At 71.0% G+C, this 54,526-nt stretch carries 51 protein-coding genes, 2 pseudogenes and 2 riboswitches (1 of these 55 running past the window's edge); of the genes and pseudogenes, 18 read left to right on the forward strand and 35 right to left on the reverse strand.

From position 1 onward, the window contains the following. From metF to ACIQVL_RS01905, 4 genes are all read right to left on the reverse strand, one after another. Positions 1-643 carry the 5' portion of a methylenetetrahydrofolate reductase [NAD(P)H] gene (gene metF / locus ACIQVL_RS01890; RefSeq protein ID WP_403431301.1) on the reverse strand. The gene continues 281 nt to the left of window position 1, outside the view, so the window shows 643 of its 924 coding nt (coding positions 1-643); its start codon is at positions 641-643; the stop codon falls past the left edge of the window. Positions 644-802: 159 nt separating this feature from the next. After that, positions 803-1,450, reverse strand: coding sequence for a thiamine phosphate synthase (gene thiE, locus ACIQVL_RS01895; protein WP_403431298.1), 648 nt, complete (start codon positions 1,448-1,450; stop codon positions 803-805). 35 nt (positions 1,451-1,485) lie between these two features. Further along, the gene (locus ACIQVL_RS01900; protein ID WP_403431296.1) at positions 1,486-1,851 is read right to left on the reverse strand and encodes an Rv2175c family DNA-binding protein; all 366 of its coding nucleotides are present in this window, start codon (positions 1,849-1,851) and stop codon (positions 1,486-1,488) included. A 146-nt stretch (positions 1,852-1,997) separates the two neighbouring features. Then, positions 1,998-3,230, reverse strand: coding sequence for an NAD(P)/FAD-dependent oxidoreductase (locus tag ACIQVL_RS01905; RefSeq protein ID WP_403431293.1), 1,233 nt, complete (start codon positions 3,228-3,230; stop codon positions 1,998-2,000). Positions 3,231-3,371: 141 nt separating this feature from the next. Further along, a riboswitch (TPP riboswitch) is annotated at positions 3,372-3,483 on the forward strand. On the opposite strand from ACIQVL_RS01905, the gene thiO reads away from it, so the two are divergent. From thiO to ACIQVL_RS01930, 5 genes are all read left to right on the forward strand, one after another. Beyond that, complete coding sequence (thiO, locus tag ACIQVL_RS01910; RefSeq protein ID WP_403431292.1) at positions 3,481-4,650, forward strand: glycine oxidase ThiO; 1,170 nt, start codon at positions 3,481-3,483, stop codon at positions 4,648-4,650. Its footprint overlaps the riboswitch before it by 3 nt. Then, positions 4,647-4,865 (forward strand): sulfur carrier protein ThiS, encoded by a 219-nt coding sequence (gene thiS / locus ACIQVL_RS01915; protein WP_403474011.1) that lies wholly within the window; start codon positions 4,647-4,649, stop codon positions 4,863-4,865. Before thiO ends, thiS begins: the two co-directional genes overlap by 4 nt. 5 nt (positions 4,866-4,870) lie before the next feature. Further along, positions 4,871-5,665: a thiazole synthase gene (locus ACIQVL_RS01920; RefSeq protein ID WP_403431287.1), complete on the forward strand. Its 795-nt coding sequence runs from the start codon at positions 4,871-4,873 to the stop codon at positions 5,663-5,665. A gap of 355 nt (positions 5,666-6,020) precedes the next feature. Next, on the forward strand, positions 6,021-7,943 hold the full coding sequence (gene pknB / locus ACIQVL_RS01925; protein WP_403474013.1) for a Stk1 family PASTA domain-containing Ser/Thr kinase: 1,923 nt from the start codon (positions 6,021-6,023) through the stop codon (positions 7,941-7,943). 34 nt (positions 7,944-7,977) lie between these two features. Then, positions 7,978-8,856: a deoxyribonuclease IV gene (locus ACIQVL_RS01930; protein WP_403431281.1), complete on the forward strand. Its 879-nt coding sequence runs from the start codon at positions 7,978-7,980 to the stop codon at positions 8,854-8,856. Positions 8,857-8,876: 20 nt separating this feature from the next. Here the strand turns inward: ACIQVL_RS01930 and ACIQVL_RS01935 are convergent, their stop codons facing one another. Next, complete coding sequence (locus tag ACIQVL_RS01935) at positions 8,877-9,509, reverse strand: sulfite oxidase-like oxidoreductase (RefSeq protein WP_403431279.1); 633 nt, start codon at positions 9,507-9,509, stop codon at positions 8,877-8,879. 182 nt (positions 9,510-9,691) lie between these two features. On the opposite strand from ACIQVL_RS01935, the gene bfr reads away from it, so the two are divergent. Further along, a complete protein-coding gene (bfr, locus tag ACIQVL_RS01940; RefSeq protein WP_403431277.1) occupies positions 9,692-10,174 on the forward strand; it encodes a bacterioferritin in 483 nt (160 codons plus the stop codon). Between the two features lie 98 nt (positions 10,175-10,272). On the opposite strand, the pseudogene ACIQVL_RS01945 reads toward bfr, so the two are convergent. Next, positions 10,273-10,482 (reverse strand): annotated as a pseudogene (locus ACIQVL_RS01945) (bacterioferritin-associated ferredoxin); the annotation flags it as partial. 148 nt (positions 10,483-10,630) lie between these two features. Continuing rightward, complete coding sequence (locus ACIQVL_RS01950; RefSeq protein WP_403431274.1) at positions 10,631-11,983, reverse strand: class II 3-deoxy-7-phosphoheptulonate synthase; 1,353 nt, start codon at positions 11,981-11,983, stop codon at positions 10,631-10,633. 106 nt (positions 11,984-12,089) lie between these two features. On the opposite strand from ACIQVL_RS01950, the gene ACIQVL_RS01955 reads away from it, so the two are divergent. Both ACIQVL_RS01955 and ACIQVL_RS01960 read left to right on the forward strand, forming a co-directional pair. After that, the gene (locus ACIQVL_RS01955) at positions 12,090-12,146 is read left to right on the forward strand and encodes a trp operon leader peptide (RefSeq protein WP_225634270.1); all 57 of its coding nucleotides are present in this window, start codon (positions 12,090-12,092) and stop codon (positions 12,144-12,146) included. 102 nt (positions 12,147-12,248) lie between these two features. Then, complete coding sequence (locus ACIQVL_RS01960; RefSeq protein ID WP_403431271.1) at positions 12,249-14,114, forward strand: anthranilate synthase family protein; 1,866 nt, start codon at positions 12,249-12,251, stop codon at positions 14,112-14,114. Between the two features lie 158 nt (positions 14,115-14,272). On the opposite strand, the gene ACIQVL_RS01965 is transcribed toward ACIQVL_RS01960, so the two are convergent. The 4 genes from ACIQVL_RS01965 to ACIQVL_RS01980 form a co-directional block, all read right to left on the reverse strand. After that, positions 14,273-15,301, reverse strand: coding sequence for a 6-phosphofructokinase (locus ACIQVL_RS01965; RefSeq protein WP_403474014.1), 1,029 nt, complete (start codon positions 15,299-15,301; stop codon positions 14,273-14,275). A gap of 172 nt (positions 15,302-15,473) precedes the next feature. After that, the gene (locus ACIQVL_RS01970; protein WP_403474015.1) at positions 15,474-16,136 is read right to left on the reverse strand and encodes a response regulator; all 663 of its coding nucleotides are present in this window, start codon (positions 16,134-16,136) and stop codon (positions 15,474-15,476) included. Continuing rightward, positions 16,133-17,347, reverse strand: a complete 1,215-nt coding sequence (macS, locus tag ACIQVL_RS01975) for a MacS family sensor histidine kinase (protein WP_403474017.1) — start codon at positions 17,345-17,347, stop codon at positions 16,133-16,135. Before macS ends, ACIQVL_RS01970 begins: the two co-directional genes overlap by 4 nt. A 64-nt stretch (positions 17,348-17,411) precedes the next feature. Further along, positions 17,412-18,146, reverse strand: coding sequence for a lysophospholipid acyltransferase family protein (locus ACIQVL_RS01980; protein WP_403431447.1), 735 nt, complete (start codon positions 18,144-18,146; stop codon positions 17,412-17,414). A 178-nt stretch (positions 18,147-18,324) separates the two neighbouring features. Between ACIQVL_RS01980 and ACIQVL_RS01985 the strand changes: the two genes are divergently transcribed. Next, positions 18,325-19,104: an alpha/beta hydrolase gene (locus tag ACIQVL_RS01985; protein ID WP_403431263.1), complete on the forward strand. Its 780-nt coding sequence runs from the start codon at positions 18,325-18,327 to the stop codon at positions 19,102-19,104. Beyond that, the gene (locus ACIQVL_RS01990; RefSeq protein WP_403431260.1) at positions 19,097-19,696 is read left to right on the forward strand and encodes a hypothetical protein; all 600 of its coding nucleotides are present in this window, start codon (positions 19,097-19,099) and stop codon (positions 19,694-19,696) included. Before ACIQVL_RS01985 ends, ACIQVL_RS01990 begins: the two co-directional genes overlap by 8 nt. A 122-nt stretch (positions 19,697-19,818) precedes the next feature. Here ACIQVL_RS01990 and ACIQVL_RS01995 read toward each other — a convergent pair whose 3' ends face one another. The 6 genes from ACIQVL_RS01995 to ACIQVL_RS02020 form a co-directional block, all read right to left on the reverse strand. Next, the gene (locus ACIQVL_RS01995) at positions 19,819-20,568 is read right to left on the reverse strand and encodes an endonuclease/exonuclease/phosphatase family protein (RefSeq protein WP_403431257.1); all 750 of its coding nucleotides are present in this window, start codon (positions 20,566-20,568) and stop codon (positions 19,819-19,821) included. Positions 20,569-20,708: 140 nt separating this feature from the next. After that, positions 20,709-21,662, reverse strand: coding sequence for an ROK family glucokinase (locus ACIQVL_RS02000; protein ID WP_403431255.1), 954 nt, complete (start codon positions 21,660-21,662; stop codon positions 20,709-20,711). Between the two features lie 133 nt (positions 21,663-21,795). Beyond that, complete coding sequence (locus ACIQVL_RS02005; protein ID WP_403474018.1) at positions 21,796-22,257, reverse strand: DUF5304 domain-containing protein; 462 nt, start codon at positions 22,255-22,257, stop codon at positions 21,796-21,798. Between the two features lie 63 nt (positions 22,258-22,320). Continuing rightward, on the reverse strand, positions 22,321-23,475 hold the full coding sequence (locus ACIQVL_RS02010; RefSeq protein WP_403474019.1) for an ArsA family ATPase: 1,155 nt from the start codon (positions 23,473-23,475) through the stop codon (positions 22,321-22,323). A 231-nt stretch (positions 23,476-23,706) separates the two neighbouring features. Further along, positions 23,707-24,150: an SRPBCC family protein gene (locus ACIQVL_RS02015; protein ID WP_393808033.1), complete on the reverse strand. Its 444-nt coding sequence runs from the start codon at positions 24,148-24,150 to the stop codon at positions 23,707-23,709. A 141-nt stretch (positions 24,151-24,291) separates the two neighbouring features. Further along, a complete protein-coding gene (locus ACIQVL_RS02020; RefSeq protein ID WP_403431251.1) occupies positions 24,292-25,089 on the reverse strand; it encodes a metallophosphoesterase in 798 nt (265 codons plus the stop codon). A gap of 315 nt (positions 25,090-25,404) precedes the next feature. On the opposite strand from ACIQVL_RS02020, the gene ACIQVL_RS02025 reads away from it, so the two are divergent. Further along, positions 25,405-27,201, forward strand: a complete 1,797-nt coding sequence (locus ACIQVL_RS02025) for an AMP-dependent synthetase/ligase (RefSeq protein ID WP_403474021.1) — start codon at positions 25,405-25,407, stop codon at positions 27,199-27,201. A gap of 28 nt (positions 27,202-27,229) precedes the next feature. On the opposite strand, the gene ACIQVL_RS02030 is transcribed toward ACIQVL_RS02025, so the two are convergent. Continuing rightward, the gene (locus ACIQVL_RS02030; protein WP_403474779.1) at positions 27,230-28,813 is read right to left on the reverse strand and encodes a GMC oxidoreductase; all 1,584 of its coding nucleotides are present in this window, start codon (positions 28,811-28,813) and stop codon (positions 27,230-27,232) included. 183 nt (positions 28,814-28,996) lie between these two features. Then, complete coding sequence (locus ACIQVL_RS02035; RefSeq protein WP_403474022.1) at positions 28,997-30,139, reverse strand: glycosyltransferase family 4 protein; 1,143 nt, start codon at positions 30,137-30,139, stop codon at positions 28,997-28,999. 114 nt (positions 30,140-30,253) lie between these two features. On the opposite strand from ACIQVL_RS02035, the gene ACIQVL_RS02040 reads away from it, so the two are divergent. Continuing rightward, positions 30,254-31,489, forward strand: coding sequence for a glycosyltransferase 87 family protein (locus tag ACIQVL_RS02040; RefSeq protein WP_403474023.1), 1,236 nt, complete (start codon positions 30,254-30,256; stop codon positions 31,487-31,489). A 17-nt stretch (positions 31,490-31,506) separates the two neighbouring features. On the opposite strand, the gene ACIQVL_RS02045 is transcribed toward ACIQVL_RS02040, so the two are convergent. The 5 genes from ACIQVL_RS02045 to ACIQVL_RS02065 form a co-directional block, all read right to left on the reverse strand. Next, complete coding sequence (locus ACIQVL_RS02045) at positions 31,507-32,703, reverse strand: hypothetical protein (protein WP_403431242.1); 1,197 nt, start codon at positions 32,701-32,703, stop codon at positions 31,507-31,509. A 30-nt stretch (positions 32,704-32,733) separates the two neighbouring features. After that, the gene (locus tag ACIQVL_RS02050) at positions 32,734-33,753 is read right to left on the reverse strand and encodes an NlpC/P60 family protein (RefSeq protein ID WP_403474024.1); all 1,020 of its coding nucleotides are present in this window, start codon (positions 33,751-33,753) and stop codon (positions 32,734-32,736) included. Between the two features lie 424 nt (positions 33,754-34,177). After that, complete coding sequence (locus tag ACIQVL_RS02055; protein WP_393808026.1) at positions 34,178-35,212, reverse strand: NlpC/P60 family protein; 1,035 nt, start codon at positions 35,210-35,212, stop codon at positions 34,178-34,180. A gap of 210 nt (positions 35,213-35,422) precedes the next feature. Next, positions 35,423-36,766: an NYN domain-containing protein gene (locus ACIQVL_RS02060; RefSeq protein WP_403431236.1), complete on the reverse strand. Its 1,344-nt coding sequence runs from the start codon at positions 36,764-36,766 to the stop codon at positions 35,423-35,425. 39 nt (positions 36,767-36,805) lie between these two features. After that, a complete protein-coding gene (locus ACIQVL_RS02065) occupies positions 36,806-37,045 on the reverse strand; it encodes a hypothetical protein (protein WP_009309707.1) in 240 nt (79 codons plus the stop codon). A gap of 153 nt (positions 37,046-37,198) precedes the next feature. On the opposite strand from ACIQVL_RS02065, the gene ACIQVL_RS02070 reads away from it, so the two are divergent. Further along, a complete protein-coding gene (locus tag ACIQVL_RS02070; protein WP_403431442.1) occupies positions 37,199-37,942 on the forward strand; it encodes a rhomboid family intramembrane serine protease in 744 nt (247 codons plus the stop codon). Continuing rightward, the gene (locus ACIQVL_RS02075; RefSeq protein ID WP_024882613.1) at positions 37,939-38,220 is read left to right on the forward strand and encodes an Lrp/AsnC family transcriptional regulator; all 282 of its coding nucleotides are present in this window, start codon (positions 37,939-37,941) and stop codon (positions 38,218-38,220) included. The genes ACIQVL_RS02070 and ACIQVL_RS02075 overlap by 4 nt, the downstream gene beginning before the upstream one ends. A 163-nt stretch (positions 38,221-38,383) precedes the next feature. On the opposite strand, the gene ACIQVL_RS02080 is transcribed toward ACIQVL_RS02075, so the two are convergent. The 6 genes from ACIQVL_RS02080 to ACIQVL_RS02105 all read right to left on the reverse strand — a co-directional run bounded on the left by ACIQVL_RS02080 (position 38,384) and on the right by ACIQVL_RS02105 (position 45,681). Continuing rightward, positions 38,384-39,745 (reverse strand): aminotransferase class V-fold PLP-dependent enzyme, encoded by a 1,362-nt coding sequence (locus ACIQVL_RS02080; protein WP_403431233.1) that lies wholly within the window; start codon positions 39,743-39,745, stop codon positions 38,384-38,386. A 165-nt stretch (positions 39,746-39,910) separates the two neighbouring features. Further along, positions 39,911-40,027: riboswitch (SAM riboswitch) on the reverse strand. A gap of 253 nt (positions 40,028-40,280) precedes the next feature. Next, positions 40,281-41,345, reverse strand: a complete 1,065-nt coding sequence (trpD, locus tag ACIQVL_RS02085; RefSeq protein WP_403431231.1) for an anthranilate phosphoribosyltransferase — start codon at positions 41,343-41,345, stop codon at positions 40,281-40,283. Between the two features lie 130 nt (positions 41,346-41,475). Next, positions 41,476-43,116 (reverse strand): cytochrome bc complex cytochrome b subunit, encoded by a 1,641-nt coding sequence (locus ACIQVL_RS02090; RefSeq protein WP_403431228.1) that lies wholly within the window; start codon positions 43,114-43,116, stop codon positions 41,476-41,478. Beyond that, on the reverse strand, positions 43,113-44,174 hold the full coding sequence (locus ACIQVL_RS02095; protein ID WP_403431226.1) for a Rieske 2Fe-2S domain-containing protein: 1,062 nt from the start codon (positions 44,172-44,174) through the stop codon (positions 43,113-43,115). The genes ACIQVL_RS02090 and ACIQVL_RS02095 overlap by 4 nt, the downstream gene beginning before the upstream one ends. Continuing rightward, positions 44,171-44,983 (reverse strand): c-type cytochrome, encoded by an 813-nt coding sequence (locus ACIQVL_RS02100; protein WP_403431223.1) that lies wholly within the window; start codon positions 44,981-44,983, stop codon positions 44,171-44,173. The genes ACIQVL_RS02095 and ACIQVL_RS02100 overlap by 4 nt, the downstream gene beginning before the upstream one ends. Positions 44,984-45,060: 77 nt before the next feature. Beyond that, positions 45,061-45,681: a heme-copper oxidase subunit III gene (locus ACIQVL_RS02105; RefSeq protein ID WP_189260663.1), complete on the reverse strand. Its 621-nt coding sequence runs from the start codon at positions 45,679-45,681 to the stop codon at positions 45,061-45,063. 178 nt (positions 45,682-45,859) lie between these two features. On the opposite strand from ACIQVL_RS02105, the gene ACIQVL_RS02110 reads away from it, so the two are divergent. After that, a complete protein-coding gene (locus ACIQVL_RS02110; RefSeq protein ID WP_403431220.1) occupies positions 45,860-46,261 on the forward strand; it encodes a hypothetical protein in 402 nt (133 codons plus the stop codon). A 122-nt stretch (positions 46,262-46,383) separates the two neighbouring features. On the opposite strand, the gene ACIQVL_RS02115 is transcribed toward ACIQVL_RS02110, so the two are convergent. The 4 genes from ACIQVL_RS02115 to coxB all read right to left on the reverse strand — a co-directional run bounded on the left by ACIQVL_RS02115 (position 46,384) and on the right by coxB (position 50,880). Continuing rightward, positions 46,384-47,646 carry an Ig-like domain-containing protein gene (locus ACIQVL_RS02115; RefSeq protein ID WP_403474026.1) on the reverse strand — a complete coding sequence of 421 codons (1,263 nt, stop codon included), beginning with the start codon at positions 47,644-47,646 and terminating at the stop codon, positions 46,384-46,386. 146 nt (positions 47,647-47,792) lie between these two features. Further along, positions 47,793-48,191 carry a cytochrome c oxidase subunit 4 gene (locus tag ACIQVL_RS02120; RefSeq protein ID WP_093503960.1) on the reverse strand — a complete coding sequence of 133 codons (399 nt, stop codon included), beginning with the start codon at positions 48,189-48,191 and terminating at the stop codon, positions 47,793-47,795. Further along, positions 48,188-49,921, reverse strand: coding sequence for a cytochrome c oxidase subunit I (gene ctaD, locus ACIQVL_RS02125; protein ID WP_393808015.1), 1,734 nt, complete (start codon positions 49,919-49,921; stop codon positions 48,188-48,190). The genes ACIQVL_RS02120 and ctaD overlap by 4 nt, the downstream gene beginning before the upstream one ends. Further along, entirely contained in the window at positions 49,918-50,880 is a 963-nt protein-coding gene (coxB, locus tag ACIQVL_RS02130) for a cytochrome c oxidase subunit II (RefSeq protein WP_403431215.1), read from the reverse strand. The genes ctaD and coxB overlap by 4 nt, the downstream gene beginning before the upstream one ends. 325 nt (positions 50,881-51,205) lie before the next feature. Between coxB and ACIQVL_RS02135 the strand changes: the two genes are divergently transcribed. Continuing rightward, positions 51,206-52,582, forward strand: a complete 1,377-nt coding sequence (locus tag ACIQVL_RS02135; protein ID WP_403474027.1) for a cysteine desulfurase/sulfurtransferase TusA family protein — start codon at positions 51,206-51,208, stop codon at positions 52,580-52,582. Between the two features lie 61 nt (positions 52,583-52,643). On the opposite strand, the gene ACIQVL_RS02140 is transcribed toward ACIQVL_RS02135, so the two are convergent. Next, on the reverse strand, positions 52,644-53,618 hold the full coding sequence (locus tag ACIQVL_RS02140) for a carbohydrate kinase family protein (protein ID WP_403431211.1): 975 nt from the start codon (positions 53,616-53,618) through the stop codon (positions 52,644-52,646). 184 nt (positions 53,619-53,802) lie between these two features. Here ACIQVL_RS02140 and ACIQVL_RS02145 point away from each other — a divergent pair, with 184 nt between their 5' ends. Then, positions 53,803-54,012 carry a hypothetical protein gene (locus ACIQVL_RS02145; protein WP_393793776.1) on the forward strand — a complete coding sequence of 70 codons (210 nt, stop codon included), beginning with the start codon at positions 53,803-53,805 and terminating at the stop codon, positions 54,010-54,012. A gap of 112 nt (positions 54,013-54,124) precedes the next feature. Continuing rightward, positions 54,125-54,526, forward strand: a pseudogene (locus tag ACIQVL_RS02150) (hypothetical protein); the annotation flags it as partial.

Raw genomic sequence — 54,526 nt, forward strand, 5'->3', positions numbered from 1 at the left:
GGGTCTCGCAGCCGGCCGCGACGACCCGGTCGCGAAGGCGAAGGTACGACTCGGGCTGGAAGAACATCTGCGTGATGGCGTAGTCGGCGCCCGCGCGGCACTTGTCGACGAAGTGCCGGACGTCGGTGTCCCAGTCGCTGGAGCGCGGGTGCATCTCCGGGAAGGCGGCGACGCCCACGCAGAAGTCGCCGGACTCCTTGATGAGACGGACGAGTTCGGCCGCGTAGGTCAGGCCCTGCGGGTGCGCCACCCACTCGCCCATCGGGTCGCCGGGCGGGTCGCCGCGCACGGCGAGCATGTTACGGATCCCGGCGTCCGCGTACTGGCCGATGATGTTGCGCAGCTCGGCCAGCGAGTGGTCGACCGCGGTGAGGTGGGCGACCGGGGTGAGCGTGGTGTCCGCGACGATCTGCTGGGTCTCCCGGACGGTGCCCGCGCGGGTGGAACCGCCGGCGCCGTAGGTCACCGAGACGAAGTCGGGGGCGACCGCCTCGACCCGCCGGAGAGCGCTCCACAGGTTCCGCTCACCCTTGGGGGTCTTCGGCGCCGAGAACTCGAACGAGTACGTGGTCTTGCCGCCGGCGAGCATGTCGCGCACGGTGCGTGCGCGGTCAGTCCTGGTGGATGCGGTTCCGAGGGCCATACCCGCAGGTTAGTCAGGGGCGGCCGGTCACCCAACCGCACTCGGGACATTTGCCCGGATTGTCGAACTCTTGCGGAGCCTGTGTCCGGATACTGGACAAGTTTCCGGACAGCCGGGCCCCGTCACTGCCGCTGCCACCGCCACCGCCACGCACTCCCGCTACAGCGACCGCAGCCGCTTCGCGAACTCGGCCGCCGCCGCGCCCGGGTCGTCGGCCGCGGTGAGCGCGCGGACCACGACCACCCGGCGGGCGCCCGCGTCCAGCACCTGGTCGAGGTTGCCGAGGTCGATGCCGCCGATCGCGAACCAGGGGCGGTCGGTACCCAGGGCGGCGGTGTACCGCACCAGGTCGAGGCCGGGGGCGGGGCGGCCGGGCTTGGTCGGGGTGGGCCAGCAGGGGCCAGTGCAGAAGTAGTCCACGCCGTCCTGGACGGCGGCCGCGGCGGCCTCGGACTCGGCGTGTGTGGAGCGGCCGATCAGGACGTCCGCGCCGAGGACCGCGCGAGCGGCCGGGACCGGCAGGTCGCCCTGGCCGAGGTGGAGCACGTCGGCGCCGGCCGCGTGGGCCACGTCCGCGCGGTCGTTGACCGCGAGCAGCTTGCCGTGCCGGGCGCAGGCGTCGGCGAACACGGCGAGGTGCTCCAGCTCCTCGGCGGCCTCCATGCCCTTGTCGCGCAGCTGCACGATGTCGACACCGCCCGCCAGGACCGCGTCCAGGAACTCCGTGAGGTCGCCCTGCTCCTTACGGGCGTCCGTGCACAGGTAGAGCCGGGCGTCGGCCAGCTGGGCGCGGGCGGTGTCGGTCATCGGTAGGTCCCCCGTTGTCGTCGGTACTGGCTGCCTCAGACGGCGAGCGCCTGGGCGCGGCGTTTCACCTCCGTGCCGCGATTCTCGCTGAGCGCCTGCGCGGGGGTGCCGGGCAGGGTCGCGTCGGGAGTGAAGAGCCACTCCAGCATCTCTTCGTCCGTGAAGCCGTCGTCCCGCAGGAGCGTCAGGGTGCCGGACAGGCCCTTGACGACCTTGTCCCCGTCGATGAAGGCGGCGGGGACGTGCAGTGCCTTGTTCTCACCGCGGCGGACGGCGATGAGCTGGCCCTCCTTGACCAGCTGCCGCACGCGCGTCACCTCGACGTCCATCATCTCTGCGATGTCGGGGAGGGTGAGCCAGGCGGGGACGAGAGCATCGGTCTTCGTGTCAATCTCGGTCACGGGGTCAAGGGTAGGCGCTTTGCCGGGTGGGCCGCGATGGGTCGTTGTCCGGGTGCGGCACGGTGGGGGCCGGCCGCGCCCACGCGGCGGAGCCGCATATGTCACAGCCCCGCGCCCCTTCGGGGCGCGTTCCTCTCAGGGCGCTTTCAAGTGGTCGTGGCGTTCTTGAGCGGATTCCCCGGGTCGGACAAGGCCTCGGGGTCCATCCGGCGGCCCGCCTCGATCAGCCGTCGCCCCTGCGCCAGGTCGCGGGGGCGGCCTACCGCCAGCAGAGCGACCAGGCGGTCCTCGCGCAGCCAGCAGACGCTCCAGGACGGGCCGGAAGGGTCGCCGCGCCACACCAGCCGGTCGGCGCCTGCATGGTGGCCCGCGTACTGGACGAAGCGGCCGAACTGTTCGGACCAGAAGTACGGCACCGGGTCGTAGACGGCGTCGGTCTCGCCGAGGATGTTGGCGGCGACCGTGCGGGGGCCCTGGAGGGCGTTGTCCCAGTGGTGGATCAGCAGGCGCTCGCCGTAGCGGCCGGACGGGAAGGACGCGCAGTCGCCGACCGCGTAGACGTCGGGGACGTCGGTGCGCAGGCGGTCGTCGGCGAGTACCTCGCGGTGCGGGCCCAGCCCGATGCCGGAGCCGGTGAGCCAGGCGGTGGCGGGGCGGGCGCCGATGCCGACCACGACGGCGCCGGCGGGCAGCCGCGAGCCGTCGTCGAGCAGCACCGCGCCGGGCTCGACGCCCGCCACGCGCGCGTGCGTGCGCAGGTCGGTGCCGCTGTCCGCGTACCAGGCGGCCATCGGCGCGGCGACCTCCGCGGGGAGCGCTCCGGCGAGCGGCCGGTCGGCGGCCTCGACCACGGTGACCGCGCAGCCCGCCTCGCGGGCCGCGGTGGCGAACTCGGCGCCGATCCAGCCCGCGCCGACGACCACGATGTCGTGCTGCCGGGCGAGCACGGGCCGCAGCCGCTCGGCGTCGTCCAGGGTGCGCAGCAGATGGACGCCGGGCACGCCCTCGGTGCCGGGCAGCGTGACCGGCTCGGCACCGGTGGCGAGGACCAGGACGTCGTACGGCACCGGTCCCGCCTCGGTGTCGAGCTCGTGGTCGGCGGTGCGCACGCCCAGCGCCTCGCGGCCCAGCGCCAGCTCGATGCCGAGCGCCTCGAAGTCGACCTCGAAGGCGGAGCCCTCCGACTTGCCGAGCAGCACGGCCTTGGAGAGCGGCGGCCGGTCGTACGGCTGGTGCGGTTCGGCGCCGATCAGTGTGATGGTCCCGGCGAACCCCTGCTCGCGCAGGGCGACCGCGGTCTGCACCCCGGCCATCCCCGCGCCCACGACGACCACGCGCCGCGTCTGTGACGTGCTCCGTCGCTGCGTCTGCTCGCTCACGTGATCACCATAGACAAGAACGATAGACAACTGACAAAGAGTCAGTCAGGGGTCGTGGCGAGTGACCTGTTCCACAGCACGGCCCGCAGCGCGGTCCGGGGCCGTCTTACGGGGGCGGAGCCCCGCGGGCTAGGGTGGCGGGGAAGCACACGCGGGAGCCCGGACGCACCGGGCTGAGAGGGAGGCTGGCGGCCTCCGACCGTACGAACCTGATCCGGGTCATGCCGGCGAAGGGAGGGGCTGGACGCCCATGTCCTCACATACGTCCGACGTCCTCGTCATCGGGGGCGGCATCATCGGCCTGGTCACGGCCTGGCGGGCGGCCCGGCGCGGGCTCGCCGTCGCCGTGGCCGACCCCGAACCCGGCGGCGGGGCCGCGCAGGTCGCGGCCGGGATGCTGGCCGCGGTCACCGAGCTGCACTACGGCGAGCAGACCCTGCTGGGGCTCAACCTGGCCTCCGCCCGCCGCTATCCCGCCTTCGCCGCCGAGCTGACCGAGTTCACCGGCCACGATCTCGGCTACCGGCGCTGCGGCACCCTCGCGGTCGCGCTGGACGCCGACGACCGCGCCCACCTGCGCGAGCTGCACGCCCTCCAGCAGCAGTCGGGGCTGGAGTCCGAGTGGCTGTCCGGGCGGGAGTGCCGACGCCTGGAGCCGATGCTCGCGCCGGGCGTGCGCGGCGGGCTGCGGGTGGACGGCGACCACCAGATCGACCCGCGCCGGCTGGCGGCCGCGCTGGTGGCCGCGTGCGAACGGTCCGGGGTGGTGTTCCACCGCGACTGGGCCGAGCGCCTGGAGGTGGTGCGGGAGCGGGCGGCCGGTGTCCGCACCCGCGCGGGCGATGCCCTGACCGCCGGGCAGGTGGTGCTCGCGGGCGGCAGCCTGAGCGGGCGGCTGGCGGGCGTGCCCGACGACGTGCTGCCGCCGGTGCGGCCGGTGAAGGGGCAGGTGCTGCGGCTGACCGTGCCCGCCCGGTACGCGCCGTTCCTCAGCCGGACCGTACGGGCCGTGGTGCGCGGCGGGAACGTGTACCTGGTGCCCCGGGAGAACGGCGAGCTGGTCGTCGGCGCCACCAGCGAGGAGCTGGGCTGGGACACCACGGTCACCGCGGGCGGCGTGTACGAGCTGCTGCGCGACGCGCACGAGCTGGTGCCCGGGATCACCGAGCTGCCTCTGACCGAGACCCGGGCCGGACTGCGTCCCGGCTCCCCCGACAACGCGCCGCTGCTCGGGCCGACCCGCCTCGACGGACTGCTGCTGGCCACCGGGCACTACCGCAACGGGGTACTGCTCACGCCGGTCACCGGAGACGTCATGGCGGAGCTGCTGACCGGCGGCGAGCTGCCGGCGGAGGCCCGTCCCTTCACGCCGAGGCGCTTCGACCCCGTTCCCCGCGTACTTGTGGAGCAGACCGCATGAACCTCTCCGTCACCATCTCCATCTCCGTCAACGGGGAGCGCCGGGAGATCGCCCCGGGCACCGCTCTCGACTCGCTCGTACGGTCCCTCACCGCCGCGCCCTCCGGGGTGGCCGCGGCCGTCAACGAGACCGTCGTACCGCGCGGTCAGTGGTCCACGACCGGGCTCGCCGACGGTGACCGGGTGGAAGTCCTGACCGCCGTGCAGGGAGGCTGAGCGCCATGGCCGACGATCCCTTCGTCCTCGGGGGTACGACGTTCTCCTCCCGGCTGATCATGGGTACCGGGGGCGCGCCCAGCCTGGAGGTGCTGGAGCGGGCGCTCGTCGCGTCCGGGACCGAGCTGACCACGGTCGCGATGCGGCGGGTGGACCCGGGGGTACGGGGCTCCGTGCTGTCGGTGCTCGACCGGCTCGGGATCCGGGTGCTGCCCAACACGGCCGGGTGCTACACCGCGGGCGAGGCGGTGCTGACGGCCCGGCTGGCGCGGGAGGCGCTGGGGACCGATCTGGTCAAGCTGGAGGTCATCGCCGACGAGCGGACGCTGCTGCCGGACCCGGTCGAGACGCTGGAGGCGGCGGAGACGCTGGTGGACGACGGGTTCACGGTGCTGCCGTACACGAACGACGATCCGGTGCTGGCCCGGAAGCTGGAGGACGTGGGGTGCGCCGCGGTGATGCCGCTCGGGTCGCCGATCGGGTCGGGGCTCGGGATCCGCAACCCGCACAACTTCCAGCTGATCGTCGAGCACGCGCGCGTGCCGGTGATTCTGGACGCGGGAGCCGGTACGGCGTCGGACGCGGCGCTGGCGATGGAGCTGGGGTGCGCCGGGGTGATGCTGGCGTCGGCGGTGACGCGGGCGCAGGATCCCGAGCGGATGGCTCACGCCATGCGGGCCGGGGTGGAGGCGGGGCGGCTGGCCCGGCTGGCGGGGCGGATTCCCCGCAGGTACCTCGCGGAGGCGTCGTCTCCTGCGGAGGGCCTGGCCGTGCTGGACCCCGAGCGCCCCGCGTTCTGAACGCCGGTCCGCTCCCGTCCGCTCTCCCACCCGCGCACCACCCGAAACTCTCTGCTGAGAAGCGGGGCTCTCCCGTGGGGGCCGAGCGCCGTCGGCGGCTGCGGGAGGGGAGAAAGCACGCCCGGGGCCGAGCACCGTCGACGGCTGCGGGAGGGGAGAAAGCACGCCCGGGGCCGAGCACCGTCGACGGCTGCGGGAGGGGAGAAAGCACGCCCGGGGCCGAGCGCCGTCGGCGGCTGCGGGGCGGTGGGGGATGTATTTCAGCCAGGTGCAAAGCGTCACAGGTGCGCTGCAAGTCCCCCCGGAAAGCGGTCTCACCTGTGGGGGTGTCAGCCGGTGCTCGTACACTCGCTGGGTGGATATGACCCTTCAGGACCCTCTCGTCGGGCAGGTGCTCGACGGCCGGTATCGCGTCGACGCGCGGATCGCCGTCGGCGGGATGGCCACGGTCTACCGGGCGCTGGACGTCCGGCTGGACCGTGTGCTCGCGCTGAAGGTGATGCACCCGGCGCTCGCCGCCGACGGCTCCTTCGTCGAGCGGTTCATCCGGGAGGCGAAGTCCGTCGCCCGGCTGGCCCACCCGAACGTGGTACAGGTCTACGACCAGGGGGCCGACCGCTCGTACGTGTATCTCGCCATGGAGTACGTCGCCGGCTGCACCCTGCGTGACGTGCTGCGCGAGCGCGGCGCGCTGCAGCCGCGGGCCGCGCTGGACATCCTGGAGCCGGTGCTGGCCGCGCTGGGCGCCGCGCACCGGGCCGGGTTCGTGCACCGGGACATGAAGCCCGAGAACGTGCTGATAGGGGACGACGGGCGGGTCAAGGTCGCGGACTTCGGGCTGGTGCGGTCCGTGGACTCCGTCACCAGGACGACCGGCGCCGTGCTCGGCACCGTGTCGTACCTCGCGCCCGAGCAGGTCGAGAACGGGGCCGCCGATCCGCGCGTCGACGTCTACGCGTGCGGTGTCGTGCTGTACGAGATGCTCACCGGGCAGAAGCCGCACGACTCGGACTCGGCCGCGGTGATCCTCTACAAGCATCTGCACGAGGACGTGCCGGCGCCGTCCGCCGTGGTGCCGGGGCTCGCCTACGAGCTGGACGGACTGGTCGCCCGCGGGACCGCCCGTGATCCCGCGGTCCGGCCGCACGACGCCGTGGCGCTGCTCGCCCTGCTGAGGCAGACGCGGGGCGCACTCCGCGCCGAGCAGCTGGACGCCGTGCCGCCGCAGGCGCTGGCGGACGCGCACGACATCGCCGAGGACCGGACCAGTGTCATACCCCGGTCGCTGACGGTGCCCCGGCCGCTGCCCGTCAACGAGGAGGACGAGGGGGTGCTGCGGACCAGCAGGTTCGAGGCGCCGCCGGTCCCGGAGCGGCGGCGCGGGGGCCGTCGGTCCCGGCGCGGGCTGCTGACACTGGTCGTCGCCGTACTGATCGTCCTCGGTGCCGGCGCCGGCGTCTGGTACATCAACTCGGGGCAGTTCACCAAGGTCCCGCCCCTGCTGTCGAAGACGGAGGCCCAGGCCACCGAGCGGCTGAGGGAGACCGGGCTCGACGTCGGGTCGGTCGAGCACGCCTACAGCGACACGGTGAAGCGGGGCACGGTGATCAGCACCGACCCGGCGGCCGGCAAGCGCATCCGCAGCAACGACTCGGTGCAGCTCACCATCTCGGACGGCCCCGAGACGGTGAAGGTGCCGGACGTACAGGGGCGGACGCTGGCCAGGGCCAGGCTGCTGCTGACCGCCGGAGGGCTCCAACCAGGCATGGTGACACGGGAGTTCAGCGAGGACGTGCCCAAGGGGTCGGTCATCTCGTCCGACCCGGGGGCCGGGACCGGGCGGCACGCGGGGACCGCGATCGCGCTCGTCGTCAGCAAGGGGGCCCCGGTCGACGTCCCGGACGTCACCGGCGACGACCTGGACGACGCCCGGCAGGAGCTCCAGGAGGCCGGGCTGAAGGTGACGGTGTCCGCCACCGAGGTCAGCTCCGAGTACGACCAGGGGCAGGTCGCCCGGCAGACCCCGGCGGGCGACGCGCAGGCCGCCGAGGGCGACACGGTGACGCTGACGCTGTCCAAGGGCCCGGAGCTGGTCGAGGTGCCGAACGTGGTGGGGGCCACCGTGGACGACGCGACCAAGCTGCTGGAGCAGTCCGGCTTCCAGGTCAAGGAGGACCGCGGGCTGCTCGGGCTGTTCGGCGACACGGTGAAGAAGCAGTCGGTGGACGCCGGGGAGCAGGCCCCCAAGGGGTCGACGATCACGATCACCGTCCGGTGACGGGGGCCGGGCCCCGGCGTGACACCCTGGACGGGTGAAGAGCGAGCAGTCGGGTCCGTCCCGCAACCCCGTCGGCGGCCATGTCCCGGTGGCCGGCGGTCTGCACTCGGTGGGGCTGTCGTACGCCCGTGAGCTGCGGGCCGAGACCGTGCAGGTCTTCGTCGCCAACCCGCGCGGCTGGGCCACCCCGGCGGGCAGTCCGAAGCAGGACGAGGCGTTCCGCGCGGCCTGTGCGGAGGAGTCGATCCCGGCGTACGTGCACGCCCCGTACCTGATCAACTTCGGCTCGCACACCGAGGCGACCGTGGAGCGGTCGGTGGAGTCGCTGCGGCACTCGCTGCGGCGGGGGCGGGAGATCGGGGCGCTCGGGGTGGTCGTGCACACCGGCAGCGCGACCGGCGGCCGGGCCCGGGACGTGGCCCTGAAGCAGGTACGGGCACGTCTGCTGCCGCTGCTCGACGAGCTGACCCACGACGACGACCCGTTCCTGCTCCTGGAGTCCACCGCCGGGCAGGGTGCCTCGCTCTGCTCGCGGACCTGGGACTTCGGCCCGTACTTCGAGGCCTTGGACGCCCATCCGAAGCTCGGCGTCTGCCTGGACACCTGCCACGTCTTCGCCGCCGGGCACGACCTGACCGGGCCGGGCGGGATGCACCGGACGCTGGACCTGCTCGTGTCGACCGTCGGCGAGGGGCGGCTGAAGCTGATCCACGCCAACGACTCGAAGGACGTGGTGGGCGCGCACAAGGACCGGCACGAGAACATCGGCGCCGGGCACATCGGCGAGGACGCGTTCCGCGCGCTGATGACCCACCCCGCGACCGCGGGCGTGCCGCTGGTCATCGAGACGCCCGGCGGCAAGGAGGGGCACGCGGCCGACGTCGAGCGCCTCAAGCGGCTCCGGGAGAGCTGAGCCGGCCGGGCACCGGCGGCTCAGAGTTCCGGGCCGTCCCCCGGCTCCTCCTGGTAGGAGTACCGCTGTTCCTTCCAGGGGTCGCCGATGTTGTGGTAGCCGCGCTCCTCCCAGAAGCCGCGGCGGTCGGCGGTCATGTACTCGACGCCGCGGACCCACTTGGGTCCCTTCCAGGCGTACAGGTGCGGGACGACCAGACGGACCGGGAATCCGTGCTCGGCGGTGAGCAGTTCACCGTCCTTGTGGGTGGCGAAGAGGGCGCCCTCGGCGGCGAAGTCCGCGAGCCGCAGGTTGGAGCTGAAGCCGTACTCGGCCCAGACCATCACATGGGTGACCTCGGCAGCGGGCGGCGCGAGCTCCAGGACGGTCCGTGCCGGGATCCCGCCCCACTCCGCGCCGAGCATGCTGAACTTCGTCACACAGTGCAGGTCGGCGACCACGGTGGCGTACGGCAGGGCCGTGAACTGCTCGTGGTTCCAGAGGTGTGCGTCCCCGTCGGCGGTGGCGCCGAAGATCCGGAACTCCCAGCGCTCGGGCCGGAACCTGGGGACCGGGCCGTAGTGCGTGACGGGCCAGCCGCGCTGGAGCCGCTGTCCCGGCGGAAGCCCGGCTCCCGCGGTTTCCCGAGACGCGCGCTCCACCCGATGACCCATGCCCTCCATCCTGACAGACCACGGGCAGTGCACCTGACCAGGCAGATCCCCCGAAGATCGACAAATCGGCCAACTGGTGCCAACCATGCACTTACTTACTAAGTACGCACTTACTGGACGATCTTCCACGCTGGTGCAATCATGCGCCGCAAACACCCCAGTCCGTGGAAGGAGCCTCTGCGATGCAGGGCGACCCCGAGGTCATCGAATTCCTCAACGAGCAGCTCACGGGCGAGCTCACCGCGATCAACCAGTACTTCCTGCACGCGAAGATGCAGGAGAACTTCGGCTGGTACAAGCTCGCGAAGTACACCCGGCACGAGTCGTTCGACGAGATGAAGCACGCCGAGGTGCTCACCGACCGGATCCTGTTCCTGGAGGGGCTGCCCAACTACCAGCGGCTGTTCCACGTCCGCGTGGGGCAGACGGTGAAGGAGATGTTCGAGGCCGACCGGCAGATCGAGGTGGAGGCGATCGACCGCCTCAAGCGCGGGATCAAGATGATGCGCGAGAAGGGCGACGTCACGTCCGCGAACATCTTCGAGGAGATCCTGAAGGACGAGGAGCACCACATCGACTACCTCGACACCCAGCTGGAGCTGGTGGAGAAGCTCGGCGAGGCGCTCTACATCTCGCAGATCATCGAGCAGCCGGAGAGCAGCTAGGCGCTCCGCGGGAAAGGCCGAGGCAGGTCGTCGGTCACCTGCGGGCCCGTCGCGGCTGATCGCGCAGTTCCCCGCACCCCTTCGGGGCGCTCACCGGGCAGTGCCGCCAGTACGGGCCTGCCCTGGTCCGCCAGGTCGCGGCGCGGGCAGTTGCCGCGGCCGAGGATCGCCTGGATGCGGCGGACGCACGAACCGCAGTCCGTGCCGGCCTTGCAGGCGGACGCTATCTGGCGGGGGGTGCAGGCACCGTCCTCCGCATGCTGCTTGACCTGCGCCTCGGTCACTCCGAAGCAGCTGCAGACGTACACGCGGATTCACCTCCCGCCGGGATCGATCAGTGGTGCCGTCCCGATGGATCGGTGAGGCAAACCTAACCTTACCCATCACTCGGCGGGCGCAAAAGTGGGGTGGGGCGCGGATCGCATGTGATCCGCGCCCCACCCCCATGAGGCCGCCCTACTGGTCGCGGTACATCTCCGCGACGAGGAACGCCAGGTCCAGGGACTGGCTGCGGTTCAGCCGCGGGTCGCAGGCCGTCTCGTAACGCTGGTGCAGGTCGTCGACGAAGATCTCGTCGCCGCCGCCCACGCACTCGGTGACGTCGTCCCCGGTGAGCTCGACGTGGATGCCGCCGGGGTGGGTGCCGAGGGTCTTGTGGACCTCGAAGAAGCCCTTGACCTCGTCGAGCACGTCGTCGAAGCGGCGGGTCTTGTGGCCCGAGGCCGCCTCGAAGGTGTTGCCGTGCATCGGGTCGGTCACCCAGGCCACGGTCGCACCCGAGGCGGTGACCTTCTCGACCAGCTCGGGCAGCTTGTCGCGGACCTTGTCCGCGCCCATGCGGACGACGAAGGTCAGCCGGCCCGGCTCGCGGTCCGGGTCGAGGCGGTCGATGTACTTCAGCGCGTCCTCGGCGGTCGTCGTCGGGCCGAGCTTGAGGCCGAGCGGGTTGCGGATCTTCGAGGCGAACTCGATGTGCGCCCCGTCCAGCTGCCGGGTCCGCTCACCGATCCACACCATGTGGGCGGAGACGTCGTACAGCTTGCCGGTGCGCGAGTCGACCCTGGTCAGGGCGGTCTCGTAGTCAAGGAGCAGCGCCTCGTGCGAGGAGAAGAACTCGACCGTCTTGAACTCCTCCGGCTCCGCGCCGCAGGCCCGCATGAAGTTCAGCGCGTTGTCGATCTCGCGGGCGAGCTGCTCGTAGCGCTGGCCGGACGGCGAGGACTTCACGAAGTCCTGGTTCCAGGCGTGCACCTGGCGCAGGTCCGCGTAACCGCCGGTGGTGAAGGCACGCACCAGGTTCAGCGTCGAGGCGGACGCGTTGTACATCCGCTTCAGCCGCTCGGGGTCCGGGATACGGGCCTTCTCGTCGAAGTCGAAGCCGTTGACCGAGTCGCCGCGGTACGTCGGCAGGGTCACGCCGTCGCGGGTCTCGGTCCCCTTGGAGCGCGGCTTGCTGTACTGACCGGCGATCCGCCCCACCTTCACCACGGGCACCGACGCGGCGTACGTCAGTACGGCACCCATCTGGAGGAGGGTCTTGAGCTTGTTGCGGATGTGGTCGGCGGACACCGCGTCGAAGGCCTCGGCGCAGTCGCCGCCCTGGAGCAGGAACGCCTCTCCCTTGGCGACGGACGCCATCCGGGCGCGCAGCTGGTCGCACTCGCCCGCGAAGACGAGCGGCGGATACGACTCCAGCTCCGCAACGGCCTTGCGCAGAGCCTCGGGGTCGGGGTACTCGGGCTGCTGCGCCGCGGGCAGGTTTCGCCAGGTGTTGCCAGCACCGAGGCTGGTCTTAGCGTTCACGGTCACCTCGTAAACATTACGGGGTCGTGTCGCCATGTTTTCCTCCGGCTCGACTGGTGAGACGCCGCGATTGTCCTGTGGACAGGGCGCAGGGTGGGGTAGGGTTTCCCGCATGTTCGCGCATTCGACCCAGAACTGGTGGTGGACCGCTCCTCCGGCGGCCCACTGACTGCGCGTACGCAAGACTTCGCGAAGGCCGCCCGGAGGGGCGGCCTTCGGCGTTCCCGGGGTCGTTCCTCCCTCACCAGCCCCACCAGGCAGCAGAGGAACCATGGACCTGACCCAGTTGCTCCACGACGACCGCCCCTTCGCCCTGCTCCGCCGCCGCACCCCCGGCCACGACGGGAGCACGGTGGAGCTCCTGACCGGCCCGGTCACCGCCCACGACCGGCTCGCCGACCTGCCCGACGAGGGGCTGGCCCTGATCCCGTACCGGCAGATCCGGGAACGGGGGTTCGACGTCCGGGACGACGGGACGCCGCTGCTGGTCCTGACCCCGACGGTGGTATGTCACATTCCACTCGACGAGGCCCTCGCCACCCTCCCCTCCCACGACGTCCGCGTCGACTCCGGCGCCTTCGACGTCGACGACGACGCGTACGCCGAGATCGTCGGCCGGGTGCTGCGCGGGGAGATCGGCCGGGGCGAGGGCGCGAACTTCGTGATCCGGCGGACGTACCAGGGTGAGATCCCGGGCTTCGGCCGCGCCGACGCGCTGGCCCTGTTCCGGCGGCTCCTGGAGGGCGAGCGCGGCGCGTACTGGACGTTCGTCGTGCACACCGGGGACCGGACGCTGGTCGGCGCCAGCCCCGAGGTGCACGTGCGGATGTCCGGCGGCACGGTGGTCATGAACCCGATCAGCGGCACGTACCGCTATCCCGCCGAGGGCCCCACCCCCGAGCACCTGCTCGGTTTCCTCGCCGACGGCAAGGAGATCGAGGAGCTGTCGATGGTCGTCGACGAGGAGCTCAAGATGATGTGCACGGTCGGCGACATGGGCGGGGTGGTCGTCGGGCCGCGGCTGAAGGAGATGGCGCACCTCGCGCACACCGAGTACGAGCTGCGCGGCCGGTCCTCGCTGGACGTGCGGGAGGTCCTGAAGGAGACCATGTTCGCGGCGACCGTCACGGGGTCGCCGGTGCAGAACGCCTGCCGGGTGATCGAACGGCACGAGGTGGGCGGCCGCGGCTACTACGCGGGGGCGCTGGCCCTGCTCGGCCATGACTCCGGCGGCGCGCAGACCCTGGACTCCCCCATCCTGATCCGTACCGCGGACATCGACGCGGACGGCCGGCTGCGGGTGCCCGTCGGCGCCACCCTGGTCCGCGGCTCGGACCCGGCGAGCGAGGTCGCGGAGACGCACGCCAAGGCGGCGGGCGTGCTGGCGGCCCTCGGGGTACGGCCGTCACGGCCGCGTGCGGAGCGAACGGGACCGCGGCTGGCCGACGACCCCCGGGTGCGGGCCGCGCTGGACGGGCGGCGGACCTCCCTGGCGCCGTTCTGGCTGCGGATGCAGGAGCGGACCGGCGAGCTGTCCGGGCATGCGCTCGTGGTGGACGGCGAGGACACGTTCACGGCGATGCTCGCGCACGTGCTGCGGGCCGGCGGGCTCGACGTCACCGTCCGGCGCTACGACGAACCGGGGCTGCGGGCGGCCGTGCTCGCGCACCGGGGCCCGGTGGTGCTGGGCCCGGGGCCCGGTGACCCGTCCGACCTGGACGATCCGAAGATGCGGTTCCTGCGGGAGCTGGCGGCGGCCGTGATCCGGGAGCACCGGCACGGGGTGCTGGGCGTCTGCCTCGGGCACGAGCTGATCGCGGCGGAACTGGGGCTGGAGATCGTCCGCAAGGAGGTCCCCTACCAGGGGGCGCAGACGACCGTGGACCTGTTCGGGCGGCCGGAGACGGTCGGCTTCTACAACAGCTTCGTGGCCCGCTGCGACGACGAGGCGGCGCGGGAGCTGGCGGCGCACGGGGTGGAGGTGGGCCGGGCGGCGAACGGGGAGGTGCATGCGTTGCGGGGGCCCGGGTTCGCGGGGGTTCAGTTCCATCCCGAGTCGGTGCTCACGTTGAACGGGGCCGCCGTGGTGCGGGAGCTGGTGGGGCAGTTGCGCGGCACCGGAACCGTTCAGGCTTGAGTTTCGGGTGCGGGTGCGTGGGGGCTTGTCGCGCAGTTCCCCGCGCCCCTGGGTGTCCTGCCGTGGCCGTTGCCCAAAAGCTCGGCCCTGTGCAGGACGCCTTTGCGCGCCGTCACGGTGGCCGTGGCGGCGCGCGGGTGGAGCGGGGAAGCCGGCTGTCAGCCGAAGAACACCCCGACCTCCTCGTACAGCTTCAGGTCGACGGTCTTCAGCTTGGCGGTGGCCTCGGCGATCGGGACCCGGACGATGTCGGTGCCGCGCAGCGCGACCATCTTGCCGAAGTCCCCGTCGCGGACGGCGTCGACCGCGTGCAGGCCGAAGCGGGTGGCCAGCCAGCGGTCGAAGGCGCTGGGCGTGCCGCCGCGCTGGATGTGCCCGAGGACGGTGGTCCGGGCCTCCTTGCCGGTGCGCTTCTCGATCTCCTTGGCCAGCCACTCACCGACCCCGGAGAGCCGGACGTGCCCGAAGGAGTCCAGCGTGCCGTCCTTGAGGACCATCTCGCCGTCCTTGGGCATGGCGCCCTCGGCGACGACCACGATCGGGGCGTACGACGCCTTGAAGCGGGACGTGACCCAGGCGCACACCTGGTCGACGTCGAAGCGCTGTTCCGGGATGAGGATGACGTTGGCGCCGCCGGCGAGCCCGGAGTGGATGGCGATCCAGCCGGCGTGCCGGCCCATCACCTCGCAGACCAGGACCCGCATGTGGGACTCGGCGGTGGTGTGCAGCCGGTCGATGGCCTCGGTGGCGATGCCGACGGCGGTGTCGAAGCCGAAGGTGTAGTCGGTGGCGGACAGGTCGTTGTCGATGGTCTTCGGCACGCCGACGACGGGCACGCCGTACTCGTCGGTGAGGCGGGCGGCGACGCCGAGGGTGTCCTCGCCGCCGATCGCGATCAGCGCGTCGACCTCCAGCTTGGCGAGGTTGTCCTTGATCCGGCGGATGCCGTTCTCCTGCTTGAGCGGATTGGTCCGCGAGGAGCCGAGGATGGTGCCGCCGCGGGGCAGGATGCCGCGTACGGCGGCGATGTCGAGGCGGACGGTGTCGCCTTCGAGGGGTCCGCGCCAGCCGTCCCGGAAGCCGACGAAGTCGTAGCCGTACTCCTGCACGCCCTTGCGGACGATGCCCCGGATGACGGCGTTGAGCCCGGGGCAGTCGCCGCCTCCGGTCAGTACTCCGACCCGCATGGAAATGTCCCTTCGCCGCGGTTGCCTGTGGGACTCACGCTAATGGTGATCCAGCTCACACAGGGATGGGCGCGGAAGGGCAATTCCGGTGAATTGTCAGGCGGTTGGTTTACCGCCGCCCGAAGATCAGATCAGATCAGTCGTCGGATCGGCCGTCGGCTCAGTCGTCGGCTCAGTCGTCGTCGAGGCCCGCCTCTATCGCGTACCGCACCAGCTCCACCCTGTTGTGCAGCTGGAGCTTGCCGAGGGTGTTCTGGACGTGGTTCTGGACCGTGCGGTGGGAGATGACCAGGCGTTCGGCGATCTGCTTGTAGCTCAGGCCCTTGGCGACCAGCCGCAGCACCTCGGTCTCGCGGTCCGTGAGCCGGGGCGTGTCGGGCCGGTCGGGGTGCGCCTCCGGGGCGGGCTCGGAGGCCAGCCGGCGGTACTCGCCGAGCACCAGACCGGCGAGGCCGGGCGTGAACACCGGGTCGCCGACGGCGGTACGGCGGACCGCGTCGAGGAGTTCCTCCGTCGAGGCCGACTTCAGCAGGTAACCCGTCGCGCCGGACTTCACCGCCTCCAGGACGTCGGCGTGCTCCCCGCTCGCGGAGAGGACCAGGACCCGCAACGCCGGGTTGTGGCCGACGAGTTCCTTGCAGACCTGGACGCCCGGCTTGGCCGGCAGGTTGAGGTCCAGGACGAGGACGTCGGGCGCGGCGGCCTTGGCGCGGCGCACCGCCTGGTCGCCGTCGCCCGCGGTGGCGACCACCTCGAAGCCGGACTCGGCCAGGTCACGGGCGACCGCGTCCCGCCACATCGGGTGGTCGTCGACCACCATGACCTTGATGCTCATCGCCGCTCCGCCTTCCCCGGGGAGACCTTCGGTACCTTCAGCTCTACTTCCGTGCCCTGCCCGGGAGTCGAGAACAGCTCGGCGCTGCCGCCGAGGTCGCGCAGCCGCCCCCGGATCGACTGGGCCACCCCGAGCCGCCCCTCCCCCTCGGCCTGGGCGAGCCGCCCCTCCGGGATGCCGGGGCCGTCGTCCCGGACCGTCACCACCACCTCGCCGGGCTCGTCCTCGACCAGGATCCAGGCCCGCGCCGCCTCGCCCGCGTGCCTGCGCACATTGTCCAGGGCGGCGCCGACCGCGGCGGCCAACTCGCGTGCGGCGCCCGGCGGCAGCTCCACCGGCGCGCCGGGCTCGGCCAGGCTGACCCGGGACCCGGCGTACCGCGAGAGCAGGGTGCGCAGGTCGACGGGACCGCCGGTCTCCGGCTCCTCGACCAGGCGGACGACGGCGCCCTCGGCCTCGTCCTCCGAGAGCCGTGAGGGCGGCACCAGGCCACCGGAGACCAGCGTCCGCAGAGCCGCCTCCTGCTCGCCTGCCAGCCGGCCCAGTTCGGCCGCGTCGCCGCCGAGGTCCGCGCCGCGCCGCTGCACCATGGCGAGCACCTGGAGCACGCCGTCGTGGATGTCCCGGGCGAGCCGCTCCCGTTCCCTGGTCGCCGCCTCGATCTCCAGAGCGCGGGCGAGGGTGCGCTCGGAGGCGCGGGCGACCTCGACGACGTACCCGATGGCGATGGAGGCGACCCAGACCAGGATCACGTTGTGGACGGTGTCGCGGGCCGGGTGGCCGCGCTCGATCAGGTTGGCGGCGGCGACCGGCGTGGAGGCGAACGCGGCCCAGCGCCAGCCGCCCTTGAGGGCGTAGGCGAGGACCGAGCCGGCGGTCCAGATCGACGGCAGGGTCGGGCCGCCCCGGTCGATGTGACCCTGGGTGACCACCCACGGGGTCAGCACGATGCCGGTGAGCGCGACGGCGAGGTCGACGGCGAGGAAGCGCTTGGTGCAGGCCGCCGCGTTCTGCACGCGGGGCAGGGTCGCCAGGGTCCAGACGGTCAGGACGGCGTAGTAGGCGATGGCGACGCCCGCGCGGTCGTAGTCGTCGTAGGCGGAGGCGAACAGGCCGATCGCGTACAACAGGGTCAGCACGCGGTAGCCGGTGAGGGCGCGCCACAGCGGCTGCTCGACCGACATCCGTACGACGCGTTCCCGCTTGCTCATGTCCCCCGGTCCCCCTGCCCTCCCCGGCCGCCGGTCCCCCGGTTGCGGGCCCCCTGCCGCCGGTCTAGGACTCGGCGGTCTTCTTCTCGGCCTTCGCCGCGTCCTTCCCGGCCTTGGCCGCCTCCGCGATCTGCCGCTTGGCGGCCGTCGCGTAGATGTCCACGTACTCCTGGCCGGAGAGTTTCATGATCTCGTACATGACCTCGTCGGTCACCGCGCGCAGCACGAACCGGTCGTGCTCCATGCCCTGGTAGCGGCTGAAGTCCAGCGGCTTGCCGATCCGGATGCCCGGCCGCATCAGCTTGGGCATCACCTGCCCCGGCGGCTGGATCTTCTCGGTGTCGATCATGGCGACCGGGACGACCGGGGCGCCGGTCGCGAGCGCCACGCGCGCGAGGCCGCCGGGCTTGCCCCGGTAGAGGCGGCCGTCGGGCGAGCGGGTGCCCTCCGGGTAGATGCCGAACAGCTCGCCGCGCTCCAGCACGTCTATGCCGCTCTGCACCGCGGCCTCGCCGGCGCCGCGCGCGCCGGAGCGGTCGACGGGGAGCTGGCCGACGCCCTTGAAGAAGGCGGCCGTGAGGCGGCCCTTCAGCCCGGGGGTGGTGAAGTACTCGGCCTTCGCGATGAAGGTGACCTTGCGGTCCAGCACCGCGGGCAGGAAGAAAGAGTCCGAGAAGGACAGGTGGTTACTGGCCAGGATCGCCGGGCCCTCGGCCGGGACGTTCTCCAGGCCCTCCACCCAGGGCCTGAAGGTGACCTTGAGCGGTCCCCCGATAGCGACCTTCATCGCGCCGTACAACAACCGAGTGCCTCCTGTTTCCGTCGATCAGACCTTAACCCGGAGCGCCGGGAATGGGCCCGACGACCCTGGTCGGTGTCAGTGCCGTCGCGTACGGTGAAGCACAACCGGAGTCGTCGTCCACGGCTCCCGCAGTTCCGCCCTCTCGAACGAACTCGAAATGAATTGGAGACCGAAGGTGCCGGTTCTCCCCGGAGCCGAGCCGTACCGCCATGACGGCGGGGAGGCCGGTGTCCTCCTCTGTCACGGTTTCACCGGCTCGCCCCAGTCGCTGCGCCCCTGGGCGGAACACCATGCGGCACACGGCCTGACCGTGTCCCTGCCCCTGCTGCCCGGCCACGGCACCCGCTGGGAGGACATGGCCGTCACCGGTTGGCAGGACTGGTACGCGGAGGTGGACCGCGAGCTGCGGCTGCTGCGCGAGCGCTGCTCCCAGGTGTTCGTGGCGGGCCTGTCGATGGGCGGCACGCTGGCCCTGCGGCTGGCCGCGCGGAACGGTACGGGTGTGGACGGCGTGGTGATCGTCAACCCGGCGAACAAGGTGCACGGCCTGTCGGCGTACGCCCTTCCGGTGGCCCGGCACCTCGTGCGCACGACGCGGGGCATCGCCAGCGACATCGCCAGACCGGGCGCCGCCGAGGTGGGGTACGACCGGGTGCCGCTGCACAGCGCGCACTCGCTGCGGAACTTCTTCCGCCAGGTGGACAAGGAGCTGCCGCAGGTCACCCAGCCGCTGCTGCTCCTGCGCAGCGCCGCGGACCATGTGGTTCCGGCGGCGGATTCCGCCCGCATCCTGAGCCGGGTGTCCTCCACGGACGTAACGGAGGTCGTGCTGGAACAGAGTTACCACGTCGCGACGTTGGACCATGACGCGGACCGGATCTTCGAGGAGAGCCTCGCCTTCATCGGCCGGCTCGCACCCAGTGTCGGCAAGGAAGGGACGGCCGCAGTTGGCTGAGCACGACTCCGACCGCGAGGACCGCGAGCCGGACGAGACGGGGGTGCCCTTCGACGAGGCGGCCGCCTGGGCGGCGATCGTCGCGGGGTACGGCGACGAGCCGCCGGACCCACCGGGCACGACGCCCTTCAAGCCGGTGAAGGACCTCGCGCTGCCGGCGATGGACGAGGACGAGGACGAGACCGACGCGGGCGCCGAGCCCGCCGGGACGGGGGCCGCGACGGCCGAGGAGCAGCGGCCCGCGCAGCCGCTGGGCAGTTCCATCTCCTTCGCGCCCGGGGTGGGCGGCCCGCGTGACTACACGGCGCCGGAGCCGTCCGAGGACGACTTCGACGAGGACGACGAGGGCCACTTCGTGCCGCCCGAGCCGCCGCCGCTGCCGGAGGCCGACGCGACGGCCAAGTTCGCCTGGCTGGGTGTGGTGGGCGGCCCGCTCCTGCTGCTGCTCGCGGTGCTGCTGGGCTGGGACATGACCTGGTGGCTCGCGACGCTGGGCATCGGCGGCTTCCTGGGCGGGTTCGTCACGCTGGTGACCAGGATGAAGACCGACGACGAGGAGGACGGCGACCCCGGGCGGGGAGCCGTCGTCTGACCGGTCCGCTGTCGCCCGAGGGCCCGTCCGGAACCACTCCGGACGGGCCCTCGGGCGTCCGGACGCGCCGTCCCGCCGTGACCGCGCGGACCGGGCGAGGCAGCGGAGGGGACGGCAGCCGGTCAGGAGGCGGCGGGCACCCTGAGGGCGGCCAGGACCGGCAGATGGTCGGTGGCCGCCCGCAGATCCGCGTCGGTGACGCCGGGCAGGCCGGTCGGTACACCGCAGCCGAGCACCTCGATGCCCTTGGTCGCGAAGATCGCGTCGATGCGCTGGTGCGGGCCGGTGGACCCGGAGGTGAACTCGCCGCCCCAGGGTGCGGTGGTACGGCAGTCCTGGTAGGCGTCGGCCAGGCGGCGGAAGGTGCGGCCGTCGGGGCGGTCGTTGAGGTCGCCGCCCGCGACGGCGTGCTCCACGCCCAGGCCCGCGACCCGGTCGAGGAGCATGCCGCCCTGCTCGTAGCGCTCGTCCTGCCGGAGGCTGAGGTGGAAGCTGGTGACGCCGAGGCGGACGCCGCCGAAGCGGACCACGGCGGTCGCGAGGCCGCGGCGGTGCAGTCCCGGCGTGAGGGGAAGCAGGACGTCCTCGGTGCGCTCGACGGTGGCGCGGAGGTCGCAGAGGATCGCCGGACCGGCTGCCGTGGCTCCGCCCGTGAGGATCACCAGGTCGGCGGCGGACGCCAGGCGGGCGAGCTTCTTGCGCCAGCGGAAGAAGCGGGGGGCTTCCTGGACCAGCACCAGATCGGGGGCGCAGGCCCTGATGACGCGGGCGAGGGCGTCGGTGTCGTCCCGCAGGGAGCGGATGTTGTAGCTGAGGACGCGGATGACGGCGGAACCGTCGGGCTCTGTGTGGGAGTTGGGGAGCGTCACCATATTGATCAATGTACGCCGGGAGAGGGGCTGTGCGCCTACGGGGGTGGGGCGCAGGGTGGGTGTGCGACTGGCCGGTGCGTCGTGGCTTGTCGCGCAGTTCCCCGCGCCCCTTGAAAGCAGGTGGGACCCGTGGGCGGCGTTTACATGATCGGGTCGGGCTCCCGCGCCAGGTCGGCCGCGCCCACCAGGCCGGCCTCGTTGCCCAGCTGGGCCGCGATGACCTCGGCCACCGGGCGCCAGTTGCCGCCTACCAGCCAGCGCTTGTAGGACTTGCGGATCGGGTCGAGGACCAGTTCGCCCTCGTCCGAGAGGCCGCCGCCGACGATGAACGCGGAGGGGTCGAAGAGGGAGGCCAGGTCGGCGAGGCCGGCGCCGGCCCAGCGGGCGAGCTCGCGGTAGGAGTCGACGGCGACCGGGTCGCCCTGACGGGCGGCCACGGAGATGTGCTTGCCCTCGATGCCCTCGGGGGTGCCGTCACCGAGGGCGAGGAGGACCTCGGCGTTCTCGGGGGTGGCGTTGGCGCGCTGCTTGGCGTACCTGACCAGGGCGCGGCCGGAGGCGTACTGCTCCCAGCAGCCCTGCGAACCGCAGCCGCACAGCAGCCCGTCCGGGACCATCCGGATGTGCCCGAACTCGGCGGCGACGCCGAAGTGCCCGCGGCGCAGCTTGTTGCCGATGATGATGCCGCCGCCGAGGCCGGTACCGAGGGTGATGCAGATGACGTTGCGGTGGCCCTTGCCGGCACCGAACCTGTACTCGCCCCAGGCGGCGGCGTTGGCGTCGTTCTCCACCACCACGGGGAGGCCGACGCGGGCCTCGACCTCGTCCTTCAACGGCTCCTGGCGCCAGTCGATGTTGGGCGCGAAGTAGACCGTGGAGCGCTGCCGGTTCACGTAACCGGCGGCTCCGATGCCCACGCCGACGATCTCGTGCCCGGCGCGGGCGCCCTCTACGGCGGAAGCAATGGCGTCCACGATGCCCTCGGGCGTGCCCGGGGTCGGCACCTTGTGGGTCGAGAGGATGTTGCCTTCCTCATCGACCACGCCGGCCGCGATCTTCGTGCCGCCGATGTCGACGCCGATGGTGAGTCCCATGAATCCCTCAGTTTCGGTCGAGCCCCGCTACGGCCAACCGTACCCGAGGCCCTGCCGTCGGGTTCCCGTCGTCCGCCCGCAGCGCGGGCCGGCGGTGGCAGGGGACGCGGGACGGAGGGAATCGACGCGGCCGTCAGTCCAGGTCGATGCGTTCACCGGGGCTTGCGTCGTCGCCCGGGTCGTGCTTGCCGGAGGCCCAGCGGGTCTCCTGGGCCTGGACCGCGGAGCGGTAGGCGGCGAGGAGTTCGCTGCCGGCCGCGGCGAGGTGGTCGAAGACGTCCGGGTTGCGCTCTATGACGGGCTCGACGGCGTTCTTCGCCTGCTGGACGACCTGCCGGACCACCTGCTGGGCTGCGGGTCCGGCGACCGCCCCGAGCAGCGGGGTCTGGATGCCGGAGAGCTTGTCGGCGACGGCGTCGACCAGTTTGCGCAGCTCCTCGGCGGCCGACCCGGGGGGCGGGCCGTACTGGGCGCGGCGGCGGGCCTTCTCCGCCTCCAGGTCCTCGGCACAGGCGGTGGCCCAGGCGTCGTCGTCCGTCGCCCGTACCTGGTCCGCGGCCTCGGAGGCGTCGGCTGCGGGGCGCTCTTCGCTCATGACGGACTCCTGACTACGGTTCGTCTCTACGACGTTACCCGAACGGGCGTACCGGTTTCATCGTCAGCGCGGCCACAGCTCCGGGTCCGGCGCGAACCGCAGCCGCAGCTCGCCGTCGCGCAGGGCGGCCCCGGCGACGGTGCAGCGGCGCAGGGCCGACGGCAGGGCGACGATCCGGCGGAAGCCGCCCACGGTGATGACGACCTCGTCGCCGCGCCGGACGAGGTCGAGGTCGTCCCGTATCGCGCCGGGCAGCGGGATGTGCCAGACGAGGACGCCGTCCGCCTCGATCCGGTCGTCGACCGGCCACCCGACCGGGGCGGGCGCGGCGTTGACACCGGGCAGGGCGAGCGCGGCGAGGTCGTCGGTGCCGCGCGGGTCGTGGCCGAGGTGGGCGACCGCGGTGACGTCGTACGCCTCCCCCCACTCGGCGAGGGCCTTGCGCTGCTGGGCGACGAGGGCGTGCAGCGGGGTGGCCTCGGGCAGCACGCGGTTGGCGACCAGGGTCGTGGCGGACAGGCCGCGCAGGGCGAGGCCGAGGCGGGTGGTGCGGACGGCGTCGGCGCCGGCCGGGCCGGGTTCGGCGACCAGGCGTACGGCGGTGTCGCGGTCGGCGAGGACGGCCTGCACGGCGGCCAGCTCGGTGTCCCAGCGGGCCGCGGTCTCGTAGAGCCAGTCGGCGGGCATGGGCACGCCGGCGAGACGGCCGAGGACGGGGCGCAGGGCGCGGGCCGCCTGCCGCTCGGGCGGGAGCAGGCGGCGCAGGTAGCGGCGGAGCTCCTCGGGGAGGGAGAGGAGGGCGAGTGCCCGCGGGGCGGGCGGGAGGTCCACGACGAGCAGGTCGTAGCGCTCGGAGAGGGCGGCGTCGCGCAGGGCGCGGAGGAAGGAGAGTTCCTCGGCGCCGGGCAGCGGGGTGAGTTCCTCGGCGTCCAGGCGGGAGGCGCCGAGCAGGTCGAGGACGTTCGCGGCGCGGGTCTGGAAGGCGGTCAGGTCCTCGCGGAAGCGGGCGGCTGCGTCGGGGCGCCAGGCGGTGAGGGTGGGGGTGACGCGGGTGGGCTCCGGTCCTGTCGCCGTGCCCAGGGCGGCGCCGAGGGTGTCCGTGCGGTCGGCGCTCAGGACGAGGGTCGGGGTGCCGTCGGCCGCGGCGCGCAGGGCGGTGGCCGCGGCGACGGTCGTACGGCCGCTGCCGCCGGGGCCGGTGATCAGGATGGTGCGCATGAGGGTGAACCGTAACCGAAGCGGGGCTCGCTTGATCGGTGCCCGGCGCTGGGGCGGGGGGTGGGGACGCTTACCGGCGCTTGCCGGGTGCCGCTGCGCCCACCCGTGCCGCCCCAGCGGCACGACTGCCCGCAGCTAAGAAGCCCCTTCAGGGGCGCGGGGAACTGCGCGAGCAACCCCCACGGACCCGCAGCCGGACCGCCACGGGTACCCCCGCGACGCGTCCCTACGTCACTTCTCCCCCGACTCCACCCTCTTCTTCAGCCCCGCCAGTGCCCGGTCGATGATGACCTTCTCCGCCTTGCGCTTGATCATCCCGAGCATCGGGATCTTGACGTCGACGGTCAGCGAGTACGTGACCTCGGTCGAACCCGCGCCCGCCGGCTTCAGCAGGTACGAGCCGTCCAGGGAGCGGAGCATCTGGGACTTCACCAGCGTCCAGGAGACCTCGTTGTCGCCGGTCCAGGTGTACCCGAGGACCTGGTCGTCCTTGATCGCGCCGGCGTCCATGACCAGGCGGACCTGCTCGGCACGGCCCCGGGCGTCGGTCTTCAGAACCTCCGCCTCCTTCACTTCGCCGGTCCAGTCCGGGTAACGCCCGAAGTCGGCGATGACCGCCATGACGTCGGCCGGGGCCGCCTCGATCGTGATGTTCGAGCTGGTGTGTTCCGCCATCGCCGTGGCTCCTCCAGATGCGGGCCGGTGGGACCGGTGGGACCGGTAAAGGGGGTCGGCGTGCGCGGGCGTGCGCACACGCGTGCCGCGTGAAGGCTACCGCGCGTCCGACCAGCCGACTTCACCCCCTGTCCGGGGTCGTCACCATTCCAGCGCCCAGGGCCGGCCGGTACCGGCGAAGTGCCCGACGTTCACGCACTCGGTGGCCCCGATCCGCATCCGCTTCACCAGCGGCTGGTGGACATGGCCGAAGAGCGAATACCGGGGCCGGGTACGGCGGATGGCGTCCAGCAGCGCGCGGCTGCCCCGTTCGAAGCGGCGCGCCACCGTGTCGTACACCAGCTCCGGCACCTCCGGCGGGATGTGCGTGCAGAGCACGTCGACCTCGCCGAGCGCCTCGATCTTCGCCGCGTACTCCTCGTCGGAGATCTCGTAGGGGGTGCGCATGGGGGTGCGCAGCCCGCCGCCGACGAAGCCGAAGACCCACCCGCCGATCTCGACCCGCTCACCGTCGAGGACCGTCGTGCCCGGACCGGCGTACTCCGGCCACAGCGGCGGCATGTCGACATTGCCGTACGTCGCGTACGTCGGTGCCGGGAACGCCGCGAACATCTCGGCGTACTGCTTGCGTACCGCCTTCTCGATCGCCGTCGCCCGGTCCGTGCCGATCCCGCCCCACAGCCGGGCACCGAGTTCCCGGGCCTCCTCGAAGCGGCGGGCGGTGCGGAGTTCGACGAGGCGGTCGGCGTTCTCGACGCCGAACAGGTCGGGGAAGATGCCGCGGGAGTGGTCGGCGTAGTCGAGGAAGAGGACCAGGTCGCCGAGACAGATCAGGGCGTCCGCGCCGTCGCCGGCCCTGGCCAGGTCACGGGCGTTGCCGTGCACGTCGCTGACCACGTGGACGCGGGTCCTGCGGGTGCCGGAGGGTGTGGCTGCCATGGTGATCAAGCGTAGGCCTGTGCGGCAAACGTGAACAGGCGATGGCCGGGCCTGCGGTTACTGGTCAGTCACTAAAGCCGTGGACTACCGTACGCGGAGGAACACCAACCCGTGTGACGCACCGAACATCTCGCCGGACCCCCCTGTCGAAGAAGCCATACCGGCGGGTAACGTCCGGGCAGTCCAGTCGTGCTCAGGAATTCAACCAACGGATCTTCCAGCCCGTGCGAAGCCCTGAGCACCTGCCCGAGCCTTGGACCGCACCGTCGCATCGCACAACGTCGTGGCGTCGGCGCCCTATGAGGAGCAGCAGTCTTGCGCGAGTTCAGCCTTCCGGCTTTGTACGAGGTCCCCGCGGACGGCAATCTGACCGACATCGTCCGCAGAAACGCCGCGCAGCATCCCGACGTAGCCGTCATGGCCCGCAAGGTCGGGGGTGTGTGGACGGACGTGACCGCCACCGCCTTCCTGGCCGAGGTGCACACGGCGGCGAAGGGCCTCATCGCCGCCGGCATCCAGCCGGGCGACCGGGTCGGCCTGATGTCGCGCACCCGCTACGAGTGGACGCTCCTCGACTTCGCGATCTGGAGCACCGGCGCGGTCACCGTGCCGGTGTACGAGACCAGCTCGCCGGAGCAGGTGCAGTGGATCCTCAGCGACTCCGGCGCGACCGCCTGCATCGTCGAACTGGACGGCCACACGGCCGCGGTCGAGTCGGTGCGCGAGACGCTGCCCGCCCTCAAGCACGTCTGGCAGATCGAGGCCGGTGCCCTGGAGGAACTCGGCAGACTCGGCCAGGGCGTCACCGACGCCACGGTCGACGAGCGCAGCTCGCTGGCGAAGGCGGACGACCCGGCGACCATCGTCTACACGAGTGGTACGACCGGCCGCCCCAAGGGCTGCGTCCTCACCCACCGCGCCTTCTTCGCGGAGTGCGGCAACATCGTGGAGCGACTGCGCCCCCTGTTCCGCACCGGCGAGTGTTCCGTCCTCCTCTTCCTGCCGCTCGCGCACGTCTTCGGCCGCCTCGTCCAGATCGCCCCGATGATGGCGCCGATCAAGCTGGGCTGCGTCCCGGACATCAAGAACCTCACCGACGAGCTGGCCGCCTTCCGGCCGACGCTGATCCTCGGCGTCCCGCGCGTCTTCGAGAAGGTCTACAACTCGGCGCGCGCCAAGGCGCAGGCGGACGGCAAGGGCAAGATCTTCGACAAGGCCGCGGACACCGCCATCGCGTACAGCAAGGCGCTGGACACGCCGTCGGGCCCGACGCTCGGCCTGAAGATCAAACACAAGACCTTCGACAAGCTCGTCTACAGCAAGCTGCGCGCGGTGCTCGGCGGCAGGGGCGAGTACGCGATCTCCGGCGGCGCCCCGCTCGGCGAGCGGCTGGGCCACTTCTTCCGCGGCATCGGCTTCACGGTCCTGGAGGGCTACGGCCTGACCGAGTCCTGCGCGGCGACCGCGTTCAACCCCTGGGACCGGACCAAGATCGGCACGGTGGGGCAGCCGCTGCCCGGCTCGGTGATCCGGATCGCGGACGACGGCGAGGTGCTGCTGCACGGCGAGCACCTGTTCAAGGAGTACTGGAACAACCCGGGCGCGACCGCCGAGGCGCTGGCCGACGGCTGGTTCCACACCGGGGACATCGGCACCCTGGACGAGGACGGCTACCTCAGGATCACCGGCCGCAAGAAGGAGATCATCGTCACCGCGGGCGGCAAGAACGTCGCCCCGGCCGTGATCGAGGACCGCATCCGCGCGCACGCGCTGGTCGCGGAGTGCATGGTGGTCGGCGACGGGCGGCCGTTCGTGGGCGCGCTGATCACCGTCGACGAGGAGTTCCTGCCCCGCTGGGCGGCCGACCTCGGCAAGCCGGCCGGTGCCACCGCGGCGTCGCTGCGTGACGACCCGGATCTGATCGCTGCGATCCAGGACGCCGTCGACGACGGCAACGCCGCGGTGTCGAAGGCGGAATCGGTGCGGAAGTTCCGCATTCTGTCCTCCCAGTTCTCGGAGGAGTCGGGCCACCTGACGCCGTCCCTGAAGCTCAAGCGCAACGTGGTGGCGAAGGACTACGCGGACGAGATCGAGGCCATCTACCAGAAGTAGCGCGGCACTCGGGGCGTCCTCCAGGTGGTCAGAAGTCCTCGGCGAGAACCCGTTCCATCGCCCGCTCGGCGAGCGCGGTGATGGTCACGAACGGGTTCACGCCGATGTTCCCTGGCACCAGCGAGCCGTCCGTGACGTACAGCTTCGAATACCCCTTCACCCTGCCGTAGTTGTCGGTCGCCTGGCCCAGTACGCAGCCGCCCAGCGGGTGGTAGCAGAAGTCGTCCGCGAAGACCTTGCTGCCGGACCCGAACAGGTCGTACCGGTAGATCGTCGCGTTGGCCGCGTTGATCCGGTCGAACAGCTTCTTGGCCATGGCGACCGAGACCGCGCTCTGCGCCGTGGTCCAGCCCAGCTTCACCCCACCGCTCGCCGCGTCGTAGGTGAACGAGGCCCGTTGCGGGTTCTTGGTGATCGCCAGGTACAGGCTCACCCAGGTCTCGAACCCGATGGGCAGCGGCGCGATCTCCGCGAAGACCGGGTTGTCGGTGTTGGCCCAGTCGTCGATGCCCATGACCGGCATGGTCGCCTGGTTGGCTCCGGTGGTGTCCCAGATGTGGTTGGCGCGGCCCAGCATGGTGTTGCCGTTGGTGCTCCAGCCCGCCCCCACACTGGAGTTGAGCGCGGGCAGCGCCCCGGTGTCCCGGGCCCGGACGAGCAGCTCGGTGGTCCCGAGACTCCCGCCACCGAGGAACAGGTAGGTACAGCTGTACTGCTTGCTCTCGACGACGTTCCCGCTCGTGTCGATCCGGTCCACGCTCAGCACGTACGACCCGTCGCCCGCCCGCGTGATCGCCTTCACCCTCTCCAGGGTGTGGATGGTGAGGTTGCCGGTGCCGAGGGCGGCGGCGAGGTAGGTCTTGTCGAGGCTCTTCTTGCCGTAGTTGTTGCCGTAGATGACCTCCTGGGCGAGCGCGGACCTGGTGGCGGTGCCGGCGGCCTCCTGCTGCATGTACCCGAAGTCGTAGACGTTGGGCACGAAGGTGGTCTTGAGCCCGGTGTTGGCGGCGGCCTTCCTGGAGGTCCGGGTGAACTGGTACCACTCGGTCGACTCGAACCAGGTGGCGTCGACGGTGTTGACGCCGAGCATGGTGCGGGCGCGCGGGAAGTACGTGTTGTACATCGCGGTCGCGTCCACGGTCGGGAACTGCTCGGTGAAGTACGACTGGAGCGGGGTCACGGCCATCCCGCCGTTGACCAGCGACCCGCCGCCGACACCCCGCCCCACGTACACGGACATGTTGTCGTAGTGCACCCGGTCGAGCACTCCCGCGTAGGAGGCGATGTCCTTGTTGACGACGTCCAGCCAGAGGAAGGTGGCGAGCGGGGCCTCGGTGCGGGTCTTGAACCACATGGACCGCTTGTCCGGGGCGGCGGTGGAACAGAAGATCTTGCCGTCGGAGCCGGCCGTGTTCCACAGCTGGCCCATCTCGATCATGAGGGTGCGCACCCCGGCCTGTCCGAGCCGGAGCGCGGCCACGGCCCCGCCGTACCCCGAACCGACCACGATCGCGGGCGCGTTGTCGACGTCGGCCGCTTCCTCGGCGGCCTGCGCCGACTGGAGCCCGACCCGGGTGAGACCGGCCGCTGCGGCGGTCTGGAGGGCGATCATGCCCAGGATGTGACGTCTCGTCAGCTGACGCTGCATCAGTTTTGCTGTCATGTGCGCAGCATGTGCGGATTTCCCGGTTCCGCCTAGAGCTGCGACAGAGTTAGTGACAACGCGCCCCGGAGGAACGCGGGGAACTGCACGACCAGCCGCAACGCACCCGCGGACGGAACGCGACCCGGCCCTCTACAGCAACTCCTTCAACCTCTCCGCAAGGAGATCCCACCGCCACCGCTCCTCGACCCAGCGCCGCCCGCGCTCCCCCATCCGCTGCCGCAGTTCCGCGTCTCCCAGCAGCGCCACGATCCGCTCGGCGGCCTCCTCGGGGGACCCGCCCCGCACCACCCACCCGGTCTCCCCGTCGAGGACCGCGTCCGGCGCCCCGCCCGAATCCCCGGCCACCACCGGCAGCCCGGTCGCCGAGGCCTCCAGGTACACGATCCCGAGCCCCTCCACGTCCAGCCCGCCCCGCCGGGTCCGGCACGGCATGGCGAACACGTCGCCCGCGCCGAAGTGCGCCGGCAGCTCGGCCCACGGCACCGCCCCCGTGAACCGCACCGACGCCTCGACCCCGGTCTCCCGGACCAGGTGCCGCAGCTCCTTCTCGTACGGCCCGCCGCCCACGATCAGCAGCACCGCGTCCGGCTCGGCGGCCAGGATCAGCGGCATCGCGAGGATCAGCGTGTCCTGCCCCTTGCGCGGCACCAGCCGCGACACGCACACGACCACCGGCCGCCCGCTCAGCCCCAGCCGCGCCCGAACCGCGTCCCCGCCCGACCCGGGATGGAAGGTCTTCTCGTCCACCCCCGGCGGCAGCTGCACCATCCGCCCGGCCGCCCGCGCACTGAGCGCGGTCGCGATCCGGGACCGCGTGTACTCGCCGAGATAGGTGATCGTGTCGGTCGCCTCCCCGATCCGCCCGAGCAGCTGTCGGGCCGCGGGCAGCTGGGCCCAGCCCGCCTCGTGCCCGTGGGTCGTGGCGACCAGCCGCTCCGCCCCCGCCCTCCGCAGCGCCGGCGCCATCAGGCCCAGCGGAGCCGCCGCCCCGAACCACACCGACGTACACCCGTGCTCCCTCAGCAGCCCGACCGCCGTCCGGGTCACCCCGGGCGTCGGCAGCAGCATCGTCGTACGGTCGCGTACGACGGTGAAGGGCTGCTCCGCGTCGAACGCGGCGGTGGCCTCGCCCCCCTCCCGGCCCCGCTTCCAGGTGGACGCGTAGACGACGAGCCGCTCGGGGTCCAGACGCAGCGCCATGTTGTGCAGGAAGGCCTGGATACCGCCCGGCCGGGGCGGGAAGTCATTGGTCACGACGAGGGTCTTGTTCATCGGCGCCGACCCTACCTGCACAGTGTGTTCGGCCGTGCTTCATGGCACCCGCACAGGACACCGGGAGATCATGTGGCCCACTCGACACGGCGATGCCGACGGACAGGGGCTCAGGTGGACAGGACGGGCGTGCGGCGTGCCCTGGCGTTGTTGCTGGTCACCTGGGGTGCCACCCGGCTGGTGCTGCTGCTGTTCGTCCTGAAGGTGTTCGTCTTCCCCGGCGCGGACGTCACCAGCGACGTCTCCGTCATCTACCAGGGGTGGTTCGAGGTCCTGCGGCACGGAACGTTTCCCCTGGACGACGTCACCTGGCAGTACCCGCCCGCCGCCGCCCTGGCGATCCTCTCCCCCGGCCTGCTGCCCTTCCTCGACTACCCGACCGCCTTCTTCGTCCTGGCCTGCTTCGCCGACCTGGTGGTCCTCTCCCTCCTCCTCTACGCCGGCCCGCGCCCCGGCCGCACCCTGCGCGGCGCCTGGGTCTGGGTGCTGGGCGTCCCGCTCCTCGGCCCGACCGTCTACTCCCGCTACGACCTGATGGTCACCGCCGTCGCCGTCGCCGCGCTGCTCGCCGGGGCCCGGCACCCCCGGCTCATGGGCGCGCTGGCGGGCTTCGGCGCGATGGTGAAGGTGTGGCCGGCGCTGCTCCTCGTGGGTGCCGTACGGCGGCGGGCCTGGGCAGCCGCGGCCGTCACGGCGGGCGCGGTCGGCACCCTGTTCGCGGTGGCCATGCCGGGCGCGTTCTCGTTCCTGACCTTCCAGCGGGACCGGGGCACCGAGGTGGAGTCCCTCGGCGCGCTGGTCCTCCACGTCGCCCGGCACTTCGGCTGGCACGGCGAGGTGCTGCTCAACTACGGCTCGATCGAATTCCTCGGCCCGCACGTGCAGGCGGTGAGCACGGCGGCCCTGCTGCTCACCGCGCTCGCCTTCGGCTGGCTGCTGCTGTGGCGGCTGTCAGCGGTCCGCTTCCGCTCCCACACGCTCGCGGACGCGGCCTTCACCGCCGTCCTGCTGTTCACGGTCACCAGCCGGGTGATCAGCCCCCAGTACCTGGTGTGGCTGGTGGGCCTGGCCGCCGTCTGCCTCTGCTTCCGCGCCAGCCGCATGACCCTCCCGGCCCTCCTGCTCCTGCCGGCGGCCTTCGCGACCGTCCTGGAGTTCCCGGTCGGCTTCTCGCACGTCGTGGTCAGCGACTGGTACGGCATCACCCTGCTCCTGCTGCGCAACGGCCTGCTGGTGGCGGCCACGGTCACCGCGGCCCGCGCCCTGTGGCGCTCCACGGTGACCGAGGACGCCGTCACCCCCTTCCCGGCCCAGGCGGCCCGCGCGGAGGAGACCCCGGTCTCCTCCTGAGCCCGCCCGCGACCGGCTCACTCGCCCAGCTGCGCCGTCACGTAGTCCCGCCAGCGCGCGGTGAAGTCCGGCAGCGTCGTGCCGAGTTCCGTCCTCAGGGCGTCCTCCACGGCGCCCGCGCGCTGCTTGTGCGCACCGACCGCGCGGTAGAAGGCGCCGAGCTTCTGCTCGCCCCAGTGGGCGGCGATCATCCGGCAGGCCAGCCAGCCGCCCTCGTAGGCCTGGGCCAGTTTGGTGGGGTCGTCGGTGAAGCCGAAGTCCTGGTCGGCGGGGAGGTCTTCGGGGGTGTCTCCGGCCTCGACGGCGCGGGCGAGTTCGGGGGCCGCCTCGCCGGGCGTGCGGCCGGTGTCGAGGTAGCCGATCCAGTCGGCGTAGCCCTCGGACAGCCAGAGCGGGGTGGCGGCCGTGGTGTGGGCGCGGGTCGCCACATGGGTCGTCTCGTGGGTGAGGACGACCTGCCTGCCGACCGTGCCGAGGACCGCGTACGCCTCCGGGTTGAGGATGACCCGGTCCGCCGGTGCCTGGCCGGAGCCTCCCGCCTCCCCGGTGGTGACGGCGGCGATGCCCTTGTAGTTGGAGGCGGGGGCGCCCAGCAGGCCCGCCATGCCGTCCAGCGACCCGGGTACCAGCAGGACCACCCGCTGCGTCCAGTCCGTGCCCCACGCCTTGGAGACCTCGGGGACGGCGGCGTCGGCGAGCCGGGCGTAGTCGCGCAGCGTGACCTTGGACTGGCCGACGCCGAGGACGAGGGCGTGGGCGCTCTTGACGGCGGTCACCTCGCCCTGGTCCCAGAGCTGCTGCCCGGACTTCTTGGCGGGCTTGTCATATGTGACATACCACTGTCCGTCGGCCGTGCGGCTGAGGGTCAGTGCCCGGTCCGTCGTCACCGGCGCCTTGTCGTACCCCTGTATCCGGTAGCTGAGCCGCGCGTCGGCGGTGGCGCCGGCGCCGTCGGTGTGGAGGGCGGTGAGCCGGTAGCTCCAGTCCGCGAGCGGTACGGCCCGCAGGTCGGAGTACGAGCTCCGGGTGCCGGTCTCGGCGTACGCCTGCTCGTCGTGGCCGAGGACCGCCGCCGAGCGGCGGTCCAGGACCTGCTGTACCTCGGCCATCGCCGTGCCGGTCGACGACTGCCCGCCGCCGCATCCGGCCAGCGGCAGGAGCAGCAGACACAGCCCCACCGCTCCTGAGCGCCACACCCGTCCACGACCGGCCACTTTCCGATCGTAAGGGCAGGAGCCCGGAAGTCAGGGCCTGGTGACGGAGGAGACCGGCATCATGCCGACCGGGTCGTAGCGGACCGGGGCGCCGGGGTAGGGGGCGTGGATGACCTGGCCGTTGCCGACGTACATGCCCACATGGCTGGCGTCGGAGCGGTAGACGACCAGGTCACCGGGTTGCGCCTGGGAGAGCGGGACCTGGTGGCCGGCGTAGCGCTGCTCCTGCGAGGTGCGCGGGAGGTGGATGCCGGCGTGCGAGTAGGACCACTGCATCAGGCCCGAGCAGTCGAAGCCGGAGGGGCCGCTGGCGCCCCAGACGTAGGGCTTGCCGAGGGCGGAGCGGGCGGCGGCGATCGCGGCGGCGGCACGGGCGTCGGGGACGGCTGCGCCGGAGAGGTCGGGCAGGGCGGTGCGGTCGTCGCCGCGGGAGGCGTGCTCGAAGGCGACGCGGTCGGCGGCGGGCATCGTGTTGAGCAGCCGCCGGGCCTTGGCGAGCTGGCGTTCCACGACGGCCTTGTGCGAGGCGACGGCCTTGCGGCTCTTCTCCAGTTCGGCGAGGTTCCCGGCGGCCTCGGTGCGCTCCTGGGCGAGTTCGCGCATCGCCGTCCGGAGCCGCCTGAGCTGTCCGGCCTGGCGGGCGTCGACGCGGTCGAGGAGGGAGGCCCGGTCGAGGTAGTCCTGCGGGTCGTCGGAGAACAGCAGGGCCACGGTGGGGTCGATGCCGCCGGAGCGGTACTGGGCGCCGGCGAGCGAACCGAGCGCCTCCCGCATGGTGTTGATGCGCTGCTGCTGGCGGGCGATGCGGTCCTGGGAGTCGTTCACCTCGCGGCGCAGCGAGCCGGCCCGCTCGTCGGCCTTGTCGTAGGCCTGGGTCGCCTCCTCGGCCTGCCGGTACAGCCGGTCCACCTCGGCACGGGCGTCGGCGTGCGGGGCGGCGCTCGCCGGTACGGCACCGAACGCGGCGGCCGCGGCCGACAGCACGCAGATTGCGGCACCGGCGCCCCGGTTGAACCCGGACGACGGTGCGAGACGACGATGAGACCCCACGGGAAGCTGCATTCCTTCCGATCGTCGGACGCCGACGGTCTCCCCCGGTGTCGGGGGAAACGCGCCAGACATTGACGCCCTCTCCCGCCCAGGGCAGGAGATCCGGTCCGCGCCGCTCAGCGGCGCCACCGCGGGTTCCTGCTTCGCAGGCCGCCGCCGACCCGTGCGGGTCGGTCCTACGCAGTCTCCACAGGCGTGACTTCCCGCCCGTCCGGCGGTAGGTCCGGCGACTTCCGTCACTGGACGCGGCGATGCTAGCCGCGCGGACACGCACCGGCCAAAGGCCCTTCCCGGCCGCACAACGGGACGCCCCGCCTCTGACGCAGGTCAAAGGCGGGGCGGGGGGTACATCAGGCTGAAACAGTTCGCCCGTTCGGACGCCCGGGCATCGCGATCTTGACGGGGCGCGGAGTCTCGGCGGTGGTCAGATCCGGACGCCGAACTCGAAGGTCATGTCGCTCATCGCCTCGTAGCGGACCACGGCGCCGGTGTGCGGGGCGTGCAGCACCTGGCCGTTGCCGGCGTAGAGGCCGACGTGGTGGTAGTCGCCGTAGAAGATGACCAGGTCGCCGACCTTGAGGTCGCTCGCGCTGTAGATGCGGGTGCCGGCGTTGGCCTGCGCCTCGGAGGTGCGCGGGATGGTGACGCCGGCCTGGGCGTAGGCCCAGGAGGTCAGGCCCGAGCAGTCGAAGGAGGACGGGCCGGAGGCACCGTAGACGTACGGCGAGCCGATCACGGACTGGGCGGCGGCGAAGGCGGAGGCGGCCCGGCCGGAGGCGGAGCCCGTGCTGCCGAGGTCCACGCGGGAGGAGGCGCGGCTGGCGGCCTGGGCCTGCTCGGCGTCGAGGGCCGCCTTCTCCTTGGCGGTCAGGGTGTTGAGCAGCTTCTGCGCGTCGGCGAGCTTGCCCTGGACGGCCGACTTCTGCTTGGCGAGCTCGGTGCGGGTGGCGGAGAGGTCCTTGAGCTTGTCGGAGGCCTCTGCCCGCTCCTGGGCGAGTTCGCGCTGTTTGTCCTGGATCTTCTTCAGGGCCTCGACCTGCTGGCTGCTCAACTGGTCGAGCGTGGAGGCCTTGTCGAGGTAGTCGTCCGGGTCGGACGAGAGGAAGAGCTGGACCGACGGGTCGATGCCGCCGGAGCGGTACTGCGCGGTGGCCAGCGAACCGAGGCTGTCCCGCAGCTTGTTGAGGTCCTCCTGTCCACGAGCCACGTTGTCCTGGATCGTGGATATCTCCTTCTGCAGCTTCTGCTGCTTGTCCTTGGCGCCGTCCAGCTTCTCGGTGGCCTGCTCGGCCTCCTCGTAGAGCTTGTCGACCTTCGCCTTGACCTCGTCCTTGGTCAGCTTCTCGCTGGGCGCCGCGTTGGCGGCGTTGGCGCTGAGGACTACGGCGGCGGCCGCTGCGGTGGTGAGCACGGTCACGCGCGCACGGCTCGGCTGCTTGGGTCGACGATGGGACGCCACGGAGACGGGCTCCTTCGTTTGAGTGATCACCCGTGTGGAGGTTCGAGGCCCGACCCTAGTGACCTACCTGTGATCAGTTCAAACCCAGCAGCGAAAAAACTGGTCACGCAACGCACTCTTTGCACATAACTCACGAGCGGTAATGCACGATTGACGCTACGTTGCGTGACGGTTCGGTCAATTCGGGCATTGCATATGCGGGTTGCACGTTCAGGACAGTCGCTTCAGAAGCATCGCAGAAGCCACCGGACGGGCACCCGCCTTCGCGACCCCGTCGGCGACCTCGCGGTCGGTCGAGGCGACGATCACCGGCCGGCCCGGCGGCTCGGCGCGCACCAGCTGGCGGATCAACTCGTCCGCGGTGACACCGGGCTTGGAGAAGAGGACCCGGACCCCGCGCGGCGGGGCGAGCAGCACCGGCGCGGCCAGCTCGGCGCCGTCGAAGACACAGGTGACCTCGGCACCGGTCTGGGCGGCGAGCTGGGAGAGCTGGCCGAGCAGCCGCAGCCGCTGCTTCTCCAGCGGCATCTGCGGATAGCCGGTCTTGGTCACGTTGTAGCCATCGACGACCAGGTGCGCCTGGGGCAGCGCGAGCAGCTGGTTGAGGATGGCCGGGTCGTGCTCCGACAGTGCGCGCGCCGCGATGTCCTTCGGGGTCATTCGTCCCGGTTCGACCGCGTCCACGGTCTCGGCGGGCCGCACCGACACCGGCGGCAGGGCCAGCTCCCGGCGCAGCCCCTGGGCCGCGTCGAGGACGGTGTCGAGCAGCAGCCGCAGCCGCATGTCCTCGACGCTGCGCCCCTCCCGGGCGGCCCGCCGGCTGGCCTCCAGGGCCGTCTCGGCCTCGCCGAGCCGGGCCTTGAGCCGCCGGCTCTCGCTCTCCGCGGCGGACACCAGGGACTGCCCCTCGGCCCGCCCGGTCTCCATCTCGCCCTGCAGCTTGCGCAGCGCCGCCTCGCCGCGCTTCACGTCACTGAGGGCGGCCCGCAGCTTGCGGTGAAGCGATTCGGCTTCCTTCTTCGCCGCGTCCAGCTCGGTGCGCAGCCGCTCCGTCTCGGACCGGGTCTGCTCCCGGGCCCGGTCCAGCTCCTCGCGCAGCCGCTCCAGTTCGGCCCGGCTCTCCTCGTCGGCCCGCTCGGCATCGGCGCGCTGGGCCTCCTCGCCGGCCGCCGCCACGAGCTTCACCCATCCCGCGGGGCGCAGTACATAGGCCGCGGCCGCCACGTCGAGCGGGTCCGCGGCCGGGGGCGGGGAGCCGGAGTCCAGGGCGCCGGCCAGTTCCGGCTGGGCCTCTCTCAGCTTCTCCCCGATCCGCTGCCGGAAGAGGGTGTCCGTCTCCAGCGCGGCCGCCATGGCGTTCCCCGCGAACTTGGCCCGGCGATTCGGGGCGAAACGGGCGTACTGTCGCAGCTGTGCGGGCAGTTCGGCGAGGGTCAGGCCGCCGAACCCGTCCGACACGATCTGCACGACACGCCGTCGCACACCGTCGGGCAACGGACGGTCAAGCACCTCGGCGGTGCCGTCGCCCGGCCCCCCGCCTGTGGTCTCCACCATCCGTCACACCCCATCACCTGTACGGGGCCGCTCCCGGTCTCAGGAGTCGGCGCCCGGCCTGTCCACGAGTTCCACCTGGTCCACCGCGTTGCACCAACGGCAGCGCACCGACTCGATGGTCTCACTGACCACCTCGCGCTCCTCGACCTTCGGCTCACCGGCCAGGTCGAGGTGGACGTACTCGACCACCTTCGACGAGCGGGTCACGTCGAAGCGCGTGAGGTTGCCGCAGAGGGTGCAGCGCCACCGCGTCGTGGCGGTCGGCAGGGGAACCGTCATCGTGGCTCGTTCGCTTCCTTCTAGTGTCCGTGACGCGCCGTCCCGACGCGTGTGGCTCGTAACCCTACGGCCTGGCGGGTACTCGACGCCGCCCTGTCCGCGGCGGCGAGGCGATCTGCACCACTGCGTCCGGTTACGCCATGCTCTATGTCCATGATCGGCAACTGGAACACGACGGCGGCCCGGACCCTGCGGAGTCTGCGCGGCACGTCCGCGCCCATGACGTACACCCTGATCGCCGTGTGCTGCCTGATCTTCGTGCTCGGCCCCGCCTCCGGCTTCAACCCGTCCTACGGCACCGGTGAGGCCCTCGCGGCCGCCCAGCGGGCGTATTTCCGGCACTGGGGGGTGGTGCCCGCGGACCTGTTCGACGGTCCGGTCCGGGAGGCGCTCACCCCGGCCACGGCGCTGTTCATCCACGGCAGCTGGGTGCACCTGCTCGGTAACATGCTCTTCCTCTTCGTCTTCGGGGCGATGACCGAGGAACGGATGGGCCGCGTGGAGTTCACTCTCTTCTACATCGGCTGCGGCTATCTCGCGCTGCTCGGCTACGCGGTCGCCAACGCCACGTCCCCGCAGTCGCTGGTGGGCGCGTCCGGGGCGATCTCGGCCGTCCTCGGGGCGTTCCTGTACCTGTTCCCCAGCGCCCGCGTGACCAGTCTCCTGCCCTTCCTCTTCTTCCTCCCGCTCCGCTTCCCGGCCTGGGTGGTCCTCCCCTTCTGGGCGGCCCTCCAGTGGCTGGCACTGAACCAGGCCCCCTCCGGCCCCGGCGTGGCCTACCTCGCCCACCTGGTCGGCTTCGGACTCGGGTTCGGTTACGCGTGGGTGCGGTACGGCCGTACCACTAAAGTGAAGGTCGCCCCAGCTCCGGCACCCGAGGGAGAGAACCAGCCGTGATCACCGCGATCGTCCTCATCAAGACCAGCGTGGACCGGATCCCCGAGATCGCGGAACAGATCGCCGCGCTGGACAGCGTCAGCGAGGTCTTCTCCGTCACCGGTACGTACGACCTGATCGCCATGGTCCGGGTGCGCGAGCACGAGGACCTGGCCGAGGTGATCCCGGGCCGCATCAGCAAGATCCAGGGCGTGGAGGGCACGGACACGCACGTCGCGTTCCGCACGTACTCCCAGCACGACCTGGAGGCGGCGTTCGCGATCGGCCTGGACAGCTAGTAGGCGCCGCCGGCTGCAGCGTGCCCTTCTTTTCTTTTGGGGGCGCGGGGAACTGCGCGATCAGCCACGACGCACCCGCAGAGACGACACTGCGGACCGGTGGGGGCTTGCCGCGCAGTTCCCCGCGCCCCTGACGGGGCGCTGCCCCTGAGGTCGGCCTGGATCACACCGCCGGGACGCAGCGGCCCTCTTCCGTGCGGTACGTCCACTTGGCGCCGTGGGCAACCAGTTCCTTCACGGCGTTCACGAAGCGCTCCACGTGCTCGTCCGGCGTCCCCGCCCCGAAGCTCACGCGGATCGCGTTGAGGGACTTCTCGCCCGGTGCCGCCTCCGGCGCCCCGCACTCGCCCTGGGTCTGCGGGTCGGTGCCCAGCAGGGTCCTGACCAGCGGGTGGGCGCAGAAGAGGCCGTCGCGGACGCCGATGCCGTACTCGGCGGAGAGGGCCGCGGCGAAGTGGGAGCTGTTCCAGCCGTCCACCACGAAGCTGAGCACGCCGACGCGGGGGGCGTCGTCGCCGAAGAGCGAGAGGACCCGGACCTCGGGGACCCCGGCCAGCCCCGCCCGCACCTTCTCGATCAGGTACTGCTCGCGGGCGACCAGCGTGCCGAAGCCCGCCTCGGTGAGTGCCTTGCAGGCGGCGGCGATGGAGTAGGCGCCGATCACGTTGGGCGAGCCCGCCTCGTGCCGCGCCGCGCTCTCGTGCCACTCCACGGCCACTCCCCCGTCCTCGCGCCGGGTGACCTTGCGGCTGGCGCCGCCGCCCGCGAGGTAGGGCTCGGCGGCCTGGAGCCAGTCGGCGCGGCCGGCGAGGACGCCGGAGCCGAAGGGGGCGTACAGCTTGTGGCCGGAGAAGGCGACCCAGTCGACGTCCAGGTCCTGGACGGAGACGGGGTGGTGCGGGGCCAGCTGGGCGGCGTCCAGGACGATCCGGGCGCCGTGGGCGTGCGCGGCGGCCGCGAGCTCCCGTACGGGCCACAGTTCGCCGGTGACGTTGGACGCGCCGGTGACGCAGACCAGGGCCGGGCCGTGGGGATCGCGGTCGGCGAGGGCGCGTTCCAGGGTCTCGACGGCCTGGCGCGGGGTGCGGGGCGCGTCGAGGTAGGTGACGCGGGCGTCCTGCCAGGGCAGCAGGGAGGCGTGGTGCTCGGTCTCGAAGACGAAGACCTGACAGCCGGCGGGCAGGGCACGGGCCAGGAGGTTCAGGGAGTCCGTGGTGGAGCGGGTGAAGACCAGCTGGTCGTCGGGGCGGCAGTCCAGGAACTCGGCGACGGCCCGGCGGGCGTTCTCGAAGAGGTCCGTGGAGAGCTGGGAGAGGTAGCCGGCGCCTCGGTGGACGCTGCCGTAGTAGGGCGCGTACGCCGCGACGTCGTCCCAGACCCGCTGCAGGGCGGGGGCGCTGGCCGCGTAGTCGAGGGCGGCATAGGCGACCTCGCCGCCGGTGACGAGCGGGACGGTGACATCGCGGCCCAGAACGGGCAGGGGGGCACAGACGGACTGGGCGGCGACAGCGGTGGAGACGGACATGGCGGAACTCCTGTGAGAGGCAAGGGGAATCACCGCGCGAACCGGTACGGCTCAAGCACGGGGAAGGGTGAAAGGGGTGTGCGGAGGCGGGGCTCGGCGCCCTATCGCATTCGCTTGCTCACAGAAGGCTCCCTCGACGACCAGGACCCCTGGTGTTTCGTGAGGGGTCCGCGCTTGCCGTAGACCTCGCTGCCTACGGCCTGGTCTTCACCCGGGGCACCCCGCCACGGACGGAGGGTTGCCGGACAGTCGGCCGGGGCCTCATGACTGTCACTCATGACCTGCAAAAAACCTAGGTGAAGTGATCGCCGACGCGCAACCCGTGTCCGGATGACGGGACGGGAGCCTGGCCGGCTGGGCACCGTCGGCAACACCGTGTCGGGTTGCGTGCCGTTGCGGCGGGATGAGACCCAGGCCGGTCGCCGACTTCACCAGCATCGGCGCCGGTCTTCCTCTTTCCGCCGCAACGGCGATCAACCACGACGGCGGGGCCCGGCGGGGCCTGACCGCGCCTCCGCACCGTCGGCCGTGCCCCTTACTTGTTCGTCGCGGCTGCCCAGCGCTCAAGCACCCGCTTGGCCGCACCCGAGTCGATCGACTCCGCCGCCCTGTCCATGCCGGCCCGGAGCTGCTCGGCCAGTGCCCCGGCGCCCGGGTCGAGGGCCACCAGGGCCGCCGCCGAGTTCAGCAGCACCGCGTCCCGCACCGGGCCCTGCTCGCCGTCCAGCAGCCTGCGGGCGACCTCCGCGTTGTACGACGGGTCGCCGCCCCGCAGCGCCTCCACGGGGACCAGGCCGATGCCGACGTCACGGGGGTCGAAGGTCTCCTCCGTGACCTTGCCGTCGCGGACGATCCAGACGCGGGACGTGGCGGTCGTCGTCAGTTCGTCGAGGCCGTCGTCGCCGCGGAAGACGAGGGAGGAGTGACCGCGTTCGGCGAAGACGCCGGCGACGACGGGGGCCATGCGGGGGTCGGCGACGCCGACGGCCTGGGCACGGACCCGTGCCGGGTTGGTGAGCGGGCCGAGGATGTTGAAGACCGTGCGGATGCCCAGCTGGCCGCGCGCGGCGCCCGCGTACCGCAGCGCCGGGTGGAACTTGACGGCGAAGCAGAAGGTGATGCCTGCCTCCTCGGCGACCTCGGCGACCCGCTGCGGGGTCAGGTCGAGGTTGACGCCGAGCTTCTCCAGGACGTCGGAGGCCCCGGACGCGGAGGAGGCCGCGCGGTTGCCGTGCTTGACGACCTTCGCCCCGGTGCCTGCCACCACGAGCGCCGACATCGTGGAGATGTTCACCGTCTTCGCGCCGTCGCCGCCGGTGCCTACGATGTCGACGGTGCGGCCCGGCACCTCGATGACGTTGGCGTGCTCGTACATCGTGCGGACGAGCCCGTTGATCTCCTCGACGGTCTCGCCCTTGGCCCGCAGGGCGACGACGAAGCCCGCGATCTGGGCGTCGGTGGCCTGGCCGCGCATGATCTGGTCCATCGCCCAGGCCGTCGCGTCGGAGCTCTGGTCCTGGCCGTACAGCAGCGCGTTCAGTACCTCGGGCCAGGAACGGCCCGCCGCGGTGTCGCCTCCAGCGGGGGTCACAGCGCTCATACGGCCGCTCCTGATCGTCGTACGGGACATAACCGGTCTCGGGCCTACCCTATCCAGCTCCGGGCACCGCGAAGGGCCCCGTCCGGTGTACGGACGGGGCCCTTCGGCTGTGGCGTGGCGACGCGGTCGATCAGTGGTGGCCGTGGCCGCTCGTGATCTCCTTGTACTCCTCGACAGTCGGCTTCGGGATCTGGTTGTCCTCGCCGTAGTAGGCGCTGCTCAGCTTGGCACGGAGCTTCTCGGAGCCCTTGACCTTGCGCTCGACACCGTTCTCGTCGACCGCCGGGCCGACCTGGGCCGGCTCGTACTGGTGGTGCGCCGTGAGGGTGTGCAGCTGCTCCTGCGAGAGCGGCTCGTGGACCTCGATGAACTCACCGTGCGGCAGCCGCTTGATGATGCCGGTCTCGCGGCCGTGCAGCACCTTGTCGCGGTCGCGGCGCTGCAGACCCATGCAGATCCGCTTGGTGGCGATGAACGCGATCACCGGTCCGGCGAAGAAGAAGATCCGGACGAACCAGGTCACGTCGTTGATCGACAGGTGGAAGTGGGTGGCGATGAGGTCGTTGCCACCACCGATCAGGCCCACCATGTACACCGTCACCCAGGCGACACCGAACCCGGTACGGGTCGGAGCGTTGCGCGGGCGGTCCAGGATGTGGTGCTCGCTCTTGTCACCGGTGACCCAGGACTCGATGAACGGGTAGAGCGCGATCGCGCCCAGGACCAGACCGAACAGGACCAGCGGGATGAAGACGCCCAGGACCAGGGTGTGGCCCCAGAAGTTGATCTCCCAGCCGGGCATGTAGCGGATCAGGCCCTCGGCGAAGCCCATGTACCAGTCGGGCTGGGCGCCGGTGGACACCTGGTCCGGACGGTAGGGGCCCATGGCCCAGATCGGGTTGATCTGGGTGGTCGCCGCGATGGCCGCGATGACACCGAAGACCAGGAAGAAGAAGCCTCCGGCCTTGGCCATGTAGACCGGCAGCAGCGGCATGCCGACGACGTTCTTCTCGGTCTTTCCGGGACCCGCGAACTGCGTGTGCTTGTGGTAGAAGACCAGGATCAGGTGGCCCACCACCAGGCCCAGCATGATGCCCGGCAGCAGCAGGATGTGGATCGAGTAGAACCGCCCCACGAAGTCGTGGCCGGGGAACTCGCCGCCGAAGAGGAAGTACGAGATGTACGTGCCGACGATCGGCATCGACAGGATGGCGCCCTCGGTGAAGCGGACACCGGTGCCGGAGAGCAGGTCGTCCGGGAGCGAGTAACCGGTGAAACCGGTGAACATGCCCAGGACGAACAGCAGGAAGCCGAACAGCCAGTTGATCTCACGCGGCTTGCGGAACGCGCCGGTGAAGAACACGCGCATCATGTGCACGAACATGCCGGCGAGGAAGATCAGCGCGGCCCAGTGGTGGATCTGCCTGATGAGCAGGCCACCGCGCACGTCGAAGGAGATGTGCAGGGTCGAGCTGAACGCCTCGGACATCATCTGTCCCTGGAGCGGGACGTAGCTGCCGTGGTACACCACCTCGTTCATCGACGGGTGGAAGAACAGCGTCAGGTACACACCCGTCAGGATGATGATGATGAAGCTGTACAAGCACACTTCGCCCAACATGAACGACCAGTGGTCGGGGAAGATCTTGCGCATGTTGGACTTGGCCAGGGAGTAGATCCCGAGCCGTCCGTCGGCCCAGTCGGCGACACGCTCGCCGGCCGGTGCCTTCCCGCGCTCGGCGCGGGACTCGGAGTTCTCGTTAGTGCTCATCCGCGCTCCCAGAAGGCAGGACCGACGGGCTCGTCGAAGTCGCCGAGCGCCTGGAGGTAGCCCTCCTCGCTCACGCCGATGCGCAGCTGCGGCAGGGCGTGACCGGCCGGGCCGAAGATCACTCGGGCTCCGTCGGAGAGGTCGAAGGTGGACTGGTGGCACGGGCAGAGCACGTGGTGGGTCTGCTGCTCGTACAGCGAGATCGGGCAGCCCACGTGGGTGCAGATCTTCGAGAAGGCGACGATGCCCTCGTGCGACCACTCCAGCTCGCGCTTGTCCTTGATGTTGTCCGGCTGCAGCCGGATGATCATCAGGGCCGCCTTCGCCATCACGTTCTGGAAGTCCTCCTGGGACTCCTCGACGCCCTCGGGCTTGGCGAAGGTCAGCGAGCCGACGGCGACGTCGGAGGGACGCAGCGGCTCGTTGGTGTTCATGTTGACGAGCAGCTTGCCCTTCGACCACGCCGTGTGGCGCAGCGAGGTGCCCGGCAGCGGACCGAGGTCGCGCAGCAGCACGACGCCGGAGAGCGGGACCAGGGTCAGCGCGCCGAACATCGTGGTGCGGATCAGCTTGCGCCGGCCGATCGCCGACTCCTTCGCGCCCTGCTTGAAGTCGGCCAGGACCTTGGCCTTGACCTCCGGCTCGGCCGCGATGGCGTGCCGCTCGTCGGCGACCTCCACGTCGGACATCAGGGTGCGGGCCCAGTGGACCGCGCCCGCGCCGATGCAGAACAGCGCCGCGCCGAGGGTCAGGCCCAGGGCGAAGTTCAGCGCGCTGATGTGACCGATCGGGAAGACGAAGATCGACTTGTCTTTGGGGATCGTCACATAGGAGGCGATGAAGCCGACCGTGGCCAGCATCGACACCGTGAACAGCATGGCCACGACGCGCTCGGACCGGTTGGCGGCCCGCTCGTCGATGTCCTGGATCCGGTGCTCGTGGGGCGGCAGCCCCGGGTCCGAGAAGGGGTCCTTCTCGTCCGCGACGCTCACCGCGCCGTGCGCGTGGTGGTCCTGCTCAGCGGGCAGGTTCTCTTCTGGAATGTCTTGGCTACTCATGACTTCTTGGCCTTTGCGGTCCGAGCGGCGACCCAGACGGCGACCGCGATCAGTGCACCGAGACCGAAGATCCACGCGAACAGACCCTCGCTGACCGGCCCGAGGCCGCCCAGGTTGAGACCGCCGGGGTTCTCCGTGTTGCTGCTGTTGACCGCGTTCAGGTACGCGATGATGTCCTTCTTGTTCTTCTGCGTCAGCGTCGTGTCGGGGAAGGACGGCATGTTCTGCGGGCCCGTCTGCATGGCCTCGTACATGTGCTTCGGGTCGACGCCCTGCAGGTCCGGTGCGAACTTGCCCTTGGTCAGCGCGCCACCCGAGCCCACGAAGTTGTGGCACTGCGCGCAGTTGGTGCGGAAGAGCTCGCCACCCTTGGCGATGTCGGCACCGTCCGGGCCGTACTGCTCCGAGGTCGGGACCTCGGGACCGGCGCCCAGCGAGGCGATGTACGCCGCGAGCTGGTCGATCTGGGCCTGGGTGTAGATGTTCTTCTTCTTGACGACCTGCGGGCCCTGCGAGGTGGCGGCCGGCATCCGGCCGGTGCCGACCTGGAAGTCGACGGCCGCGGCGCCCACGCCCACCAGGCTGGGGCCGTCGGACGAACCCTGACCGCCGGTGCCGTGGCAGCTGGCGCAACCGACCGAGTAGAGCTTCTTGCCCTCCTCGATGGTCAGGGACTGGGATGTTTCATCGGCCTGCGCCTTGCCCGCGGGTGCGAACGCGGCGTACAGCCCCCCTGTGCATGCCAGCGCGAGGAGTAGGACGACGACCGCCGCCAGCGGATGGCGTCGTCGTGCGGAGAGCTTTTTCACGGATTACCCCGGTGTCAGGATCTTCTGCGTCGATGCTTCTGGAAAGTGCGCTTCTGCGGCGCGTGGTGCCGGCCCGGCTACTTGATCAGGTAGATCGTGGCGAAGAGGCCGATCCAGACGACGTCGACGAAGTGCCAGTAGTAGGACACGACGATGGCCGCGGTCGCCTGCTCGTGCGTGAACCTCTTCGCCGCGTAGGTGCGCCCCAGGACGAACAGGAAGGCGATGAGGCCGCCCGTCACGTGCATGCCGTGGAAGCCGGTGGTCAGGTAGAACACCGAACCGTACGGGTCGGAGGAGAGCGAGATGCCGTCCTCCTTGACCAGGTTCGTGTACTCGTAGATCTGACCGCCGATGAAGATCGCACCCATGATGAAGGTGACGATGAACCAGCCCCGGAGCTTCTTCACGTCCCCGCGCTCGGCGGCGAACACGCCGAGCTGGCAGGTGAGGGAGGAGAGCACCAGGATCGTGGTGTTGGTCGCCGAGAAGGGGATGTCGAGATGACTCGCCATCTCCTTCCAGTGAGCCTCGCCGGTCACCGATCGCAGGGTGAAGTACATCGCGAAGAGGGCCGCGAAGAACATCAGCTCGGAACTCAGCCAGATGATGGTTCCGACGCTGGTGAGGTTCGGCCTGTTGACCGACGGGTGCGCGTGCCCGGTTTCTACTGTCGTTGCTGTCGCCACGACCGACATTATGTCGGTCGCTTATCTCGCGCTCACTCCGGGGGGTGCCGTTCGGAGTGTCCGCCCCCTGTGTAGTGCCCGGATGGCCCATCGAAGCGGTGTTCCAACAGGTGTTGACGAGGTGTTCAGGGGAGTAGCATCCGGCGCATCGGTCCTGTCCGTACGACGCTGACGTCTCGGAGGAACAATGCAGCCGACCGCCACGGTGCTGGTCTACAGCGACGACTCCAACACCCGCGAGCAGGTGCGGCTCGCCGCCGGCCGGCGGCCGGCTCCCGATGTGCCGTTCGTCGAGTTCGTGGAGTGCGCGACACCCGCGGCGGTCCTCGCCGAGCTGGACAAGGGCGGGATCGACGTGTGCGTGCTCGACGGCGAGGCCGTGCCGATGGGGGGCATGGGGATGTGCCGGCAGATCAAGGACGAGGTGTTCAACTGCCCGCCGGTGCTGCTGCTGATCGGGCGGCCGCAGGATGCGTGGCTCGCCACCTGGAGCCGGGCGGACGCGGCTGTGACGCTGCCTGTGGAGCCGGTGGAGTTCGCCTCGGCTCTGGCGTCCCTGTTGCGGCAGAAGAGGCTGCAGAGCGCCTAGTGGGGTGGGGCGCGGGCTGAGTGCGCGCGTGCGGGCCGTGTGTGGATGGTCGCGCCCGCGCGGCGGCGGCCGCATATCGGATACGGCCCCGCGCCCCTGGGTCGGCTGTCCTTGGGGGCGTTTCAAAGGGCGGCCGGCTGCACTCTCGCCGCGTTCTGGGGCTTCTGGCCGTCCTGGGTGGCGTCGGTGAGGGCGCTGCCCTTGCGCCAGTTCTGCCAGGTGAGGTTCCAGTCGCCGAAGCCGTTGCCGAAGTTCTCCATCGTCTTGCCGTTGGAGTTGACGACCTTCACCAGGTCACCCGGGTGAACGGTGTCGAAGAACCACTCGGCGTTCGAGGTGCTCATGCCGGTGCAGCCGTGGCTGACGTTCGCATAGCCCTGGGAGCCCACCGACCAGGGCGCGGCGTGCACGTACTCGCCCGACCAGGTGACCCGGGTGGCGTAGTAGACCGGCAGGTCGTACGAGTCCGAGGTGCCCTCGGCGATGCCGACCGTGGTGCCGCGCATGCGTACGAAGTACTGCTTCTCCAGGACGACCTTGACGCCGTTGCGGGTGTCGAAGCCCGGTTTGCCGGTGGTGACGGGGATCTGGTTGATCGCCTTGTCGTCCTTGTAGACCGTCATCTGGTGGGCGGCGGCGTCCGTGACGGCGAGGAGTTTGTCGCCGATGGTGAGCTTGAGCGGCTGGGCCGGGCCGCCCCACAGGCGGTCGCTGATCCTGATGCCGTCCAGGTTGCTGTGCACCTGGACGGTGGCGTGGGCGGGCCAGTAGTCCTTGGGCCGGTAGTGGAGCTCCTTGTCGCTCACCCAGTACCAGGAGCCCTCCACGGCCGGGACCGAGTCGACCCTGAGGGCGCGCTCGACGATGGCGCGCTGGGTCTTGTCCTTGATCCCGTGGTCGAGTTGGGCGGTGACCGGCTGGCCCACGCCGTACTCGCCGGCCTTGGGGCCGAAGGTGACCTTCAGCCGCTGCCGGGTGGCGGGCGTGTTGGTGTCGAAGGTGAGGGTCTTGCGGCCGGGCGCGCCGTTCTCGTCCTCGGTGCTCACCTGGACCGTGTAGTGGGCGTTGGCGGCCAGCGGGGAGGTGCTGTGCCAGCGGCGGCCGTCGGCGTCGAGTTCGCCCGCCACGAAGCGGCCGGTGGCGTCCTGGGCCGTGACGTCCGTGATGCGGTCCTCGTCGCTCTTGGCGACGACCTCCAGGGGCTTGTCGGGGTCGGCCCGCTTCCCCGTCCCGGTGGGCGTGTTGAAGGAGATCTGGTCCGCCGCGTCGTACGGCTTGTCCGCGAGGGGGTTGCCGTCCGAACCGCAGGCGGTGACGCCCGCTCCGAGGGCGATCACCAGCAGGGTGCAGCTGACGACGGTACGGGCGCACGGAGAGTGACTCATACTGTCACGCTATGAGATGTTTTCCGGACCGGCGCGGCAGTTGGCCCGGACGGGTGAGGGGTGCTGCGCCGAAGTCGCGAACGGGCCGGAAACGGCGGGAAGCCCGGACTCTCCTGACGGAGGGTCCGGGCTCCCGCTGCGCGTGCTTACTGGGTGCGGTTCTCACCGCGGTAGTACTCGAACACCCAGCCGAAGAGGCCGATCATGATGATGGGTGCCGAGAAGTACAGCAGCCACCAGCCGACGGCAACACCGAGGAAGGCCAGCGCGCCGCCGACGCCGAGGGCGAGCGGCTGCCAGCTGTGCGGGCTGAAGAAGCCGATCTCGCCGGCCTCGTCCGCGACGTCGGCCTCCTTGTTGTCCTGGGCGCCCGCGTCGACGCGCGAGGCGGTGAAGCCCAGGTAGAAGCCGATCATGATGCACAGGCCGAAGGCCAGGAAGAGCGCCGTGGTACCGGCCGGTTCCTTCGACCAGACGCCATAGACGATCGCGATGACGAGGACGAAGACACTCAGCCACACGAACATGCGGCCCTGGATCTTCACTTGCCGGCCTCCTTGCTGCCCGCGACAGCGGCGACGGCCTGGCCGTGCTCCAGCTGCTCCAGGGCGGCGATCTCAGGGTGGTGCAGGTCGAAGGCCGGCGATTCGCTGCGGATCCGCGGCAGGGTGACGAAGTTGTGCCGCGGCGGCGGGCAGGAGGTCGCCCACTCCAGCGAACGGCCGTAGCCCCACGGGTCGTCGACCTCGACCTTCTTGCCGTACTTCGCCGTCTTCCAGACGTTGTAGAGGAACGGCAGGATCGACAGGCCGAGCAGGAAGGAGCTGATCGACGAGATCGTGTTCAGGGTGGTGAAGCCGTCGGCCGCCAGGTAGTCGGCGTACCGGCGCGGCATGCCCTCGGCGCCCAGCCAGTGCTGGACCAGGAAGGTGCCGTGGAAGCCGATGAACAGCGTCCAGAAGGTGATCTTGCCGAGCCGCTCGTCCAGCATCTTGCCCGTCATCTTCGGCCACCAGAAGTGGAAGCCGGAGAACATCGCGAAGACGACCGTGCCGAAGACCACGTAGTGGAAGTGGGCGACGACGAAGTACGAGTCGGAGACGTGGAAGTCCATCGGCGGCGAGGCCAGGATGACACCGGTCAGACCACCGAAGGTGAAGGTGATCAGGAAGCCGGTGGCCCACAGCATCGGTGTCTCGAAGGACAGCGATCCCTTCCACATGGTGCCGATCCAGTTGAAGAACTTCACACCGGTCGGTACCGCGATCAGGAAGGTCATGAAGGAGAAGAACGGCAGCAGCACACCGCCGGTGACGTACATGTGGTGCGCCCACACGGTCACGGACAGACCGGCGATCGAGATGGTCGCGGCCACCAGACCCATGTAGCCGAACATCGGCTTGCGGGAGAAGACCGGGATGACCTCGGAGATGATGCCGAAGAACGGCAGGGCGATGATGTACACCTCTGGGTGTCCGAAGAACCAGAAGAGGTGCTGCCAGAGCAGCGCTCCGCCGTTCGCCGCATCGAAGACATGTGCCCCGAATTTCCGATCCGCCTCCAGCGCGAAGAGCGCGGCGGCGAGGACCGGGAAGGCGAGCAGGACCAGGACGGCGGTCAGCAGCACGTTCCACACGAAGATCGGCATGCGGAACATCGTCATGCCCGGTGCGCGCATGCAGATGATCGTGGTGATGAAGTTGACCGCGCCGAGGATGGTGCCGAAGCCGGAGAAGGCCAGACCCATGATCCACATGTCGGCGCCGATGCCCGGCGAGCGGACCGCGTCCGACAGCGGCGAGTAGGCGAACCAGCCGAAGTCCGCGGCGCCCTGCGGGGTGAGGAAGCCGCCGACCGCGATGGTCGAGCCGAACAGGTAGAGCCAGTAGGCGAACATGTTCAGCCGCGGGAACGCGACGTCGGGGGCGCCGATCTGGAGCGGCATGATCCAGTTCGTGAAGCCGGCGAACAGCGGCGTCGCGAACATCAGCAGCATGATCGTGCCGTGCATCGTGAACGCCTGGTTGAACTGCTCGTTCGACATGATCTGCAGACCGGGGCGGGCGAGCTCGGCGCGCATCAGCAGCGCCATCACACCGCCGATCAGGAAGAACGCGAACGACGTGACCAGATACAGCGTTCCGATGGTCTTGTGGTCGGTGGTGGTGAGCCACTTGATGACCACGTTGCCGGGCTGCTTGCGCCTGACCGGCAGCTCATCTGCGTAAGAGCCCTCAGCTGCCGCGGCACCCTGGGGTTCGTTGAGGATGCTCACAGGTTGTTCGTCTCCCGGTTCTTCTCGTGGCTCGTCTGCGCGATGCCGGCGGGAATGTAACCGGTCTGCCCCTTCTTGGCGAGGTCCTTGAGGTGCTGCTGGTAGCGCTCGGGCGAGACGACCTTCACGTTGAACAGCATCCGGGAGTGGTCGACGCCGCAGAGCTCGGCACACTTGCCGAGGAAGGTGCCCTCCTGGTTGGGAGTCACCTGGAACGCGTTGGTGTGGCCCGGGACGACGTCCATCTTCATCAGGAACGGCACCACCCAGAAGGAGTGGATGACGTCACGCGAGGTGAGGACGAAGCGGACGGTCTCACCCTTGGGGAGCCAGAGCGTCGGACCGGGGTTGCCGGTCTGCGGGTTCTTCGTGCCCGGCGTACCGACGTCGTACACACCGCCGGCGTTGGCCGGGAACGCGTTCTTGAACCGGTCCGGAATGGCGGCCAGGTTCGCGTCGGTCTTCGCGTCGCCGGGGACACCGTCGACAGGCGTGATGTAGTTGAAGCCCCAGCTCCACTGGAAGCCGACGACGTTGACCGTGACGTCCGGCTTCTTGTCGGAGAGGCTGAGGAGCTTCGTCTCGTCCCGCGCGGTGAAGTAGAACAGCACCGAGACGATGATGAGCGGCACCACCGTGTACAGCGCCTCGATCGGCATGTTGTACCGGGTCTGGGCCGGGACCTCGATCTTGGTGCGGCTGCGCCGGTGGAAGATGGCGCTCCAGATGATCAGACCCCACACCAGCACGCCGACGGCGAGCGCGGCGGCCCAGGAGCCCTGCCACAGGGAGAGGATCCGCGGAGCCTCTTCCGTGGTCGGGGTGGGCATACCAAGGCGGGGGAAGTCCTTGTATGTGCATCCGGTAGCGGATGCCAGGACCAGGCCCGCGGTCATTGCCTGCAGCAGCTTCCGCCGCATCGGGCGCCGCGGCGAGCGGTCGGAGCCGTTGGGACTCACGTAGCGCCTTCCCGAGAGTCTCGCCCGCGCGGTCGGCTGCGGCCTTCTCGCTGGTCGGTCGCCGCCCTGCGTCGGGCAGGGGTTTGGATGTTTATGCGGACCAAACCCTAGCCGACGCGATTCGGGGGTTCGCGGGGAGGGGGGCATACGCGCCGCCTGTCACTCCGTAGGGGTGGGAATGGGCGCCCAATAGCTCGGGTTGGTGGGGTTTCGTGCGCGGGTGCGGGTGCGTGGGGGCTGGTCGCGCCCCGCGGCGGAGCCGCATACGGGCACAGCCCCGCGCCCCTTGCGTCGGCTGTCCTGGGGAACGTTCTAACGTTGCCCTGTGTCCTACTTTGACGCTGCGTCTGCTGCTCCCCTCCACCCTGTGGCCCGTCAGGCTCTGTTGGCCGCCCTGGACGACGGGTGGGCCGACCCTTCCCGTCTCTACCGGGAGGGGCGGAAGGCGCGGATGCTGCTGGACGCCGCGCGGGAGGCGGCCGCCGAGGCCGTCGGGTGCCGACCGGACGAGCTGACCTTCACCCCCTCGGGCACCCGGGCCGTACACGCGGGCATCGCGGGTGCGTTGGCCGGTCGTCGCCGCGTCGGACGTCACCTGATCGTGTCAGCCGTCGAACACTCCTCGGTGCTCCATTCGGCCGAGGTGTTCGAGACCGAGGGGGGTGCGGTCACCCAGGTACCGGTGGGGCGCACGGGAGCCGTGGACGTGGGGTCCTACGAGGCCGCTCTCCGCCCCGACACCGCGCTCGCCTGCCTGCAGTCGGCCAACCACGAGGTGGGCACCGTGCAGCCGGTGGCGGAGGTGGCCGAGGTGTGCCGGGCGGCCGGGGTGCCGTTGCTGGTGGACGCGGCGCAGTCGCTGGGGTGGGGGCGGGTCGAGGGCGGCTGGTCGCTGCTGACGGCGAGTGCGCACAAATGGGGCGGGCCGAGCGGGGTCGGGCTGCTGGTCGTCCGCAAGGGGGTGCGGTTCGCCGTCCAAGGAGCCTCCGACGAGCGGGAGTCGGGGCGGGCGCCCGGCTTCGAGAACCTGCCGGCGATCGTCGCGGCGGCGGCCTCGCTCCGGGCCGTACGGGCGGAGGCCGAGCGGGAGGCCGTACGGCTGCGGGAGCTGACGGCACGGATCCGGGCGCGGGTACCGGAGTTGGTGCCGGACGTGGAGGTGGTGGGGGATCCGGAGCGACGGCTGCCGGGGGTCGTCACCTTCTCCTGTCTCTATGTCGACGGAGAGACACTGCTGCACGAGCTGGACCGGGAGGGCTTTTCGGTCTCGTCCGGCTCGTCGTGCACGAGCAGCACGCTGACGCCGAGCCACGTGCTCAGGGCGATGGGTGTGCTGAGCGAGGGGAACGTACGGGTGTCGCTGCCGGCGGGGGCGGCCGAGGGGGACGTGGAGCGGTTCCTGGAGGTGCTGCCGGGGGTGGTGGCGGGGGTGCGGGAGAAGCTCGGGGCGCCGGTGGCGGTGGCGGCCGTGCAGGACGACGTGCTCGTCGTGGACGCCCTGGGCAAGCGGTGTCCGATCCCCGTCATCGAACTCGCGAAGGTCATCGGCACCGTGCCGGTGGGCGGCACGGTCCGGGTCCTGTCGGATGACGAGGCGGCCCGGCTGGACATCCCGGCTTGGTGCGAGATGCGGGGCCAGGAGTATGTGGGTGAGGAGAAGGCAGAACGAGGAACGGCTTACTTGGTACGCCGGCTCAGCTGAACGCCCCTGAAAGGGGTGCGGGGAACTGTGCGACCAGCCCCCACGCACCCGCAGCCAGAACTCAGACCAGGTAGCCCCGGACTTCCTCCGCGGCCTCGTCCCCGTACGCCTTCGTGAACCGCTCCATGAAGTGCCCCCGGCGCAACTGGTACTCCTGCGTCCCCACCGTCTCGATGACGAGAGTGGCCAGCATGCAGCCCACCTGGGCCGCCCGCTCCAGCGAGACCCCCCACGCCAGCCCCGACAGGAACCCGGCGCGGAACGCGTCGCCGACGCCCGTCGGGTCGGCCTTGCGCTCCTCGTCGGGGCAGCCGACCTCGATCGGGTCCTCGCCCACCCGCTCGATACGGACGCCGCGCGCACCCAGCGTCGTGACCCGGTGGCCGACCCTCGCGAGGATCTCCTCGTCGCTCCAGCCGGTCTTCGTCTCGATGAGCCCCTTCTCGTACTCGTTGGAGAAGAGGTACGTCGCGCCCTCCAGCAGTATCCGGATCTCGTCGCCGTTCATCCGGGCGATCTGCTGGGAGAAGTCGGCGGCGAAGGGGATGGACCTGGCCCGGCACTCCTCCGTGTGGCGGAGCATGCCCTCCGGGTCGTCCGCGCCGATCAGGACCAGGTCGAGGCCGCCGACCCGGTCACCCACCGTCTTGAGCTCGATCAGGCGGGCCTCGCTCATCGCGCCCGTGTAGAAGGAGCCGATCTGGTTGTGGTCGGCGTCGGTCGTGCACACGAAACGCGCGGTGTGCAGGGTCTCGGAGATGCGGACGGAGTCCGTGTCGACGCCGTGCCGGTCGAGCCAGGCCCGGTACTCGTCGAAGTCGAAGCCCGCCGCGCCGACCAGGATCGGCCGGGTGCCGAGCTGTCCCATGCCGAACGCGATGTTCGCGCCGACACCGCCGCGCCGCACGTCCAGGTTGTCGACCAGGAAGGACAGCGAGACCGTGTGCAACTGGTCCGCGACCAGCTGGTCGGCGAAGCGGCCGGGGAACGTCATGAGGTGGTCGGTGGCGATGGAGCCGGTGACTGCGATGCGCACGGCTGGGACTCTCCTGAGGAAAAAGAAGGGGGCGCGACAGCGCTCGTTGGAAGGGTGGTGGCGGGCGACGGGCGGGCGTTATTGACAGTTAACGCTACCGGGTCCGGGTGGGCGCCCTGAAGGTGCCAAAACTACCCGATAGTAGATCTTTCTTCGCGGGCCACGGCGTGCTTACCGTTCCGTCATGACGAACCTCAAGGTCCACGCCCCCGCTCCGGCCGACCTCGACGGCGACCTCGCGTCGCTGCGCGGGGACTGCGCCCGGATGGCTCCGCACTGGGTGGTTCCCGATCACAGCGATGCCCGCCCGGTGCCGCCGTCACTCATCCACGGGGTGACCGTGCCGAAGAAGTCCGCCAGACTCCTGGACGCGATGTCCGACTACGGCGACTGAGCGGCCGGGTTCCGCCCGGCGCGTTTCCAGGGAACCGCGCGCTCCCCTCCCGCGTCCCATCGCCGTCCCCCGTGAAGGGGAGGCGGGATACGACACGGCAAGGAGCGATGCGGTGAAGAGCGAGCGACCCGAGAACGAGGACGACGCGGCCGCGGGCGGCACCGGGGAGCCCCCCGAGGCCCGGCAGACCACGGAGTCGCCGAAGGCTGCCGAGGCCGAGGTGGCCGCCGATGCCCACGCAGATGCCGACGCCGATGCCGGTTCCCACTCCGACGCCGGCGCCGATGCCGGTTCCCACTCCGACGCCGATGCCGATGCCGACGCGCAGGACACCGCGGAGTCCGCCGAGGACGTCGGGGGCGCCGCAGCAGAGGTGCCGGAGCCTGAGGCGGTCCCCGAGGCGGACGTGGTCCCGGCCCCCGAGGCGGACGTGGTCCCGGCCCCCGAGGCGGACGTGGTCCCGGCCCCCGAGGCGGACGTGGTCCCGGCCCCCGAGGCGGACGTGGTCCCGGAC

It is taken from the genome of Streptomyces sp. NPDC090499 (assembly GCF_044769305.1).
In the GTDB taxonomy this organism is placed as follows: domain Bacteria; phylum Actinomycetota; class Actinomycetes; order Streptomycetales; family Streptomycetaceae; genus Streptomyces.

Bases quoted from the DNA above. Each gene is read 5' to 3' on its own strand.
- thiE (WP_403431298.1), bottom strand. From the start codon at position 1,450: ATGACCGACACCGCCCGCGCCCAGCTGGCCGACGCCCGGCTCTACCTG.
- thiO (WP_403431292.1), top strand. From the start codon at position 3,481: ATGTCCTCACATACGTCCGACGTCCTCGTCATCGGGGGCGGCATCATC.
- thiS (WP_403474011.1), top strand. From the start codon at position 4,647: ATGAACCTCTCCGTCACCATCTCCATCTCCGTCAACGGGGAGCGCCGG.
- ACIQVL_RS01920 (WP_403431287.1), top strand. From the start codon at position 4,871: ATGGCCGACGATCCCTTCGTCCTCGGGGGTACGACGTTCTCCTCCCGG.
- ACIQVL_RS01935 (WP_403431279.1), bottom strand. From the start codon at position 9,509: ATGGGTCATCGGGTGGAGCGCGCGTCTCGGGAAACCGCGGGAGCCGGG.
- bfr (WP_403431277.1), top strand. From the start codon at position 9,692: ATGCAGGGCGACCCCGAGGTCATCGAATTCCTCAACGAGCAGCTCACG.
- ACIQVL_RS01960 (WP_403431271.1), top strand. From the start codon at position 12,249: ATGGACCTGACCCAGTTGCTCCACGACGACCGCCCCTTCGCCCTGCTC.
- ACIQVL_RS01965 (WP_403474014.1), bottom strand. From the start codon at position 15,301: ATGCGGGTCGGAGTACTGACCGGAGGCGGCGACTGCCCCGGGCTCAAC.
- ACIQVL_RS01970 (WP_403474015.1), bottom strand. From the start codon at position 16,136: ATGAGCATCAAGGTCATGGTGGTCGACGACCACCCGATGTGGCGGGAC.
- macS (WP_403474017.1), bottom strand. From the start codon at position 17,347: ATGAGCAAGCGGGAACGCGTCGTACGGATGTCGGTCGAGCAGCCGCTG.
- ACIQVL_RS01995 (WP_403431257.1), bottom strand. From the start codon at position 20,568: ATGGTGACGCTCCCCAACTCCCACACAGAGCCCGACGGTTCCGCCGTC.
- ACIQVL_RS02000 (WP_403431255.1), bottom strand. From the start codon at position 21,662: ATGGGACTCACCATCGGCGTCGACATCGGCGGCACGAAGATCGCGGCC.
- ACIQVL_RS02005 (WP_403474018.1), bottom strand. From the start codon at position 22,257: ATGAGCGAAGAGCGCCCCGCAGCCGACGCCTCCGAGGCCGCGGACCAG.
- ACIQVL_RS02010 (WP_403474019.1), bottom strand. From the start codon at position 23,475: ATGCGCACCATCCTGATCACCGGCCCCGGCGGCAGCGGCCGTACGACC.
- ACIQVL_RS02015 (WP_393808033.1), bottom strand. From the start codon at position 24,150: ATGGCGGAACACACCAGCTCGAACATCACGATCGAGGCGGCCCCGGCC.
- ACIQVL_RS02020 (WP_403431251.1), bottom strand. From the start codon at position 25,089: ATGGCAGCCACACCCTCCGGCACCCGCAGGACCCGCGTCCACGTGGTC.
- ACIQVL_RS02030 (WP_403474779.1), bottom strand. From the start codon at position 28,813: ATGATCGCCCTCCAGACCGCCGCAGCGGCCGGTCTCACCCGGGTCGGG.
- ACIQVL_RS02035 (WP_403474022.1), bottom strand. From the start codon at position 30,139: ATGAACAAGACCCTCGTCGTGACCAATGACTTCCCGCCCCGGCCGGGC.
- ACIQVL_RS02060 (WP_403431236.1), bottom strand. From the start codon at position 36,766: ATGGTGGAGACCACAGGCGGGGGGCCGGGCGACGGCACCGCCGAGGTG.
- ACIQVL_RS02065 (WP_009309707.1), bottom strand. From the start codon at position 37,045: ATGACGGTTCCCCTGCCGACCGCCACGACGCGGTGGCGCTGCACCCTC.
- ACIQVL_RS02070 (WP_403431442.1), top strand. From the start codon at position 37,199: ATGATCGGCAACTGGAACACGACGGCGGCCCGGACCCTGCGGAGTCTG.
- ACIQVL_RS02080 (WP_403431233.1), bottom strand. From the start codon at position 39,745: ATGTCCGTCTCCACCGCTGTCGCCGCCCAGTCCGTCTGTGCCCCCCTG.
- trpD (WP_403431231.1), bottom strand. From the start codon at position 41,345: ATGAGCGCTGTGACCCCCGCTGGAGGCGACACCGCGGCGGGCCGTTCC.
- ACIQVL_RS02090 (WP_403431228.1), bottom strand. From the start codon at position 43,116: ATGAGCACTAACGAGAACTCCGAGTCCCGCGCCGAGCGCGGGAAGGCA.
- ACIQVL_RS02095 (WP_403431226.1), bottom strand. From the start codon at position 44,174: ATGAGTAGCCAAGACATTCCAGAAGAGAACCTGCCCGCTGAGCAGGAC.
- ACIQVL_RS02105 (WP_189260663.1), bottom strand. From the start codon at position 45,681: ATGTCGGTCGTGGCGACAGCAACGACAGTAGAAACCGGGCACGCGCAC.
- ACIQVL_RS02110 (WP_403431220.1), top strand. From the start codon at position 45,860: ATGCAGCCGACCGCCACGGTGCTGGTCTACAGCGACGACTCCAACACC.
- ACIQVL_RS02115 (WP_403474026.1), bottom strand. From the start codon at position 47,646: ATGAGTCACTCTCCGTGCGCCCGTACCGTCGTCAGCTGCACCCTGCTG.
- ACIQVL_RS02145 (WP_393793776.1), top strand. From the start codon at position 53,803: ATGACGAACCTCAAGGTCCACGCCCCCGCTCCGGCCGACCTCGACGGC.